A 54,836-nucleotide genomic window follows, 5' to 3' on the forward strand; every position below is an offset into this window, starting at 1 on the left:
AAATGCAGGAAGTAAGCAGTATGACAAGCACGATGCGCAAACCCCTCGTGACATTTTTCCGGGCCGCTTTTCTGGCCACTCTCGGAGCCATCGCCGCGCTGCCCGCATCGGCGCAGAACCTCTTCGAGACCGTCATCACCGTCAACGATCAGTCAATCACCCGCTATGAGCTCGAGCAGCGCGCGCGCATGCTGTCGCTCTTTCGGGCGCCTGGTGATCCGCAGAAGCTGGCGCGTGAGCAGCTGATCGAAGACCGGCTGAAGCTCGATGCCGCCCTGGCCAACGGGTTGATCCTCGAGGACGCAGATGTGCGCGCCGGGATGGAAGAATTCGCCGGTCGTGTGAACATGGACTACGATCAGATGGTCCGCGCGCTGGCCGGCGCCGGTGTGGACGAGGCGAGCTTTCGCGAGTTCGTCAGGGCCGGTCTTGGATGGCGGGAACTGACGCAGGCGCGGTTTGCGAGCCGCGTTTCGGTCAGCGAATCTGATCTTGAACGTGCCAAGTCGGCGGTCTCGGGCCAGACCGGCGTGCGTGTCCTGCTGTCGGAAATCATCATGCCCACAAGCGGCGTTGACCCCCAGGCGGTACAGGAACGCGCCGCGCGCATCTCGGAACTGACGAGCGAAGCGGCCTTTTCGGCCGAGGCGCGCCGGCACTCTGCCACCGCTTCCCGGGATCGGGGCGGCCGCCTGCCCTGGCAGTCAATCACCGATCTGCCCCCTGTTCTGCGGTCCATCGTGCTGGCGCTTGCCCCCGGTGAGGTGACCGAGCCGCTGCCCCTTGATGGTGCCGTCGCCCTCTTTCAGTTGCGCGACATCGAAGAGCTCGACGCGCCAGCACCGCAATACTCCGCGATCGAGTACGCCGCCTATTACATCGACGGTGGGCGCAGCGATCAAGCCCTGGCCCGCGCCGCGCGCGTTGAAGCAGACGTAGATACCTGCGATGACCTCTACGGCGTGGCACATGGACAACCGGAATCGGTCCTCGATCGCGGCACCAAGGCGCCGGACGAGCTCCCCACGGATATCGCCATCGAACTGGCCAAGCTGGACCCGGGCGAGGTGTCTACCGCCCTGACTCGTGCCAATGGACAGACCCTTGTGTTCCTGATGCTGTGCGGACGTACGCCGCAGCTGGCAGAAGATGGCCCGTCCGACGAGGACCTGACTGGGTTCATCCGCGGTCAGCGTCTGCAATCCTTCTCTGACGGGTATCTTGAGCAATTGCGGGCCGAGGCTCGGATCGTCGAAAAATGACACAACCCGTCGCGCTCTGTTGCGGTGAACCGGCGGGCGTCGGACCGGAACTTGCGCTGCGCGCCTGGGAGGCGTCGGGCCGGGACCTGCCGTTTTTCCTGATTGGGGACCCGGCGCATCTTCCGGGTGGGCCGGTTGTTGAGATCGACGACCCCGCACAGGCGGCGGAGGCCTGCAAGACGGGGCTGCCCGTGTTGCCGCATCCCTTCCACGGGAAACTGACACCTGGCACGCCAAACCCGGATCATGCTCAAGGGGTCATTGACGTGATCGCCCGCGGCGTCGATCTGGTGCAATCGGGCATGGCCGCGGCCCTCTGCACCGCGCCCATTCACAAACAGGCCCTGCAGGATGGCGCCGGATTCGCCTATCCTGGGCATACCGAATACCTGGCGGCGCTGGCCGGGGTCGATGACGTGGCAATGATGCTGGCCAGCGATCAGCTTCGCGTCGTGCCTGCGACGATTCACATGGCGCTGGCCGACGTGCCGGAGCACCTGACGGATGAAAGCCTGGAGGCGACGATCCGGATCACCCATGCCGCCCTGATCCGCGATTTCGGCATCCCCCATCCGCGTCTTGCCGTTGCCGGGCTGAACCCGCACGCGGGCGAAGGCGGCAAGATGGGTCGCGAAGAGATCGAAATCATTGCGCCGCTATTGGATCGTCTGCGCAGCGATGGCCTTGATCTGCGGGGGCCGATGTCAGCCGATACGATGTTTCACGCCGCCGCCCGCGCGGGATATGACGCGGCGGTTGCAATGTATCACGATCAGGCGCTCATCCCGATCAAGACGCTGGATTTCGACCGGGGCGTGAACGTGACCCTCGGCCTGCCTTTCGTCCGGACGTCGCCGGACCACGGTACCGCCCTCGATATTGCAGGGCAGGGGATTGCCAATCCGACCTCGCTGATCGAGGCCCTGAAGATGGCCGCGCGGATGGGTACGGCGCGCGCGGCATGAGCATCGACGACCTGCCCCCGCTGCGTCAGGTAATTGCCAGCCATGGTCTGGCCGCGCGCAAATCGCTTGGGCAGAACTTCCTGCTCGATCTCAACCTGACCGCCAAGATCGCGCGGCAGGCGGGGGACCTGAGCGAATGCGATGTGCTCGAAATCGGCCCCGGACCCGGCGGACTTACCAGGGGACTGCTGTCCGAGGGGGCGCGCCGTATTCTCGCCGTCGAAAAGGATGCCCGCTGCCTGCCCGCGCTGGACGAGATTGCCCGCGCCGCGCCCGGGCGGCTGCAGGTCATCAACGCTGACGCGCTGGAGCTTGACCCGCTTGCGCATCTGACACCGCCCATCCGGGTGGTGGCTAACCTGCCTTACAATGTCGGCACGGAACTCCTGATCCGCTGGCTGACGCCGCCCGCGTGGCCGCCCTTCTGGCAAAGCCTGACCCTGATGTTCCAGCGCGAGGTCGCGGACCGGATCGTGGCCCAGCCCGGCGGCAAGGCTTACGGTCGGTTGGCGGTGCTGGCCCAATGGCGTTGCGACGCACGGATCGTCATGACCCTGCCGCCCGAGGCTTTCACGCCACCGCCCAAGATCTCAAGCGCGGTTGTCCATCTGAAGGCACTGCCGGCGCCGAGGTTCGACGCGGATCAGAAGACACTTGAAATGGTCGTGGCGCGCGCCTTCAATCAGCGCCGCAAGATGCTGCGCGCCGCGCTCAAGGGCCTTGCGCCGGATATCGAAGACCGGTTGATCGCCGCTGGCATCAAACCCACGGATCGGGCGGAAACCGTCGGGCTGGAACAGTTCTGCGCCCTGGCCCGCCAAATGAAAAAGTAACGCGGTAGGTAGGATCGACTTGTCGTGAGGACGGCCCAGCTACGCCTTGATTCCGCGTGGGCATTTTTCGTGAAACGTCCGCATCAGGCAGGAACCAGCCCCTCAAGAAGACCCTGACAAATAAAGACGCCGCCCAAACGGACGGCGCCTAAATTCTGACAAGAACACCCGATGTTACTCAGCCGCCTCCGGCGCGTCTGGAGAATCCGGGGCCGGCGCGGCGGATTGTTCGCCACTTGGCGCATCAGACGGGGCGCTCTCGGACTTGGGTGCACGGGGTTTCCGGGCCCGCTTGGGCTTGGGCGGCTGCTGGCTTTCCGGTGTTTCCACCAACCCGCTATCCCCGGCCTCGGGCTGCTCCATCACATCGGGCTGCGGCGCATCGGCGGGATCACCTGACGAGGGCGGTGCGTTCGCTTCGCGTTCCTGGCGCTTGGCGCGTTCCCGGTCACGCTCCTGCTGGCGCTCGCGGTTTTCACGTTCCTGCTGCTCGCGACGCGCTTCCTGTTCTTTCTGGGCAGCCCCCAGAAGACGCAGGTAGTGCTCCGCGTGCTGCTGGAAATTCTCCGTGGCAACCCGGTCGCCCGCAAGCTGCGCGTCCCGCGCCAACTGGTTGTACTTCTCAATGATCTGCTGCGGTGTGCCGCGCACTTTGCCCTCGGGCCCCGAGCTGTCAAAAACCCGGTTTACGACATTGCCAACCGACCGGTTGTTGCGGTTGTTCTTATTCCGCGAACGTGACTTCGATGATCTCATGTTACTTGCTGTGCAGCCCTATGCTCAATGCGTCTTCTGACCCGATTGGCACCCCTTGTGCCGATAAAATGACCCGGATCCGACATGTCTTGGCTTGGTATCAAGCGGGACCGCCCAAGGGCATCCTCCGTCTTGATCTGCCTTCCAATAAGCATGCCAATGCCCATCGCACAAGGCCAAAGAGCGGTTTTTAACCGTTTTGTGCGGTTTTAGGCCGGATAATCACGGTTTTCTGGGCGTTTATCCGCGCCAAATTCCACTGACCACCCGGTCCCGACCATCAAGATCCGGAACGATTCCAACCTCCTGGAATCCCGCCTCCCGGAACATTTTGGCGACCGCGGCGCCTTGGGTCCAACCAATTTCGACCATCAGATGACCGCCTGCAACAAGATGCGCGCCCGCCCCTTTTGTAATGGCCCGATACGCGCTCAACCCATCACCCTCATCGGTCAGCGCCATGCGCGGCTCATAAGAGAGTTCCGGGGCAAGCGCCGCCATCTCCTCCGCCGCGATATAAGGCGGGTTCGAGACGACCAGGTCGAACGTGCCTCGCACTTCCGAAAACCAATCCGATGCGATCAGGGTCACCCGGTGGTCCAACTCGAGCGCGGCAGTATTGCGGCGCGCAACGGCCAACGCCTTGTCCGACAGATCCGTGCCGACACCCGCGGCTTCAGGTCGCGCGGCCAAAAGGCTAAGCAGAATGCACCCCGACCCCGTTCCCAGATCGAGCACGTCGGAAAAGGGCACCTCAAGCGCCGCAATCACCAGCGTTTCGGTTTCCGGACGTGGGTCCAGGGCGTCCCCACTAATCTCAAAGCGGTGTTCATAGAAATCGCGATATCCCAGCAGATGCGACATCGGTTCAAGGTCGCAACGGCGGGAAATCAGCGTGTCGAACAGCCGCTCCATGCCGCCATTCGTCGCGTCCTCGTAATCAACATGGCGCCGCGGAAAAGCCGCACGCCAAAGCAGACGCGCTTCGCGTTGAGGATCCGGAATACCATGCTTGGCCAAGAGGCGTGCACCCCTGGCGATGGCCTCGGCCTCACTCACCCATTCATCTCCGCCAGCATCGTCGCCTGCGCATCGGCGGTCAGGGCGTCAATCACCTCGTCCAGATCGCCCGCCATGACCTGATCCAGCTTGTAGAGCGTCAGGTTGATGCGGTGGTCGGTCATGCGCCCTTGCGGGAAATTATAGGTCCGGATGCGCTCGGACCGGTCGCCTGACCCGACCTGCGCCGCACGGTTGGCAGAGCGTTCATCATCGGCCTTCTGCCGTTCCATGTCATAAAGCCGGGTCTTGAGCACCTGCATCGCGATCTCGCGGTTGCGGTGCTGCGACTTCTCGGAAGAGGTCACAACGATCCCCGACGGGATATGCGTGATGCGCACGGCGGAATCGGTGGTGTTGACGTGCTGCCCGCCCGCGCCCGAGCTTCGCATCGTGTCGATCCGCAGGTCATTCGCGTCAATCTGGATGTCCACATCCTCGGCCTCGGGCAACACCGCCACGGTCGCCGCCGAGGTATGGATACGTCCGCCCGACTCGGTCTCCGGCACCCGCTGCACCCGGTGCACGCCGCTTTCGAACTTGAGCCGGGCAAAGACATTTTCGCCCTTCACATGGGCCACGGCTTCCTTGATGCCGCCCAATTCGCTGACCTGCTCCTCGATCAGCTCGAATTTCCAGCCATGCGCCTCGGCATAACGCTGATACATCCTGAGCAGATCACCGGCAAAAAGCGCGGCTTCATCGCCCCCGGTCCCGGGACGGATCTCGACAATGGCGGGGCGCTTATCGGCCTCATCCTTGGGCAGAAGCGCCAGTTGCAACGCCGCTTCCATCTCTGGTTGCCGCGCCTCAAGCTCGGTCAGTTCCTCGGCTGCAAGATCGCGCATCTCAGGATCATCAAGCATGGCCCGCGCGCCCTCGATATCAGACAGAACCTGCCGATAGGCGCGGATCTCTTCGACCACCGGCCGCAGCTCCGCATATTCCTTGCCAAGTTTCGCGATATCGCCCGCACCTTCGGACATCTGCGCCTCGATAAATTCGAAACGCTGGGTGATTTGCTCTAATCTGTCCAAAGGTATCATGGCGGGTCATGTCCCTTATCCTGCGGGTTTGGTCAAGGGCGCGGAACGTGATATAAATGAATCATGAGATGGTTACTGATTATCCTGATCGGCGCCAGCCCGGCGCTGGCTGATGTAAAGAACAACGGCAAGACGATCGACTGCTACTGCACCGATCGACAGGGCGAGCGCGTCGAACTGGGCGAAATGACCTGCCTGCAGGTAGACGGACGGATGTTCATGGCGCAGTGTCAGATGTCGCTCAACGTGCCGATGTGGCGCGAGGTATCCGAGGGATGCCTGTCATCCTCCCTGCCGCAAAGCGTTCAGCCATCCGTCGATGCGGGCGGCATTGACGCCGAGATCTGACAGGCCATATCGCGCCCGGCCGAAGACTTCGAGAGCGCCATTGCGCCAGCGCACCGTTGTATAGTCGGGGAAGCCAAACCCCGCGCTGCGTGTCACGTAAGTCAGCATTCGGTCCTCCACGCTCCCGGCAAGCCATTCGGTCCGGGGTGTGGTACGGATGATGTCGTCCAAGCGCATGAGGGCGTCTTCGCCCGCATCCACTACTCGGATCGCACCATTGGACTGATCGCCGGCCTCCAATTCGTCAGGCAACCTGTGCCAGCGTTCCGCATCCAGCGGCGCCAGGCGCACCCATGCCACCGTAGCCACCAGCAGAAGAACGACCGCCAGCAGAAACATCATCAATCCCGTTTTCATCTTGCCAAAACTACTCCCAACGGAGGCATCTAGGCTGTCCGCCGGGTCCAGCCCCAGAGACACAAAAGCTCCATCGCCACATGCGCCGCGGCAACCGCCGTGGCCCCGGTCGTGTCGAAAGACGGTGAGACCTCGACCACATCGCCACCGACAAGGTTGATCCCAGCAATGTCGCGCAGGATGATCGACGCCTGCGCCGAGGTCAGACCGCCCCAGACAGGTGTGCCAGTGCCTGGCGCATAGGCCGGATCCAGCCCGTCAATATCAAACGTAAGGTAGGTCGGGTGATCACCCAGGATCGACTTGATCTTCTGCGCCACCGCCACCGGCCCGGTCTCATGCACCTCGCGCGCGTCGATGATGTTGAACCCCATCGTGTCTTCATTGACGGTTCTGATCCCGACCTGCACGGACCGCGCCGGGTCGATCAACCCGAGCTTCACCGCCTTGTAGAACATCGTCCCGTGGTCAATCCGATCCATGTTGTCATCGGCCCAGGTGTCGGAATGAGCGTCGAACTGCAAGAGCGACAGCGGCCCGAACTTCTCGGCATAGGCCTTGAGGATCGGGAAAGAGATATAGTGATCGCCGCCAAGGCAAATGCTCGCGGCTCCGGCATCAAGAATACCCTTGATATGGGCCGTCAACGCATCGGGGAAATCGCTGACCATTGCGTAGTCAAACGCGAGGTCGCCATAGTCCACGATACTGAGTTCCTCCAACGGGCTGAACCCATCCCACCCATAAGGCGGATCAAACGGCTGCAAGGCGCTGGCATCGCGAATGGCGCGTGGGCCAAGACGTGTGCCGGTGCGGTTGGTCACCGCCTGGTCGAAGGGCACGCCGGTGATGGCAATATCCACACCGCGCAGATCCTTGGAGTAGCGCCGCCGAAACATGGAGGTCGCGCCGCCAAAGGTGTTCTCAAAACTCAGGCCCTTCGTGTCCTCGCGTGTAAACGCCTGATCGACCTGCTTTTTTGCGTCTTCAAGTGCCATTTTGATGCCTTTCAGAGTGGCGGGGTTGGTGGGTGGGCGACGCTCTGAAAGGCATCATGCCACCGGCTGTGCTTGCTCAACGAGGCGGGCAAAGAAGGAAGCCCCGACAGGGGCCACCGCATCATTGAAATCGAAACCGGGGTGATGCAGCCCCGCGGCCTCCCCCTGACCCAGGAACAGGTAGGCGCCTGGGCGCTTGTTCAACATGAAGGAAAAATCCTCGGCTCCCATCTCGCGGGTCCGGTCCGTCACCACTGGCGCCTCTCCTGCCACGTCACGCGCCACCCCGGCGGCAAACGCCACCCGGTCGGGATCATTCACCGTGGCCGGATATCCCTGTTCGATGCGCAAATCTGCACTGACCCCGTATGAGGCCGCCTGCCCCTCCACGATCTCACGCAACCGGGTCCAAACCATCTGCTGAACGTCCCCGTCAAAGGTCCGGATCGTGCCGTTGATATAGGCCGTGTCGGGGATGATGTTCTCGGCACTGCCGGTGTGGATCTGCGTGACCGAAACCACCAGATCCTGCAGCGTATAGTGGTTCCGACTGACAATCGTCTGGATCGCCTGCACCATGCCCACTGCCGCAACAACCGGATCGGCGGTGTCCTGCGGATAGGCGCCATGACCGCCTCGGCCCTGGATATCAATGTGAAATGTATCCACCGCCGCCATGATTGGCCCCGGACAGGTATAGAACCCTCCCGCCTCCACGCCCGGCAACGTGTGGAGCGCATAGACCTCGGCAATGTCATAACGGTCAAGAATGCCCTCTTCGACCATCACCCGACCGCCGCCTGGCCCTTCCTCGGCCGGCTGAAAGATCAACGCGACGCGACCCTTGAAATTCCGCGTCTCTGAAAGATATTTTGCCGCGCCCAGCAACATCGTCGTGTGGCCATCATGTCCGCAGGCATGCATCACACCAGGTATCTCCGACGCCCAGATCGCTCCGGTCGCCTCGTCGATCGGCAGCGCATCCATATCCGCCCGCAAGCCGATTGTCGGCCCGTCGCCCTGTCCGTCGATCACCGCCACGACGCCCGAGGTGGCGATGCCGGTTTCGATCTGGTCAATGCCGAATTCGCGCAGGCGCTCCACCACGAAAGCCGCGGTTTCATGGCACTCAAACCCCAGCTCGGGGCGCGCATGAAGATGCCGCCGCCAGCCGGTCATTTCCTCGGCAAATCCGGCGATGCGATTGATTACCGCCATGGTCTGGACTTCGCTCCCATTGCTTGTCACGGTCCACTCAACCCGAAAGAGGATGGAACCGCAATGCCCGATGACGCCCTGATCCATGACGCCAGCCAGGCCATGCCGCGCCTCATTGAGATCATGCGTCGCCTGCGCGACCCCGAGACCGGTTGCCCCTGGGACATCGAACAGGATTTCAGCACCATCGCGCCCTACACGATCGAAGAGGCCTACGAGGTCGCCGATGCCATTGAGCGCAAGGAATGGGGCGAGTTAAAAGGCGAACTTGGCGATCTGCTGCTGCAGGTCGTCTTCCACGCCCAGATTGCCGATGACGAGGGGATCTTTGCCTTCGACGATGTGGCCAATGCCATCGCCGACAAAATGGTCGATCGTCACCCCCATGTCTTCGGTGACGAAAGCCGTGACAAATCCGCCGAGCAACAGACCCGCGACTGGGAAACCGTCAAGGCCGCCGAACGCGCCGCCAAGGCGCAAACCGGAACGCTCGACGGTGTGGCCATCGGCCTGCCTGCGCTCCTGCGTGCGGTCAAACTGCAGAAACGCGCCGCACGGGTTGGATTCGACTGGCCCGATGCGTCCCATGTCCTCGACAAGATTACCGAGGAGGCTAATGAACTGCGGGAGGCCGCAGAAGACCTCACTCCCGAGAAGGTCGAAGAGGAATTCGGCGACCTGCTTTTCGTCATGGCCAACCTCGCGCGGCACATGAAAATCGACCCCGAAGCCGCCCTGCGCGGTGCAAATGCCAAGTTCACCCGGCGTTTCGAGCGGATCGAAACCCTCCTGGCCGAGCGCGGCAAAACACCTTCGCAGTCAGATTTGGCCGAGATGGATGCCCTCTGGGATCAGGCCAAGACTGAAGAACGCGGCTGACACCAAGCGCGCGCATCGAAGCTCACGTCAAAAGAAAAGGCCATGCCACCTCGTTGTGGGCGGCATGGCCATATTTTCGGCGAACAGTCCGTCACGAACGCGCTCCTCAAAGAACGCTCCGGGACGCGCGCCTGTTACTTCTGCTTCAGCTTCGCGACTTTGGGAGCCGCTTCTGCCGCTGCAACCTCGGTCAATTTGGCGCCGCCGACAACCAGACCAATGGTCAGCGAGCAACGGACATAGGACGTGCCGCCTTCGGCCACCGATACCGTCAGCTCTTTTTCGGACAGCGTGCGGGCGGTCAAACGGTGCGTACCGGGCGCCACCTTAACGGTGGTTGCGCGACCAGGTGTACACGTCGCGGCCTCTTTCCCGTCCACGAACACTTTCGGCTGCACCGCAAAGCCCGCATAGGACGTGCGGTAAATGACGATCTTGGTTTCGCCGTCACCACTTGCAGCGGCCATTGCGGGCTCTGCCGCAGCGGGCTGCTCCACCACCGCTTCCGGGGCTTCCGTGGTGCTTGCCTTTTGCGGCGCTTCGGTGGTTTGAGGGGTCTCTGCGCAGGCGCTCAGAAAAAGGGCGGCGAGGAGCGCGCCGGCTCCTGTCTTGGTGAGATTCATTTACTGGATGTTCCTTTGTTTGCGTGTCGCGGTCCCCACGCATTTTTCAGAACATCAGCAACCTGCACGTGTCAAGCGCGCGTATCTTCAAGCCTGAGAATTCGCGGCCACGTTGTCTGCCGCAAACACAAGGCTCACACGCCTTGATGCGACTTCACACCCTGACGCCGCCACTCCCGTCAACCACACCAGATGCGGGTAATCATGCCTTCCTCGTCCAGATCCACATTCAGCCGGTCGACACGGTGATCCATCGTCATGGCCGAGTCCGGCGGCAGCACCCGGATCGGCCTTTCACCCTCCTCGAAGTCGCGTGGCTCGAAGGGCATCCCAACCAGAATCTGCAAGGGCTCCGCACCACAGGTATCTGCTTCCGAAAGCTGCTTGCTTGGCGGCTCTTCGTCGGGGACGCAGGCGGCAAGCGCCAACAAGGCGGCGGCAATAGTGAAACGCATACGACAAATCTCCTTGGTTTTGCGGCAAGCCTTCCGAAATGCGTCGCACAATGGCAACCAACTGACGCTGTGGCATTGAAAAATCGCAGGGTTTCGCCCAAAGTCGCGAAAAATACAGAACTGGGAGGACAGTAATCATGCGCACCACAGCCGCCGTTGCCCTTGAAGCGGGCAAGCCGATGGAAATCATGGAGGTGAACCTCGACGGGCCGAAAGAGGGCGAGGTCCTTGTGGAAATCAAGGCCACCGGCCTGTGTCACACGGATGATTTCACCCTGTCCGGCGCCGATCCCGAAGGTGCGTTTCCCGCCATCCTCGGCCATGAAGGTGCCGGTGTCGTGGTCGAGGTTGGCCCGGGTGTGACCTCGCTTGAGGTCGGCGATCACGTGATCCCGCTCTACACGCCCGAATGCCGGGAATGCAACTACTGCCTGAACCCCAAGACCAACCTGTGTCAGGCGATCCGCGAAACCCAGGGCAAGGGCGTCATGCCCGATGGCACCTCGCGTTTTTCGATGCTCGATGGGACGCCGATCTTGCACTACATGGGCTGCTCGACGTTTTCGAACCACACGGTTCTGCCCGAAATCGCGCTTGCCAAGGTGCGCAAGGACGCACCCTTCGACAAGATCTGCTATATCGGCTGCGGTGTGACCACCGGCATCGGGGCGGTCATCAATACCGCCAAGGTCGAGATCGGCTCGCGCTGCATCGTCTTCGGCCTCGGTGGCATCGGCCTCAACGTGATCCAGGGCCTGCGGATGGCCGGCGCGGATCAGATCGTCGGCGTCGATCTCAACCCCGGCAAGGTCGAAATGGCCACGAAATTCGGCATGACCGATTTCGTCAACTCAAGCGATGTTTCGGGTGATCTGGTCGCTCACCTCGTGGAGCTGACCGGCGGCGGCGCGGATTACACCTTTGACGCCACCGGCAACGTTGGCGTCATGCGGACGGCGCTGGAGGCATCGCATAAGGGATGGGGCGAAAGCATCATCATCGGCGTGGCGCCCGCAGGTGCCGAAATCTCGACCCGTCCGTTCCAGTTGGTCACCGGCCGAAGCTGGCGCGGCACGGCCTTTGGCGGGGCGCGCGGCCGAACGGATGTGCCGCAGATCGTCGATTGGTACATGGAGGGCAAGATCGAAATCGATCCGATGATCACCCACATCCTCAAGCTCGAAGAGATCAACAAGGGCTTTGACATGATGCATGCGGGCGAGAGCATCCGCAGCGTGGTCGTCTACTGACAGACCTCCGCCAATACGCACCGAATACAGGGCCGCACAGGGAATTGTGCGGCCCTGCACGTTGATGGCCCCGGAAAATTGCTTAGCTTTGTTCTCAACGATCAAGGCGAAGGAACGCGACAATGAGTGATGATACCTACACACCGCCCGAAGTCTGGAAATGGGATGCCGAGAACGGTGGCGAGTTTGCCAGCATCAACCGCCCGATCTCCGGTGCGACCCATGACAAGGAACTGCCCATCGGCAAACACCCGTTCCAGCTTTATTCGCTGGCCACGCCCAACGGCGTGAAGGTCACCGTGATGTTCGAGGAGCTTCTGGCCGCCGGTCACGACGCGGAATACGACGCTTGGATCATCCGCATCAACGACGGCGATCAATTCGGCAGCGGCTTTGTCGATATCAACCCCAACTCGAAAATCCCCGCCCTGATGGACCGCAGCGGGCCGGAGCCATTGCGGGTCTTCGAATCCGGGTCGATCCTTCTGCACTTGGCCGAGAAGTTCGGGGCTTTCCTGCCCGCATCGGGCCCGGAACGCACCGCCGTGATGAACTGGCTTTTCTGGCAGATGGGCAGCGCGCCTTACCTTGGCGGCGGCTTCGGCCATTTCTACGCCTACGCCCCGGAGAAATGGCAATACCCGATCGACCGTTTCACGATGGAAGTCAAACGCCAGCTTGATGTTCTCGACAAGCAGCTGGCCGATAATGCCTTCGTGGCAGGCAAGGAATACAGCATCGCGGATATGGCGATCTGGCCCTGGTACGGCAATCTGGCGCTTGGCCGGCAATACAATGCGGGCACCTTCCTCGACGTCAAAAGCTATACCAATGTCGTGGCCTGGGCCGAGAAGCTGCTGGAGCGTCCGGCGGTGCAACGGGGCCGCATGGTCAACCGGGCCATTGGCGCGCTGGAAGAGCAACTGCACGAGCGCCACGATGCCAGCGACTTCGAGACCAAGACGCAGGACAAGATCGGGGATGCAGCCTGATCCCCGGGGCATCAATTCCGGGTTTTACAATCTGACACAAGCAGGCATGGTGGCCGCAAAAAGGAGCCTCCATGCCCGCTGAAACCGCTTTGCTTGCTGTCCTCATCGACGCCGACAATGTGCCGGCCAAGTTTGCGTCCGCGATTATTGACGAGATTACCGCCCACGGTGAAGCCGGCCTCCGGCGTGTCTACGGCGACTGGTCGAATCCACATCTGAGCGGTTGGACCGAAGCGGCACGCAACCTCGGGCTTGTACCACATCACCAAGCCGCCAATACTAAGGGCAAGAACGCCTCGGATATCGGACTGGTGATCGACGCAATGGATATCCTGCACGCCGGGCATTTCGACGGTTTCGTGCTGGTCTCGAGCGACAGCGACTTCACCCGTCTGGCCAGCCGCATCCGCGAACAGGGTTTGACGGTGATCGGCATAGGGGAAGAGAAAACACCGGAGTCCTTTCAACAAGCCTGCAACCGCTTCGTGACAATCGAGAATATCGCCACAAGCGTACAGCCAGCGCCGAACGGCAAGCCATCAACAACCATGACTAAACCAGCAGCACAACAGGCGCGCCAGCTACTCATCAATGCAATGACAAAAATTGATCCGGAAGGTGAATGGTATCATCTTGGTCAACTTGGTCAGCAACTACAAAAGGATCGTCCTCAGTTCGACACCAGAACCTATGGATGCGGCAAGCTAAGCACACTTATCGAAAGGCTTGATGGATTTGAAATCAAGTTCGTTGCTGGCAGTCAACCGCAGGTGCGCCGAGCACCATGAACTACGGATTCAGGCCTCTACCTGATGCACCTCGATCACATTGCCGTCAGGGTCGTAGAAGAAGATCTGGTGCCAGCCCGCAACCGCTGCGTTGCCCCAATCGGAATAAGGAATGCCCTGCGCCTCAAGATGCGCCTTGAACGCGGGCAGGTCATCGGTGCGATAGGCGATATGGCCATGTGAGACCGGGTTGACGATCTGCCCCGTTGCGAACCCGGCCTGAACGTCCTTTTGTGCCAGATGCACCTGGATATCGCCATCGGACACAAACGCCACGTCCCCGGCATATCCCTGTTTCTTCTCCAATGTCGGCAGGTCGCGCGTGGGTGGCACAAGACCCATCACATCGCGATAGAACGCATCCATGCGCGCCACGTTGTCGGTGCTCAGGTTGAGGTGGTGGAGTTTCAGTTTCATTTTTCGGCCCCGGTCGATCTGCCCTACCACGCCACCCTCGGGCAAGACGTTCGCTCCTGTCAATCCGCCCGGCTCAGACGAAAGGGGCTGATGAAAAACAACCTTAAGGCGTTTACACTCAGTTCCATTGCTGCAACCATTTCGAAATAACAAAAACGAGAGGACGCGCGCATGGAACCCATTGAAAGTTTTTTCGGCCTGGTCGGTGATCTGACCTGGGGATGGTCACTCATCCCGCTTCTGGTGATTTTCGGCATTTTCATCACGGCTCTGACCGGCTTTGTGCAGTTCCGGTTTTTCAAGCGGATGTTCCGCGTCTTGTCATCCAAGAACCAGTCCGGCGACCCGAACGCGATCTCCGCGCGGCAGGCATTGCTGGTCTCAGTGGGCGGGCGCGTCGGTGGCGGTAATATCGCGGGTGTCGCGGTGGCGATCACGCTGGGTGGTCCCGGTGCCGTCTTCTGGATGTGGGCGATTGCGCTTGTCGGCATGGCAACGAGCCTTGTCGAATGCTCGCTGGCGCAGCTTTACAAGGAACGCCAGCCTGACGGGACATTCCGTGGCGGTCCGGCCCGGTCGATCATCCACGGTCTCGGGCATGAATTCAAATGGCTGGCCGTGATCTATGCGGTCTGCCTGATTGCCGCCTTCGGCCTGGGCTTCAACGCCTTCCAGGGCAACACCGTCGCGGGCGCGATGGAAGACAGCATGGGCATCAACCGCACGGTGACCGGCGCCGTTCTGGCGGTGATCGCGGGCTTCATCGTCTTTGGCGGCATCCACCGGATCGCCAAGGCCGCAGATGTGGTCGTGCCGGTCATGGCCATGGGTTACATCCTGATGGCGCTGGTCATCATCGTGATGAACGCGGGCGCCTTGCCTGGCGTTCTGAGTTCGATTTTCGCGAACGCGTTCGGTTTCGAGGAAGCTGTGGGTGGCGGCATGGGAGCTGCCATCGCGCAAGGCCTGCGCCGCGGATTGTTCTCCAACGAAGCGGGCCTCGGGTCGGCCCCCAACGTGGCCGCCACGGCGGATGTGCGTCACCCGATCAGCCAGGGCATCACGCAGTCGTTTTCGGTCTTCATCGACACGATCTTCATCTGCAGCTGCACCGCTTTCGTGATCTTGCTGGGCGATGTTTATGTGCCAGGCGCCGAAGGGATCGACGGGATTGCACTGACCCAGCAGTCGCTCGTTTCCCACCTGGGCGAGTGGGCGCAGTATTTCCTGTCGCTGATGATCCTGCTCTTTGCCTTCAGCTCGATCATCTACAACTACTATCTCGGGGAAAATGCCCTGACCGTGATCACCAAAAGCGGCGCGGCGCTGAACGTGCTCAGGGTTGTCATCATCGGCATCGTTTTCCTTGGCGCAACCGCCCCCGGGGCGACGTCGGTCTTCTTCTTCTCGGATCCGATGATGGGCATATTGGCGGTGGTCAACCTCGTGGTCATCATGATGCTCTTGCCCACCTGCCTGCGCATCCTCAAGGATTTCCGTGCGCAGCTCAAATCGGGTATCGCACGGCCTGTCCTGAACCCGGATGATTATCCCGACCTTGAACTCGACCGCACCGCATGGACCGGCAAGGCCCCTGCAGAATAGACGCGACCAGCAAAAAGCAACACGGGCGCTGACCACCCCGGCGCCCGTGCCGACCAACACCCTTGCCGGGGTTCAGGGGCTCTCGCAAAATGACACGCAAGGCCCGATGACGAGCGTCGCGGCAGAGAAATGTGACGAGTTGCACATATGATCGAAAGCGTCACCGACAGGCTGCAAGCCCGTTTTGCCCATCGCCTGCTGGAACAGGCCAAACGCGAAATTGGACACCCTCGCCCAAGATTGACCGGTCGCCTGATGATCGCCTTTATCTTGTCGATCCTGGTGCTTCTTACCCCCTTTCTCCTGATTATCGGGGGCGGAGCGCTGATCTGGATCACCTGGGCAAACCTCTTTTCGATCATCATTGGGCTGATCCTGATCGGCTTCGGTTATGTCTTGTTGCCACCACGAAATCGCAACACGCAAAAGACCTATCGTCGTGCGGATTTGCCGGCCCTTTTCGCGCTGCTTGATGACATCGCGGCCCGCCTCGGGACAACGGCACCCGACGGGGTGCATTTCGACAATGAATTCAACGCCTATATGGGGCAGTTCACCGCACCATCCGGGCGCAGGCAGGAATGGATCTTGGGGATCGGCCTGATCCTGTGGGAAGCGTCCTCGCCTGCCGAACGCATCGCGCATCTGGCGCATGAACTGGCCCATAAGGTCAATGAGGATCCGATGCGACACGGCGTGTTCTTTCGCGCCAATTGGGTGCTGAACAACTGGTACGACACGTTCGAGATGAACCTCGACAACGATATGGATGGCGGTTTCACCCAGATCATCGGATTGGCAGTCGTCGGCGGCTACATCAAACTGCTGTCCCGCTACTGGTTCTTTGAATCGCAACGTGCAGAGTATCGCGCCGATGCCTTCGCCTCGCGGGTGTCGGGGAACGCGGCAAACATCACGTCACTGGAAATGCTCACGCGGCATGACCTGGCGCGAAGGGCGATTGTCGATCTCTATCCCTACACCAAAGATCAAAGTGGCCGGATATTCGATCACATTGGTGCGGCAGTATCAGATGCCAGCCTGGAGACAGTGGATCGTTTTCTGGCCGAAGCTGCTCAGGAAAAGCGGTGCGTTGACGCCAGTCATCCCCCGACAGTGATGCGGATCGAATTCCTGCGGTCGCTTCCGGCGGAGGTCGATCAAGATGCAATCAATATGGCGGATATCGACTTCGGCCCCATTGATGCCGAGATCCGGCCGATCAAGGATGCCCTGGGCAAGGAGTTCATGCAGGACCTCTACGACAGTGAGGTGAACAGATAGGCGCGGGCGATACGGAACCGCCCGCCCATCGCATCAGTTCATCAACCCGGCGTGGCGCATCCCGTCGTCGATGAGCGCCTTGGTACCATCGGTCAACCCGGTCAAAGGCGAACGCACCTCGTCCGTGCAGAGCCCAAGCTGCGACATGGCGTATTTCGCGCCCACGAGGCCCGGCTCGGTAAAGATCGCCTTGTGCAGCGGCATCAGACGGTCCTGCATCTCAAGTGCCGTCCCGTAGTCACCGGCCAGCGTCGCCTCCTGCATCTGCGACAGCATCTTGGGCGCGACATTCGCCGTGACCGAGATACAGCCGACGCCACCTTGCGCATTGAAGCCATGCGCGGTGGCGTCCTCGCCCGAAAGCTGGATGAAATCGGCACCACAGGTCATCCGTTGGAACGACACCCGCGCCAGGTCACCGGTCGCGTCCTTGACCCCGATGATCCGCGGCAGCTTGGCCAACTCGCCCATTGTTTCCGGTGACATATCCACGACCGACCGGCCGGGAATATTGTAGATGATGATCGGCAGCTCACAGCAATCATGCAGCGCCGTGAAATGCGCGATCAGCCCGGCCTGGGTCGGTTTGTTGTAGTAAGGCGTCACCACAAGCGCGGCGGATGCGCCCACGCGTTCGGCATGTTGCATGAAACGTGCTGATTCGACGGTGTTGTTGCTCCCGGCACCCGCGATCACGGGGATTCGCCCGGCGGCGGCTTTGACCACCTCTTCAACAACTGTTTCATGTTCGTCATGGCTCAGCGTCGGGCTTTCACCGGTTGTGCCAACCGGCACCAAACCGTGCGATCCTTCGGAAATATGCCATTCTACAAGGTGTTTGAGCGTATCAATGTCCAGCTCGCCATTCTTGAACGGCGTCACCAGTGCAGGAAAAGATCCCTTAAACATGCCACGCTCCTTCCACATTTGTGTTCTAACCCTAATGGGCGGTTCATAAACGCGCGCTACATTAGCGGGATGCCGCCCGGGTGCCAAGTTTGTGCATGGACGGGTCCGGAGCGCGTGCTTAGGTTGGCGCTGTCTATCCTTCGCTGGGCGAGGAAATGCAAGAGATGTCGCGTTTGGTGACAAAAATAATGGCTCTGATCTGCCTGTCCCTACCGGGTTGGGCGGCAGAGCCTGTGCCAAGCGATCTGTCGCAAATGCCGCCACGCCCGCTCGAAAGTGCGTTTCATGCGATGAAGGCAGACCGGTGGGACGTAGCCGCGGAACTCGCCGCACGTGACGGACCGGCGGCGGCGGATCTGATCGAATGGTATCGTTTGCGCTCGGGGCGCGGCAGCGCCGAGGCGATCCAGGCCTTCCTCGACCGCAATCCCGACTGGCCGGGCCTCGACTATCTGCGCCGCCGCAACGAGGTGCGGATGATCGTGGCCGACAATGACGCCATCCTGAAATTCTATACCGACGCACCGCCGCAGACCGGCATTGGCGCGCTCACCTATGCCAGCGCACTGATGGCAGCGGGCGAGCAGGGCGAGGCGGAGGCCACGATCGTGGTGGCCTGGCGCACGATGGACCTGACGACCGACGAACATGACGCCTTCATGGCCGCCTATGCCAATATCCTCAAACCGCACCACGCGGCGCGGATGCACATGGCCAGGTGGCGTGGGTTGAAAGACGTCAAGCTGATGAAGCCGCTCGTCTCTGCCGAATTGCGCAAACGGATCGAAGCGCGGCAAACCATCGAGAAGGGCCGCAAGGCGCTCGAAAAGTGGATTTCGGATTTACCCGCGCCCATCCGCCGTGACGCGCATGTGGCCTATGCCGAGTTCAACCACCTGATGAGCAAGCGCAAAACCGACCGCGCGATCAAACTGATGCTGCGCCAAAGCCGGATCGAAGATGGCCTCGGCAGCCCGCATCACTGGTCCAACAACCGCCGCTCCCTGGCGCGGGCGCAAATGCGGGCGGGAAATCATCAGCTTGCCTATGATCTGGCCTCGGTTCACCAACTGACCGAAGGGGCGCGATATGCCGATCTTGAATGGCTCTCGGGCTATCTCGCGCTGCGTTTCTTGGATGAACCGGCATTGGCGCTGGACCATTTTCAACGGTTGCGGGCCGCGGTTGTCACACCGATTTCGCTCGGCCGCGCGGGATATTGGATCGGCCGCGCACAGGAGGCCTTGGGCGATACCGAAGCCGCGCAGATCGCCTATGCCGAAGGGGCGCAGCATTCCACCAGCTTTTACGGGCTTCTCGCCGCGGAACGTGCCGGTATGCCGCTCGATCCGATGTTGGACGGCAATGAACATTTTGCCCCCTGGCGGGAGGCGGAGTTCGTCCAATCGCGGGTCTATCAGGCCGCCGTTCTTGCCCTGGCCACGGGTCGAGTAACTTTGGCCGAGCAGTTTTTCGTGCACCTGTCGAAGAACCTTGAGCGCGAAGAGTTGGGTCAACTGGCCCATGCGCTGGCCGAGATGGAGCAGCCGCATCTGCAGGTGATGGTGGGCAAAGCCGCCGCCCGGCGCGCGATCGTTCTGCCCGCCGCCTATTATGCCCTGCACCCTATGGCCGAGGTTGACATGCCTGTACCCGCGGAACTGGCCCTGACGATTGCCCGGCGCGAAAGCGAGTTTGACCTTGGCGTCGTCAGCGGCGCCGGAGCGCAGGGCTTGATGCAGCTGATGCCCGGCACCGCCAAGGAGGTCGCAGGCGATCTTGGCCTCGCCCACAGCCGCGCCCGCGTTTTGCAGGACTGGCGCTACAATGTCGCCCTTGGGTCCACCTATCTGGCGCAGCTGGCAGATTGGCTTGACGGTAATCTGGTCCTGATGTCGGTAGGATATAACGCCGGGCCTGGCCGCGCCCGCCAATGGATCGAAGCCATGGGTGATCCGCGCATGGCAGACGTCGATATTATCGACTGGATCGAACATATCCCTTTCCGGGAAACCCGGAACTACGTGATGCGCGTGACCGAGAGCATGCCCGTCTACCGCGCCCGCCTGGGCCGCGACCCCCTGCCCGTACCCTTCAGCGAGGAGCTAAAAGGCAGGACGGTCACGCCAGACTTGCGCACGATTGTCAGTGACTGAACGGCTGCTCAGAGCCCGGAGCAGACATCTCCACCCTGTATCCAAAGTCGCGTGATTGCCAGACCGCGGATGGCGATCAACCGTCGTCAAACGCGCTTTATCTTTGCCAAATCCGAAAAACCAAAATTCAGAGCGTAGCCTCACCAGATCGCCAGCCCTTGCGGGCGGTCTGGCGATTGCGCGGCGGCCTGCGGCCTTGATTCCGCGCGGGAGGTGAAAATCGAACGGCAGCTTCGCCCACATGCGCCCTGCCCAGATCACCCCGAAACGTCATCAACGCCTGGTCAGCTTGCGTTCCCGCCAAAGGGTAAACAGGCCGGCTGTGACGATGAGGGCGGTGCCCAGCGCAACGTTCAGGCGGATTGTCTCGCCAAAGATCGTGATCCCAATGACGCTCACGAAGGCCAGTTGCAGATAGGCAAAGGGCTGGACTGAGCTGGCCTCGGCCACCTCGTAGCATTTGATCAGGGTGAAATGGCCCAGGACCCCGGTCACGCAGAGCGCCGCCATCCACCCCCAATCGGGGCCGGTCATCGGCTCCCAGAACCAGATGCCGACCGCCGTCATGGCAACCGACGCGACAGTGCCGGTCCAGAAAAAGCTGGTCTGCGCATCATCCTGGCGCGCGACATAGCGGGTGAGCAATCCGTAGAGCGCGAACATAAGGGCGGCGGTCAGGGGCACGATGGCCTGCGGTTTGAAGACGCCGAACCCGGGCTCTAGGATGATGATGACGCCGACAAACCCCACGCCGATCGCAGCCCAGCGCCGCCAGCCCACATGTTCGCCCAGAACCGGGCCGGAAAGCGCGGCGATCAACAGTGGATAGCAGGCGAAAACCGCGTGGCTTTCGACCAACCCCAGAAGCGTGAAGGCCAGCACCATCACGCAGATCTCCGCCACCAGAAGGACCGAGCGGAATCCCTGCACCAAGGGCTGTTTCGTGGTTGCCGCAGCGCGAATACCCCCCGCCTTGCGCGCGGCAATCGTGATAACGAAAGCGGCAAAGAACCAATACCGGATCATGACGACCATCAGCACGTTATATTCCGCTGCCAAGTGCCGCGAAATCCCGTCCTGCACCGCGAACACGAAGGTCGTCGCGACCATCATCAGGATACCAAGCCGTGCGTTCTGCTCTTTCATGTCGCCCTCAATGTCGCCACGGTCATGTGGCGCTTGCGGCCATATCCCGGCCGCCGGGTGACGTCAAAGCCGGCGTCCTCAAGCCCGCGCCGCACGAAACCTGCCGCCGTGTAGGTCGCGGCCGTACCGCTGGGCGCAGTGCACCGTCCGACCTCGGCCATGAGGTCCGGCCCCCAAAGCTCGGGATTTTTGGCCGGTGAAAACCCGTCGAGGAACCACGCATCCGCCTTGTGCTGCCACTCGGGCAGGGTTGCCCTTGCGTCACCGACCACGATACGCAGCTCGACCCCTCCCGGCAGGGTGACGGTGGTCTCGCCACGGTCCCAGGCGCGGATCAGGTGCCCCGCTGGCTCGACAAGTTCAGGAAAGGCGGACAAGGCCTGTGCCATATCCGGTGCCGCCATCGGATAAGCCTCGAAACTCGTGAACAAGAGACGCCCGGAGACGCCAGACGCCTGCCAGGCAAGCAACGTCGTCAGGAAATTCAGCCCTGTGCCAAAGCCCAGTTCGGCCACATGAAACCCATCCCGGAACCGGCCCGGCAGACCATTGCCGTCGAGGAATACGTAGCGTGTCTCTTCCAACCCATTCTCAAGACTGAAATACGGGTCATCGAACCGGGTCGAGACCGGCACATCGCCGGCCCGCCAGTCTATGTCAGCCCGCTGGCCCTGCATCACGGCATCCTTTAGGAAGGGTGTAATCCTGGCCGACCATGCAGAGGAGAAACACAATTGGCAATGGCCGATGTCACCATCTATGGCGCCGGTATTTTCGGGCTTTCGATCGCGTGGTGCTGTCAGTCTCGCGGCGCATCTGTGCGGGTGATCGACCCGCATGGGCCGGGTGCGGGGGCGTCGGGCGGTATCGTCGGCGCGCTGGCCCCGCATGTGCCGGAGAATTGGAACGAAAAGAAAGCCTTCCAGTTAGAGAGCCTTCTGAGCGCCGAAGGTTTCTGGCGCGGTGTGCAGGAGGTCTCGGGCATCTCAGCTGGATACGCGCGGCTGGGGCGGCTGCAGCCAGTGCCGGATGAGGCGGCGCTGGCGCTTGCAAACGCCCGGGCAAAGACCGCCGTGGCACTCTGGCAGGCGAACGCGATCTGGGAGGTTGTCGAGGCCGCCGATTTCGACTGGGCCCCGATCACACCCACCGGCAAGCTGATCCACGACACGCTCAGCGCGCGGGTACATCCCCGCAGGGCGTGCGCGGCTCTGGCCGGGGCGATCACCACCCGGGGTGGCGAGATCGTGGCTGATGGCGATGCAGAGGGGCGGGTTATCCATGCGACCGGGGTGGCCGGGCTGCAGGAGTTGACCGCCAGCCGTACGCGCACCGTGGGCAATGGCGTCAAGGGTCAGGGCGCATTGCTGCATTTCGACGCGCGCGATATGCCGCAGCTTTTTGCCGATACGGTCCACATCGTGCCGCATGAGGACGGAACCGTGGCCATCGGATCGACCAGCGAGCGGGAGTATGACGACCCGCGCAGCACCGATGCGCAGCTCGACGCGGTGATCGAGCGCGCGATGCAGGCGGTCCCTGTGCTTCACGGCGCGCGGATCGTGGAACGATGGGCAGGGGTGCGTCCGCGGACCCGGTCCCGCGCCCCGATGCTGGGCGCGCATCCGCTGCACCCGGGTCAGTTCATTGCCAATGGCGGGTTCAAGATCGGCTTTGGCATGGCGCCCAAGGTCGGGCAGGTTATGGCCGATCTGGTGCTGGAGGGGCGCGATACAATACCTTGTGATTTCCGCCCGGAGGCATCCTTCTGATATCCTGCTCCCATGCCGTTTCTCAGACGTCCAATCCTGATCGTGTTGTGCTGCCTTCTCCCGGGGGGTGCTGTTGCGTCGGAGTCAGCCGCCCCGGCCCGTGACAATGTCCCGCGCATCTGGCGGGCGCTGTCGGGGGATCAGGTGGAGCTGGACCAACAGGTTTTTGACCTGCGTGGCGTGACCTGCCCCGCGCCCGATACCGACCGGGGGCGTCAGGCCAAGGCGCTGCTCAACACCTTTATGCTGGGGACGAAACATGCCGGCGGCATTACCTGCACCCGGTTTGGCGAGGATAGTGTCGATTGTCGCCGCAACGGACGTATGGCGTCGGAGCTGATGGTGGATAGCGGGCTTTGCCATCTCCGTGACGGGGGCGACCTAAGGGCCGAGATCGGCGAGACGCTGCGATTGACGCGCCATGATGCCGGGCCACCGCCCGTCAGCTACTGGCGTTTGCGGTCCTGTCTTGGCGTCCATCCGGATGACGCGCCCACGCATTGCCGCCTTGCCAGCAGAACCTGGCCGCTTCGATATGCACAGGCGGTGCAGTATCTCGACATGCGCAACGCTGCGACCTGCCCGTCGCCCGTTCGACCAACAGGGCCTGTTTTTGGCCCAAGAGCAAGCCATGCACCGCCAAACCGCTACAGCCTTCGACCGTTTTGGTTTAATCGCTGTCATGGCGTATTGGGTGGCCATCGCCTGCGATAGAACCAAACGAAGCGGCGCATAATCAGCCCGAGACGACGGCAAACACGAACTGACCGATGCGGGGAACACATCCATCATGAAGCCATCGCTTACCGCCCTGGATCATCTGGTGCTGACGGTTGCCGATATCGACGGCACCGTGGCGTTTTACACCGATATCCTCGGCATGACCGCTGAGCAGTTCACACCCAAGGGCAGCCCACCCCGTTGGGCGCTCAAATTCGGGGCGCAGAAGATCAATTTGCACAAAGCCGGCGCCGAATTTGACCCCAAGGCCGCCCAACCCGTCCCCGGATCGGCCGACCTTTGTTTTCTGACGGACACGCCGCTTGCGGATTGGACACGTCACCTGGGCAATCATGGCATTGTCATCGAAGACGGCCCGGTTCCGCGTACGGGGGCCACGGGGCCGCTCAACTCAATCTATATTCGCGATCCTGATTGCAACCTGATCGAGATATCGACGCAGGGTGTCTGAGGTCAGGCGACTTCGGCGCGAAGGGCCTGCATCCGGGTGGCGAGTGTCTTGAGGTATAGCTCGTTCTGCAACGCACCGCTTTCGTCGAACTCGTTCATCGCACCAGCCACAAGAACCGCCGGCCCCGGCATCAGGCGGACCTGCAACTGCGTCAGACAATGCAGCACCATGAACTGCGCGGTCTCGCCCCCGGTGCGTCCCGCTGCCGCCGAGACGACTACCGTCGGTTTGTCCTTCAGCACGGCACCCTCAACCCGGCTGACCCAGTCGAGCGCGTTCTTGAGGACGCCGGGGATGCCCTTGTTGTATTCCGGTGAGGAGATCACGATGGCATCTACCGCCTTGATCTGATCCGCAAGAGCCTGAACCGGGGCTGGAATACCCTCGGCCGCCTCCAGATCGCCGTCATAAAGCGGCAGATCGAGGTCAGCCTCGATAACCTCAGCATCGCCAAAGGCTTTTGCCGCCTCTTTCAGGAGCATCCGGTTATACGATCCCTTGCGCAATGAGCCGGAAATCGTCAGCAGTTTGGGCGTGGACATGTGATCTACCTTTCAAATCCAAATTCCGTTGGCGGTAATCTGGTTCGATTGACAGGTTCTGGCAATATGCGTGGCCGCACATATCCTGCGCAATTTTCTGAAATGGTGCATTAATGCGGATCAACGACGCTTTTCCGCTGCGCTTGCAGGCAGTTTGAGGCGCCAACGCCGCTTTTCCTTCGGGACGTTACCAAGAAGAAAACCCCGGGTGTCAGAAACACCCGGGGGCAAGTTAGCCAAAATCAGGCTGAGGGGGAACTTTACCAGTCGGTCGGGCCTTTCTCGGCGAAGGCGTGGACCAGGAAATCGATAAATGCGCGAACCTTGGGCTGGGTGAACCGGCCCGGGGGGTAAACAGCATAGATGCCTTGGGTTTCGACCGGCAGATCGGGGATGATATCCTCGACCAGGCCGTCTTCCATGGCTTTGGCGTAAAGAAAGCTGGGCAAATAGGCGATACCCAGCCCCGAAATGGCCGCGTTCAAGAGGGATTGCCCGTCATTGACGGACAGCCCACCGGCCGTGCGCACCTGGCGCTTTTCTCCCGACGGTGCGGTCAATTTCCAGACAGAGCCATTCGCCTGGCTGGAGTAATGCAGAAGTTTATGATCGTTTAGGTCGTCAATCTTGAGCGGACGGCCATGTTTCTGAATATAGGCGGGGCTCGCGATCATGCGCTTGGTGGTTTCGGTGAGTTTGCGGGCGCGCAGGGTGCTGTCTTCGAGCTCCCCGATGCGGATCGCCATATCAAACCCTTCTGAAATCAGCTCGACATAGCGGTTATTCAGCACCATGTTGACGGTGATATCCGGGAATTCATCAAGAAATTCGCCCAGAACCGGGCTGAGGTGATTAACACCGAAATCGGTGGCGACCGAGATGCGCAAAAGACCCGACGGATCCGATTGCATCGAGCTAACCAGCGCATCGGCCTCACCGGCGTCGTTCAGGACACGCAAAGCACGATCATAATAGGCCAGTCCGATTTCCGTAGGGCTTACCCGACGGGTCGTGCGGTTGAGCAAACGAGCGCCCAGACGTGCCTCAAGCGAAGAGACATGTTTTGAAACGGCGGATTTGGAAATCCCCATCTTCCGGGCGGCATCCGTAAAGCCACCCTGGTCCACAACCGTGGCAAAGGCCTCCATTTCCGTCAGGCGATCCATACTCATACCTCGTCATTCAAAGTCACCGAACCTTATCAAATGCAATTCAGGCACAACTGCGGCAGATCACGGACAATATCTTGGTTTTGTCGCGGATCGTTCATGGCACGTGAACAGCCAATCTAGGCGATTTTCCTTAAGCGGAGGTGTTTTTCAGGGCATCCCGAAGGATTTCTGCCGCATTTTCGAGCCCGTCACTCCCCTTGGGGCCAACCAGCAGAACGCCGAACCCGTCTTCGGTCCAGCTATAGGTATCAAGGCCGCTCAGGACTTCGGCGGTGATGCCGGGGCTTGTCTCGGCTCCATTGCGCAGAATGCAGAGCGCGACGGGGCCGCCATCGGCCGTCAGGAAGGTAAGCTGCGCCAGCGGCTTGCCCTTGAAGCCCAGTTGCTGCGCCCGTTTGAACGACAGCCCCGAGATCTCAGGCAGCCCGGTCAGGTCAATACCCAACCCTGCCGAGAGCCGTTGCAGGTCCGCCTGCCGCGCCTCGGGCGTCTGCTCGATGGGCGCGAGGGTTTCGGTCACATACAGGGATTGATAGTTCGCCACCACGTCACGCCAACCGGGATCCGGTCGGTGCCAGACATTCCAGCCCAGCCCGAGCGCCAACACCGCGCCCGCTGCCACACCGGCAAGGCCATAAGGCCAGGCACCGACTGTTTTCTGCGCCATGGGTTGCGGCAATGCCGGCATGTCGGGGGCTGCGGCAAGGGCCGCTTCCATCGCCGCCACAAAACCGTCCTGCGCCGCGCGCAACCGCTCCAGACGGGTATCCAGCGCCGGATCACCGGGCAATGCTTCCTCGATGGCGCCCGACACGTCTTCGGGCGCTTCCCCATCCAGGTAAGCACTCAGCTCCTGATCGGAGAACCCGGTGCGTTCCGTCATGTCTCGGTTCCCGTTGCTTGGGCCAGACGAGTGGCCAATGTGCTGCGCGCGGCCGACACGCGGCTCATGATCGTGCCGACCGGTACGTCCAGAATTTCTGCCGCTTCGGCGTATTTGTATCCTTCGACAAAGACAAGCAATGCCGTTACCCGCTGCGCTTCGGGCAGACAGTTCACCTGGTTTAACACTTGGCGCGCGAAAATATTCGTCTCGGCCGGTGCAGAATTGTCAGAAATTTCCACCTCCTCGGTCGACAGAAAACCCGCCGACCCACGAATGGCATCGCGGCGCACCTCGTTCAGCCAGAGCCGCCGCGCCATGACGAAAAGCCACCGGTCAAGATGTGTGCCGGGTTGGAAATGCTCTGCCTTCTCGATCGCGCGCGTGCAGGTCATCTGCGCCAGATCATCCGCCATGTCGCGCCGTCCGGTCAGCGAAAGACAGAACCGCCACAGCCTTGGAAAGCAGTCGGGTAACCCGTCTCTGACGGTTTTGTCAGCGATATGTGATGACTTTATCCGAATAGAAACGCCCCCGCCGTTGTTTCCCTAATATCGCGGCTGCCCCGCGAATAGAACAGGATGATAGGAGACAGTTATGAAAAAGACCATTGCGGCACTTGCCATGTTCACAGTGATTTCAGGACCTTTGATGGCCGGTGAAACCCCGGCCCCCGACAGCGCGGCCGTATATTTCGTCAATCTCGAAGACGGTGCAACGGTAAGCGGCCCGGTCAAGGTGGTGTTCGGATTGTCCGGCATGGGGGTCGCCCCTGCGGGGACAGAGGCCGACAATACCGGTCACCATCATCTGCTCATCAACCGTCCGCCCTTCGGTGATGGCCCGGAGGATGCGGAAATGCTGGAATACGGCATTTACGCAGATGACAACCACGTTCATTTCGGCGGGGGCCAGACCGAAACGACAATCGAACTCCCCCCGGGAGAGCATACATTGCAATTGCTTCTCGGTGATCTGAACCACGCACCGCACAAAGAACCCGTCATGTCGGACGTGATCAGCATCACCGTCGAATAACCGGCTCCGTATGGTAACGAGTGCCGGGGCCAGGTACGGCCCCGGATTTTTTCAAAGCGTGGCCGCCAGGCGTGTCCCTTGATTGATCGCACGCTTGGCGTCCAGTTCCGCGGCCACATCCGCCCCGCCGATGACATGGCAGGCCACACCCTGCGCCTCAAGCGCGTCGGCCAGCGTCCGTTCCGGCAATTGCCCCGAACAGAGAATGATCGTATCCGCTTCGATCACGGTGGGATTTTCGCGCGCCTCGCCCTGGCTGACATGCAGGCCCTGCGCGTCGATCTTCTCGTAATTGACCCCGCCCATCATCTTCACATCCTTCATGCGCAGCGCGGCGCGGTGAATCCATCCGGTGGTCTTGCCCAAGCGTTTCCCCGGCGCCTCGGCCTTGCGCTGCAAAAGCGTGATCTGCCGCGCGGGCGCTTCGGGCTGCGGACCTTCCGGCGCCAGACCACCCCGCGTTTCGCTGGGGTCTCCGATGCCCCATTCCTCACGCCAGAGGTCCAGGTTCTCGGTCGGGCTCTCACCCTCATGCACCAGGAACTCCGCCACATCGAACCCGATCCCGCCGGCGCCGATGATGGCAACCCGGTCGCCCACCGGCGCCTTGTGACGCAGCACGTCGATATAGGAGAGCACATTGGGCCCGTCCTGACCGTCGATCCCCGGATCACGCGGCACCACACCGGTGGCGATTATGACCTCGTCGAACCCTTCCAGGTCGCCCGCAGCAACATTACGCCCAAGTTGCAGCGAAATCTCGTGTTCCGCGACCATCGTCCGGAACCAATCAACCAGCCCGTGGAATTCTTCCTTGCCGGGGATCACCCGCGCCATGTTGAGCTGCCCGCCGATATCGTCCGCCCGGTCGAAAAGCGTGACCTGATGACCCCGCTCTGCCGCCGTCATCGCCGCCGACAGGCCCGCTGGACCCGCGCCGACAACGCCGATGGTCTTCGGCTGATCCGCGGGTGTGATCGTCAGTTCGGTCTCGAAACAGGCGCGTGGATTGACCAGGCAAGAGCTGATCTTGCCGCTGAACGTGTGGTCCAGGCAGGCCTGGTTGCAGGCGATACAGGGCGCGATCTGATCTGATTTCCCCGCCATCGCCTTGGCCACGAAATCCGCATCCGCAAGGAAAGGTCGCGCCATGCTGACCATGTCCGCGGCCCCGCCGGCCAGCACTTCCTCGGCCACCTCGGGCGTATTGATCCGGTTCGATGTGATGACCGGGATGCCCACCTTGCCCATCAGCTTCTTCGTCACCCAGGTAAAGGCCGCGCGCGGCACCGATGTGGCGATCGTCGGGATACGCGCCTCGTGCCAGCCGATGCCGGTGTTGATGATCGTCGCCCCCGCCTTCTCGATCTCCTGCGCCAGTTGGACCACCTCGTCAAAGGTCGAGCCATCGGGCACAAGGTCGATCATGCTGAGCCGGTAGATGATGATGAAATCAGCCCCCACGGCCTCCCGGGTCCGCCGCACGATCTCAATCGGTAGCCGCATCCGGTTCTCATACGATCCCCCCCAACGATCCTCGCGCTTATTGGTATGCCGCACGAGGAACTGATTGATAAAATAGCCCTCCGATCCCATGATCTCGACGCCGTCATACCCCGCCTCACGGGCGCGGCTGGCCGAGGTCACGATATCGGCGATCTGCTTCTCGATCCCCGCTTCATCCAACTCCTTGGGCGGGAAGGGAGAGATCGGCGATTTGATCCCCGACGCGCTCACGCATTCCGGCCCATAGGCATAACGCCCCGCATGCAGGATCTGCATCGCAATGCGTCCGCCCGCGTCATGCACCCGGTCGGTGACCACCTTGTGATTGGCAATGTCCTCGTCCGAAAAAAGCCCCGCCGCGCCGGGAAACACACCCCCTTCGCGATTGGGCGCCATGCCGCCGGTGACCATCAGGCCCACACCACCCCGCGCCCGGGCCGCATAGAACTCCGCAACCCGGTTCCAGTCCTTGGTTTCTTCCAAGCCGGTATGCATCGACCCCATCAACACGCGGTTCGGCAGGGTCACATGACCCAGATCCAACGGGGCAAGCAGGTGCGGGTAGTGTGTCATGAAAATCCTCCGGGCGAATACAGCGCCAAAATGGCCCGGCGGACCGGCAATGTCACCCCGGAACGCTGCGTTACAGCGGCAGGGGTTACGCCCTCCACACACACACCACTGTGACACGGGGTCCCCACGGGCGCCACTTGGCGGCCCGAGGAAGCAGCGCGGAGCGCGAATGACGAGATATAAGGCGTGCGCGTCAGCGCCCTCATTTTGGTTACCCTTAGCGCGCCAGGGCGTTTGCGATTTCCCGATGAAGCCGCGGATTTGCCGCCAACATCCCATCGAGCTTGGGTCGCTCGTTGTTGAACCGCAAAGGCGCCGCGCGCCGGTCGGACGTCACCGCCCCCGCCTCGCGCAGGATCAGATCACCCGCCGCCACATCCCATTCCCAGGTTGGTCGCAGGGTCAGCATCGCATCGAACCGACCCTCTGCCACAACACTGGTCCGATACGCCAGCGAGGGTCGATAAGCACGCTCAAGCGCAGGCACCTCGCCCTGCCAATGCTCCGGGTTATAATTGGGTTTGGCAGCGAGCATCGTCGCGCCGCTCATCTCTGCCCTGCCGCTCACATGAATAGGTGCCCCGTTCAACGACGCACCCTCGCCTGCGGCGGCGGCATAGAGTTTGTCGCGCATCGGCAGATAGACCACCGCGGCGGTCACGACCCCCTGCCGCGCCACCGCCAGCGCATGCGCCCAGGTGCGCGATCCTTCGATGAAACTGCGCGTGCCGTCTATTGGATCGACGATAAAGACGCTTTCATGGTCGAGCCGCGACAGGTCATCCTCGGTCTCCTCGGAAAGCCAGCCATAGTCCGGTCGTGCACCGCGCAATGTGCCTGCCAGCATCTCGTTGACCGCAAGGTCCGCTTCGGTCACCGGGCCCGCGCCGTCGGATTTCTCCCATCTCCGCGCGGTCTCTCCGCTAAATCCGGTCGCAATCTCGCCCGCGGCCCGCGCCGCCTGGATGAGGAGATCAAGATCAGTTTCCGGCAAGGGTCATCCCTTCGATCAGGAGCGACGGCACAACGCGCGACAGGTGGTCCCGCGCATCATTGGCGGGCACGATGCGCCGCAACATCTCGGGCAGCGATCCGGCGATGGTACATTCATTGACCGGATAGGTGATCTCGCCACTCTCGATCCAGAACCCTGCCGCGCCGCGCGAGTAATCGCCTGTGTTCGGGTTGATGGTCGAGCCGATCATCGACGTGACCAGCAATCCGGTGCCCATCTGCGCGATCAAATCGTCCCGGCTGGCCTCTCCTTGCGTCAACGCGGTGTTCCAGACCCCCGGGGATGGCGGTGCCGACGTGCCGCGCTTGGCATTTGCGGTGGACACCATGCCCAGTTTGCGCCCGGTGGCGAGGTCGAGTGTCCAGCCGGTCAAGATGCCGTCCTTCACGATCTGGCGCGGGCGGGTCGGTAATCCTTCGGCGTCGAAGGGCCGCGACCCCGACACACGGGGCCGGTGCGGATCTTCGGTGATCGACAGGTTTTCAGGCAAGACCTGCGCGCCCAACCGGTCCAGAAGCCAGGACGACCCCCGCGCCACCGACAGCCCATTCGCCGCCGCCAGCAGATGACCGATCAGGGTCGAAGAGATGCGCTCGTCGAAGAGCACCGGATAGCTGCCGGTTGGCGGTTTGCGCGGGTCCAGCCGTTCGGCGGCACGTTCCCCGGCGCGGCGGCCAATCTCCTCCGGTGATCGCAGATCGGCCTGGAAAATCCGGCTGTCACCGTCGTAATCCCGTTCCATGCGGGCGCCTGTGCCGGCGATGGCCACGCAGGAAAGACCGCGATCGGTGCGTGAATACCCGCCCGAGAACCCGTTGCTGGCGGCCATATGTATCTGCCGACTGCCATAGGCCGCCGACGCAGCCTGAACCTGGCTGATCCCCTTGACCGCAAGGGCGGCTGCTTCGGCCTGCTGCGCATCCTCCTGCAAATCGGCGGGGGACGGCTCCGGTGTCGCATCGAATAGTTCCAGCGCACCCACATCCCAATCCTGCGCAAGCTCGGCGGCATCCGCCAGGCCGATATCGGGATCTTCCGGTGCCTCGCGGGCCATGGCGACGGCGCGTTCGGCAAGCGCGGTGATCGTCTCGGGCCGCGTATCGGAGGCCGAAACATTGGCCTGCCGTTTGCCGATCAGAACCCGCAGCCCGATATCGACCCCTTCGGAGCGTTCGGCCTGCTCCAGCGCCCCGGCGCGCACGTCGATCGAAAGGGATGTCCCTTGCACGGCCAGCGCATCGGCCTCCTCCGCCCCGGCTTTGCGGGCAGCAGAGAGCAGGGCGTCCGTCAGGTCGGGCAGGTTTTGGGGCATGGTCGGTCTCCTGTTGCGACAGAGGTAGAGCTTGCGCCCCCGGGGTGCAAGGCCGCGCGGAGACAGGCAGGGATTGCCAGAACCGGCAACAGTTTCCCAACCACCCGCTGAGCACGAAAAAAGGGCCGCAGCAAACGCCTGCGGCCCCTCTTTGCAGATATCCCGGCGGCTTACTTCAGGCGCTGGCCATTGGCCTTGACCTGACCGTCGCCGGTCACTTCGATTTTCGACGTCAGTTCATCTTCGCCCTGTCCGGGGACTGCGAACATGCTCATCATCATGCGCGCGCCCATCGCCTGCTCTTCGGGAACGAAACCCATGGCAACCAGCTTGTCCAGGAGGCCATTACCGCCCACGAGTTTCAGATCGACCGAACCGGTCGGCGCGGGCATCCCGCCAAAGGTGACCATGTCGCTGTTGTCAAAGGTGAAGCCACCCTCACCGGTCAGTTCGGCACCGGCCACGCTGACGGTCAGGTTGTTGAGGTCGAGCGCGTTCAACTCACCAGGCATCTTCTCGCCGCGATCGACGGCCTCCATGTCCTCGGGGTTCATCAGGTCGACCAGCAGTTTGACCTTGCCCGTCAGATCCAGTGCAACTGTTGCGGGATCACGTGGCAACTGTCCACCCGAGTCAAACATGCTCCAGATCATGTCGGACATGGTGAAATCACCAAGGGTAAGGCCCAGCGCAAAATCCTGTTCTTCTTCGGCACTGGCCACCGGCATCAGCAGGTTAAACCCGGCTTTCTGCATGGCCATCTCGATCGGGAAGGGGAATTCACCGCCCGAAAGCGCGATCTGGTAGTCGACTGCCTCACCGGAATAGCTCAAACGATCGGCATCCATCGCCATGTCGAGCGTACCACCACCCGTGCTGCTGGAACCCTGGACCGATTCACCGGCATCGGCAAAATCGAATTCGGCGTTGCCCGGACCGAAATTGAACTGCCCGTCAAAGGCAAATCCAGCCTCGAGCATATCCGACATTGCGGCCGGATCCATCTGCAGCGGGAAAGTGCCACCACCGGTGAAACCCATGCCGTTGTAGTTGGCGTTGAACTTCATCCGGCCTGATCCTTCGGGATCAATGATATCGAGGTCAATCGTCACAGGCCCGGTGTTCATCCGCTGTGTCGTACTGCGCATTTCGCCCTTTTTCATGTTGGACGACCCGGTGAGGTCACCCGCCGAAATGCTGGCATCGCCGAAATCCACATTGGTGCCGTTCACGGCAACCTCGGCCAAGGCGATGGTCATCTCCGCCACGGAGTAATTGTAGGTCATGTCATCGGGGTCACCGGAAATGACCACCGAATATCCGGACGTGTTGTAGTCGACCTTCACATCGACATCTTCACCCTCGACACCCTTCATGTTCATCGTGATCGGCATTTCCGAGGGGATCGACATCGACACGGTACCATCACCGTTATCGGTAAAGGTGAAATCCCCCATCGCCACGTTGACCTCGGCATCCTCCTCGGGGATCTGGATAGCCATTGTCAGATTGCTGACAACCAGCGAATTGCCCGAGTAGCTTTCGTCCGACTGCATGTCATAGCCGAAACCGGCCATGTACTCTTTCCAGTCCTGCCAAACCTGTTCGGCCGTTACATCGGCAAATGCCGCCGATCCCGTCATGAAAATACTTATGGCTGCCGCCGATACTGCGGCAGTTCCTTGGTGCGCCATTATGAGCCCTTTCGATTTGAAACTTAGAAATCCGGTACCAACTTCTGCCCAACGCCACATGGGGTCAAGTGGCGATCTGACTGGACCGTTGGCATCAGGACATTTACGACTTCTGTATCAATAAAAGGGCGAGATTATGAACTTACAAGGCAAGACGGTGTTAATCACAGGTGCAAGCCGGGGAATCGGCGCCGCAACCGCCCGCGAATTTGCCGCCGCAGGGGCGAATGTCGCCCTTCTCGCGCGGGGTCGGGACGCAATCAGCGCACTCGCGGACGAGATCGGGGCGCAGGCCATTGCCATCCCTTGCGACGTGAGCCGCCACACCGAGGTCGAGGCGGCGGTGCAGGCCACGGTCGATCAATTCGGCAGTCTTGATGTGCTGATCGGCAATGCCGGCGTCATCGAGCCGGTGGCGCATCTGTCCACCGCCGATCCCGAGGCCTGGGGCCGTGTGATCGACATCAACCTCAAGGGTGTCTTTTACGGGATGCGCGCGGCGATGCCGATCATGCAAGGCGCCGGGGGCGGCACGATCATCACCATCAGCTCCGGTGCGGCCCACAACGCGCTGGAAGGGTGGAGCCATTACTGCAGCTCCAAGGCCGGTGCGGCGATGCTCACCATGTGTGCCGACAAGGAAGGGCGCGAACACGGCATTCGGGCCATGGGCCTGTCGCCCGGGACCGTCGCCACCGAAATGCAGCGTGAGATCAAGGCAAGCGGCGTCAATCCCGTGGCACAACTGGATTGGTCCGATCACATACCGCCGGAATGGCCCGCCAAGGCGCTTTTATGGATGTGCAGCAGTGATGCCGATGCGTTCATCGGGCAGGAGATCTCTCTCCGTGATCCGGATATCCGTCAGCGGGTCGGGCTGTCATGATCGAGCTGGAAAAGGACGGTGCCCTCTGGATTGCGACCCTAAACCGCCCGGAAAAGGCCAATTCACTGACCCAAGCGATGCTGACCGAACTGGCCGAGATTGCCGAGGCGGCGCAGGAGGCGCGGGTTTTGATCCTGACCGGCAGGGGCCGCAGTTTCAGCGCCGGGATGGACCTGGAAGCGGCGAAAACCGGCCTGCCGACATCTCCGGTCTGGGAACGGCTGTCCTCGGCCATCGCGACCCTGCCTGGCCTGTCCATCGCGGCACTGAACGGCACCGTGGCCGGTGGGGCAATGGGCATGGTCCTGGCCTGCGATTTGCGCATTGCGGCTTCCGGGGCGCGGGCCTTCTATCCGGTCATGCGGCTTGGCTTCCTGCCGCAGCCCTCTGACCCTGCCCGCCTGACTCGGCTTGTGGGGCCGTCGCGGGCCAAGATGATCCTGATGGGCGGACAAAAAATCGCGACCGACGAAGCCCTGGCATGGGGCCTTTTCGATCGTGTGGTCGAGCCCGACGCGCTGTTGCAAACCGCGCGCGAGCTTGCTGCGGACACCCTATCCGCTACGGTGGATCATGTCGCTGGCATCAAGGGGCTCTGCCATTGATGCCGCGTCTGTCCGGCATACGGCTTTCAGTGTCTAATCCGGCTGAACTTGCCAATTTCTATGTCGATTACCTGGGTATGACCGCCACCCAGGACGGCGAGAAATGGCGGGTTGGATATCCCGGTAGCGATGCGGATCTGATCTTTCTACCCGGCGGTGCGCCCTATTCGCATTCCCGCGCAGACGACTATTGGAAGATTGGCATCACACTGCCCAATGTGGATATTGCCCATGCGCAACTGACCGACGCAGGCATCGACGTCAGCACGCCAAATCAGTTCAGGGATATTGGCTACATGTGTCACCTCAGCGATCCTGCCGGCTTCCAGATCGAATTGCTGCAACATGATTTCGCGCCCAACCGGCCGATGTCCGCTGGTAACGCGCGGCTACCTTTGGGCGGGGGCGCCGTGATTGGCCAGGTTACCCTGCGCAGCGGCGAAAACGTCACCCTGCCCGCGCCCTATGCAGATCTGGGCCTCCGTCGATTGTCAGTTCAACCGGTCCGGGATCTTGGCTTCACGCTGCATTTCTGGGCGTTCACGTCGGATGCACCCCCCAATCCCGACCTCGAAGCTCTTGAAAACCGTGAATGGCTCTGGCGACGCCCCTACACGACCCTTGAAATCCAAAGCGTCGATGGCCTCAACCCACGACCAAACCCCGCTTATGGCGGGCTTGAGGTGGAAGGGGCGAGCGATGCTCTGAAAAGTGCCCTGACCGACCAAAACAGGGTCTATTTCACCTGAATTCACCGTTTTCGGCGCCGCCCGGGTGTCTTCGAATGGAAATCCAGCGGCCTCTTGGCGACCCATCTGATGAATTTCGCCAACCGCGGATGAGCCTGCAATGCATTGATCGTCGCGTAGTCCCGAGCCAGCTCGGCTTCAGTCAGGGTCGCGTGAATTTCGTTGTGGCAAATCTGGTGCAGCAACACGGTTGGCCCTCCCTTTCCGCCCTTCAGCTTGGGTATCAGGTGATGAAGGCTCTGCCGTGCGTCGGCGGGAATAGGCCGCCCGCACAAGGGGCATATGGGCATATCTGATGGTATGGCTTGATCCTTTTCGCTCTGCGGGGCAAGAGAATGGTGTTAATGGTAAAGATGACAAGAGGTGAGTGATGGATTGGGAGAACCAACCCGAGATTGTCCAGCAGGCCTATGGCTATGCCATGCAGGGCTGGGAACTGGCGAAGGAGTGGTTGCTGTCGCCCGCCGCCTGGTCACAATTCGCCCTGCTGGTGGTGGCTTACCTTGTTGCCGTTGTCTTCTCCCGCAAGCTCAAACCGATCCTGCGCAATCTCCTGACCCCGCCCGAGGATCAGCACCATGCCATCGCCCGCGCCCGGCGGTTCGTGATGCTCTTTGTGCCATTGCTCCTGCCTTTGCTCGCTTACGGCTTTACCGGGATGGCCGAAAACATCACCCGCTCGGTCTTTGGTTCGGGCGAGGTAATCGCCTTCGGCAAGCGCGTCTTCCTGTTCCTGGCGGTACGCATTCTGGTCCATCGCATCATCCAGGATCCGTTCCTGAAAGTACTGGGCAAGTATGTCCTGATCCCCGTCGCTGCCATCTATACAATCGGCCTTCTGGATGAGGTCACCGCCTGGCTCGAAGGTACGATCGTGCCCTTGGGCAACATGTCCTTTGATCTTCTGTGGCTCATCAAGGCCATCGTCATGGGCGGTGTCATTTTCTGGCTTGGACGGTGGTCGAATGACCAGTCCGCCAGCTTCATCGAACAGCAGAAAGAGATGCGGCCGGCGACCCGGCAACTGGCTGTAAAGGCCGCAGAAATTGCCATTTTCGGCGCGGCTTTCCTGATCCTGATGAACATCCTCGGTATTTCACTTACATCGCTTGCCGTACTCGGCGGCGCGATTGGTGTGGGCCTGGGCTTTGGTCTGCAGAAGATCGCGGCCAACTTCATCTCGGGCGTGATCCTGCTTCTGGAAGGGCAAGCGACGGTCGGGGACTATGTCGAGCTTGACGGCGGCGAGGCCGGTACGATCGTCAAGACCACCGCCCGCGCGATGATCCTTGAGACCTTCGATGGCCGCTGGATCGTTGTCCCGAACGAGGATTTCATCACGACCCGTGTGGTCAACTATTCCGATGCGGGCAGCGCCAACCGCTACGAGGCACCGTTTTCCGTGAGCTACGACACCGATATCAACCTTGTCCCCGGGATCATCGAAGAGGCGGTCTCGAAGCTCGATTTCATCCTACAAGAGCCCGACAAACCCGATTGCGAACTGCGCGCCTTTGCCGATAGCGGCGTTGAATTCGCGGTCGAATTCTGGGTCAATGGCATCGACGACGGCAAGAACCGGTTCACGCCGCAGGTTCTCTTTGCCATCTGGAACGCGCTCAAGGCGCATGACATCGAAATCCCCTATCCGCAGCGTGTTGTGCATCACAAGGGGCTCCCGCCCGTCTCATGACGGATGCCCTCGTCATCGGCGCGGGCCCTGCAGGGCTGATGGCGGCGCAAGAGCTGGCCCGGGCCGGTCGCCGCGTGGTGGTGGCCGAAGGCAAGCCCTCTGTCGCGCGAAAGCTGCTGATGGCGGGGAAATCCGGCCTGAATCTGACCAAGGACGAACCCTTTGACCGGTTCCTTTCGGCCTTTGGCCCGGAGGCAGAACATCTTACCCCCATGCTGCGGGCGTTTGGCCCGGAGGAGGTCAAGAACTGGGCAATTGCGCTGGAACAGAGCCTGTTTACGGGCTCAACCGGCCGTGTTTTCCCCAAGGCGATGAAGGCGTCGCCCCTGCTGCGGGCATGGTTGGCGTCACTGGCCGATCTCGGCGTTAACATCCGGACCCGCTGGTCCTGGCGTGGATGGGATGCGGAGGATTGCCTTTTCGACACGCCGGGCGGGCCACAAAACCTGACACCAAAGGTAATGGTTTTAGCCTGCGGTGGGGCGAGTTGGGCAAGGTTAGGCTCTAGTGGCGCGTGGGCTGAGCATTTGCCGAGCGCGGAAACCTCACCGTTTTTGCCCGCCAACATGGGATTTGAGATTGACTGGTCCGATCACATGCAACGCCATTTCGGTAGCCCGGTCAAAGGCGTGGCGCTTCATGCAGGTGAAACCCGGTCGCGCGGTGAGTTTGTGATCTCCCGAACCGGGATTGAAGGGGGCGGTGTCTATAGCGTGTCGCGCGCCCTTAGGAGCGGTGCGCCGCTGGTGCTGGACCTGATGCCGGACATATCGGTTGACGGTGTTCACAAGCGCCTCTCCCGCCCCCGAGGGAAAGCGAGCGTAACGAACCATCTGCGCAAAACCCTCGGGCTGGATCCGGTCAAGGTCGCCCTGCTGATGGAGTTCGCCCACCCGCTGCCCGGCGATCCCGCCCCGCTGATCAAATCGCTGTCGATCCCCCTGCTTGGGCCGCGCCCGATGGATCAGGCGATTTCCACCGCCGGGGGCCTGCGCTTCGATGCCCTGGACAGAAATTTAATGCTCCGCTCCCGACCGGGCGTCTTTGCCGCGGGGGAGATGTTGGATTGGGAGGCGCCGACGGGGGGCTACCTCCTGACCGCCTGTCTGGCGACGGGGCATTGGGCGGGACGGGCAGCGGCCCGTTTTGACGCCACACAGGGCATCTGATAAGTCCTGGATAACGCTCGGGGGAGACACCCGATACTGACAAATTTTGTCACGACACTCTGTCAGAAGACACCCATTGCCACAGTCATCAAAAGAGGAATTGTCATGCCCAAGACCGGATCCTGCCTGTGCGGCGCCGTGAAATATACCGTCAAATCCGAGATCACCCATGCGGGTGCCTGTCATTGTGGCATGTGCCGGAAATGGTCCGGCGGCATCTATATCGGGATCGCCGTGCCCGGCGACGGGATGGAAATCGAGGGATCGGAAAATGTCACGACATTCGCTTCTTCGGAATGGGCGGAACGCGGGTTTTGCGGGAAATGCGGCAGCAATATCTATTACCGCGTGACCGCGCCTGGCCCCTATCAGGGGACCTATCACATCGGCATGGGAACTTTGGACGACACGGATGGCGTGACCGTGACCGAAGAGATTTTCACCGATCTCAAACCCGAAGGCTATGCGTTTGACGGTAACCTCAAAGGCATGACCGAGGCGGAAGTCATGGCGATGTTCGCGCAAGCGGGCGAGGGGCAGTAACCCCTCACCCCCGCGCCGCCATCATCGCCAACCGGATCAGCGTTCGTTCAACCAAAGCCATCTCCGGCGCGCTGCGCCCGGCGGAGCGCAGTTGCAGATCGGTATCCGTCAGCAGGCTCAGCGCCTGCTCCAGCCGCGGCGCGCCCCATTTCTGCGCCTGCCGCAGCATCCGGTCACGGCGCGGGCCAAAGATGGGCGGGCGCATCCGGGCAATCCCCTGCGCCGCGCCACCCGGGTCGGAAGCCGCCGTATAAAGCGCGCGGAAATGGCGTGTGGCGCCGATGCAAAGGCCCACGGGCTGCACCCCCTGCGCCTTCAGCTTCTTCATCACCGGACCGATTTCACCGGCCCGCGCCTCGGCCACGATGTTGAGCACATCATCAAGGTCGGCCTCGGTCGAGGTCGGCGCACAGGCCGCGATATCGTCGGAGGTGACCGGCGTGTCATCCCCCATCTTGTAAAGCGCGAGTTTCTCCATGGTCTGGCGGAAATCGCCCGGGTCAAGATCCCGCGACAGCGCCGTCAGGTCGGCCATCGCATCACTGCCCACACCGGTCAGGCCGGCCTTGGCCAGCGTCGCCTCTATCTCCTGCCGCGACGGCGGATCGTCGTAAATCCCCGTGGCATATGCGTTTTGATGCCCCTCAAAGAGTTTGCGCAGCTTTGACGACGCCTTGAGCGTGCCCGCCGTCACGATCACCTGCGCGTCGCCCTCCGCCCAATCCGACAAGGCATCGGTGATCGTGGGTGTCATCGCATCGGTGGCATCTTCGACAAAGACCACGCGCGGGCCAGGAAAGAACCCCTGCGCCTTGATCGCATCCAGAAGCATCGCCGGGTCCTTGCGCAGATCGCCCGCCGGAATACGGGTCAGGCGCATCTCTTCCTCGCCATCCGGACCAACGAGCGCAGCAATCACCTCCTGCCGCCGGAGCGCGATGCGCATGGCGTCAGCACCATAGATCAAGAGCCCGGTGCGGCTGGGATCAGGCCGGGCGAAATAGCCGGGCGCGTCGCGGGTCGAGAGCTTCATGCGCGGCCCACGCTATCAGTTTTGTCAGATGACCACATTCACGATCCGGCCGGGGACAACGATGACCTTCTTGGGCTGGGCCCCATCCAGCGCCTTGACCACAGCATCGGTGGCGAGCGCAGTTTTTTCAACCTCAGCCTCGTCCATATCGGGTGGCACCGCGATCTCGGCGCGGCGTTTGCCGTTGATCTGGATCGGCAAGGTGATGGATTGATCGACCAGCATCGCCTCGTCCGCCTGCGGCCAGGGGGCGTTCACGATCAGGCCCTCGCCACCCTGATGCGCCCAGATATCTTCGCTGAGGTGCGGGGTCATGGGCGACATGAGCTGCGCTAGCGTCATGATCGCCTGTTTCTGCGCCGCATGACCCGCCTTGGATTTCGACAGCACGTTGGTGAAGGCATAGAGCCGCGCGATGGCCGCGTTGAAGCCGAAACTCTCAACGCCAAGCGTCACGTCGCGGATGGTCTTGTGCATCTCGCGCAGGAGATCCTCGTCGCCCTCGCCCTTGGTGCCCGCGTCCATCGCGCCAATCCGGTCGCAGAGGTTCCAGACACGGGAAAGATGCTTGAACGCGGCCTCGGCACCGCTCGCCGTCCATTCCACATCGCGTTCCGGCGGGCTGTCGCTCAGGACAAACCACCGTGCAGTATCGGCACCATAGGCGCTGATGATATTGACCGGATCAACGACGTTCTTCTTGGATTTCGACATCTTGGCCGAAGGGATGATCTCGACCTCGGTCCCATCCACCAGTTTCCCGTCGGTCACATCCTCGGGCAGGTGATAGACCGGGCGGCCGTTGCCATCGCGGGTCTGGTAGATCTCATGGGTCACCATGCCCTGCGTAAAGAGTGCGTCGAAGGGTTCGATCGCCGTCGACGGCAAGTGGCCGGTGATGTGCATCGCGCGGGCGAAGAACCGGCTATAGAGCAAGTGCAGGATCGCGTGTTCGATGCCACCGATATACTGATCGACATTCATCCAGTACTTGGCTTCAGCCATCTCGGTCGGCGTCTCGGCCCGGGGCGCGGTGAAACGCGCGAAATACCACGAACTGTCCACGAAGGTGTCCATCGTGTCGGTCTCGCGTTTCGCCGGTTTTCCGCATTTCGGGCAGGAACAGTCTCGCCATGTGGGGTGGCGGTCCAGCGGGTTGCCGGGAATGTCGAACGTTACATCGTCTGGCAACTCAACCGGTAGGTTTTCCTTTTTCTCGGGCACCACGCCGCAGTCATCGCAATGCACCACCGGGATCGGACAGCCCCAGTAGCGTTGTCGCGACAGACCCCAATCGCGCAGGCGGTATTTGACCTGACCAGTACCCAGATCCTTGGCTTCGAACCAGTCGATGGTGGCGTCGATGCCCTCCTGGCTGGTGACTTCTCCGATGTCGGCGAAATGGTCGATATAGGTGACCTTTTCGGACTTCACCGGAACAAGCGCGTCGTTCTCGACCTCGGTCTCGTCACCGGGCATATAAAAGGCGTTGCGCACGTCGAGGCCGTATTTGCGGGCAAAATCAAGGTCGCGTTGATCGTGGGCGGGGCAGCCAAAGACCGCACCGGTGCCGTAATCCATCAAGACAAAATTGCCGACCCAGACCGGCAATTCGACCTCGGGCCAGACGGGATGTTTGACCGTGATGCCGGTATCCAGGCCCTTCTTCTCGGCCTTTTCCATTGCGGCTTCAGTCGTGTCCATCTTGCGGGTTTCCGCGATGAAGGCGGCGAGGTCGGCATTGTTTTCCGCCAGTTCGCGCGACAGCGGATGTTCGGGCGAGATCGCGATAAAGCTCGCGCCGCGCATCGTGTCGGGGCGGGTCGAATAGCAGACGACCGGATCGCCGCCATCGGTGCGATGGAACGGGATTTCGATGCCGCGGGACTTGCCGATCCAGTTTTCCTGCATCAGGCGGACCTTGGCAGGCCAGTTGTCGAGCCCATCGAGCGCCTCGAGCAGCTCTTCGGAAAAGTCGCTGATCTTGAAGAACCATTGGGTCAGCTCACGGCGTTCCACCTCGGCGCCAGAACGCCAGCCCTTGCCGTCAATCACCTGTTCATTGGCCAGCACAGTCATGTCGACCGGATCCCAGTTCACCACCGCATTCTTGCGATAAACCAAACCTTTTTCCAGGAAATCAAGGAACAGCGCCTGCTGCTGCCCGTAATACTCCGGATCACAGGTGGCGAATTCGCGGGACCAGTCGATGGAAAGGCCCAGCGGTTTCATCTGCCCACGCATGTCGGCGATGTTGTCATAGGTCCAGGTCTTGGGGTGGCCGCCGATGGCCATCGCAGCATTCTCCGCAGGCATCCCGAACGCATCCCAGCCCATCGGGTGCAGCACGTTATGACCCGTGGCCATTTTGTAGCGCGCGATCACGTCGCCCATCGTGTAGTTGCGCACATGGCCCATGTGGATGCGGCCCGAAGGATAAGGAAACATCTCGAGCACATAGTATTTCGGTTTGTCATCCGTGTGGGTGGCGCGGAAGATCCCGGCCCTGTCCCAGGCCTCTTGCCATTTGGCTTCGATTTCAGCGGCGGAATAGCGCGACATCGGCGTCGGCTCCTCTGGTCATCTCGTTGGTCCAGAGCGTGATAGGCGCATGGGCGGGCATGGTCCAGTGATAAGCGCAAAAACCGGGCCTTTGCAGGCTGCGGTGGGCCGCATATAACCGTGTCAGGGGCAGGCAGGCGACAAAACAGATGAAAATCCTCTTCATCCACCAGAATTTTCCGGGTCAGTACAAGCATCTCGCGCCGCTATTGGCCTCGAAGGGGCATCAATGTGTGGCGCTGACGTTGCGCGTGGAGGAGCCCGTGACATGGAACGGCGTGCGGGTTCTGCCCTACAAGCTGCCGGATCGGTCGGGGCAGAACGTGCATCCCTGGATCCTCGATCTGGACAGCAAGGTGACACGGGCCGAAGCCTGCTATCGCGCGGCGGTGAAGATGAAGGAGGCAGGGTTCACGCCCGGCCTGATCCTGGCGCATCCGGGTTGGGGCGAAGCGATGTTTCTGCGCGATGTCTGGCCCGATGCGCGGATGGGGCTTTATTGCGAGCTTTTTCATCATGCGAAATACCCGCATCTGAATTTCGATCCCGAATTCGACAAGGCCAATCCGGCGACGGAAGTGCTGCGGATGCGGCTGAAGAACCTCAACAACCATCTGCATTTTCCCCATGCCGAGGCGGGCATCAGCCCGACGCAGTTTCAGGCGGGGACTTTCCCTGCCGAGTTTCGCGACCGTATCACCGTGAGCCATGACGGGATCGACACCAAGACGGCGGTACCGGACCCCGATGCGCGGCTGCAGATCGAGGGGGTGTGCGATGTGACGCGGGACGATGAGGTTATCACCTTCGTCAATCGCAACCTGGAACCCTATCGCGGCTATCATGTTTTCATGCGTGCGCTGCCGCGGCTCCTGAAGGAGAGACCGAATGCGCAGATCCTGATCGTCGGTGGCGATGAGGTCAGTTATGGCGCGCGACCCGAGCCGGGCAAGACCTGGAAGCAGATTTTCATCGACGAGGTCCGGGGGCAGATACCGGATGCGGATTGGGCGCGTGTGAGATTTCTAGGACGCATTCCCTATGACCAGTTTATTCGGCTGCTGCAGGTCAGCCGCGTGCATGTCTATTTGACCTATCCGTTCGTGCTGAGCTGGAGCCTTTTGGAGGCGATGAGCTGCGAGGCGGCAATCGTTGCCAGCGACACGGCGCCGGTGCGCGAGGTGATTGCCCATGACGAGACTGGCAAGCTTGTTGACTTCTTCGACGGCGACGGTTTGGTGACCGAGATCTGCGCGCTTCTGGAGGATGAGGCGGCGCGAGGCCGGTTGGGGGCTGCCGCGCGGACGCTGGCCCGTGAGCGGTTTGACCTGGCATCAATCTGCTTGCCGCGACAGTTGGAATGGGTCTCAGCCGTCATGGAGACCGACCTGATACCACATTGAGTGCGCATGCGCGCACGCCGAGTATCTCGTCAATCGCCTCCGGCTCTTTCCTCGGGGTCTGTTTGACCCAGGTGACGCCCCAATTCAGCCGGAGTACCGTTACGCGCGGTAACGGTCCACGAAGTTCCGAAGTACGATTTCGGGGGCATGCACGTCTGCGGCGGCACACATCTCGATCAGTTCTTCAGCGGCCTCGGGGGGGAAATACCCCTGGTGCTTGTAGATCAGGATACGGGTCTTGAAGCCATCGCCATCGGCTTCGGGATGAAACTGCGTGGCATAGACGTTCTGGCCATGGCGGACCATCTGGTAGGGACATGTCGGCGAGCTCACCAGGTGGGTACATCCATCCGGCAGGGATTGCATCGCCTCCTTGTGCCCGACAAAGGCCTGAAACTGCTCTGGTACGCCTTCAAGAAGTGGCTCCCCCTGGCCATCGGGTGTGATTTCGCAATCGGACGTGCCGACCGGTTCGCTAAAGGCCGCTTTGCTCACGTCGCCGCCAAGATGTTTGCCAAGGATACCGATCCCGTAGCAACAGCCAAGGAAGGGGAAATCGCGGGTGGTGACCTCGGGCATCAACGACATCACCGCCGCTTCGATCCGCGCCTCAACCTCGGATTTCTGTTCCGGCGCGTCGCTCACGCAACCGGGGCCGCCGCCGACGATGATACCTGCGAAATCGTCGAGCCGCAGGTCCGCGGGCAAGGGCGATTGATCCAGCCGGATGCGCAAGGTTTCCTCCGCGGTAAGGCCGCCTTTGCGCAGGATGGCCGCATATTCGTCATCAGCGGCTTCGGTTTCGGGGCGCAACTGGAGGATCAGGAAGGGTTTGGGCATGGGTTTCTTTCGACAGATGATCGGCATTGGTTGCCCCTTTCCGACCTTGTCGTCAAGGCGCCTGCCCGCGCCCCGAGTGCTGACCGTTGCTTGACCCCGCCCGACAATCGAATACCCTGCGCGTCAATTCATACCTCGCAAGGGCCATCCGATGAACCGACGCCTTTCCCCGATCCCTGATCGAGAGCGCGTCAACCCAGCCCGGAGCCCTTGCCGCCATTTTGAAATATTGGGGTAATCTGACACATGGGGCGTTCTCTGAGCCTGGCTGCCTATCTGGCTTATGCGCGCGGGACGCCCCGGGAAGGTGTGCCGCCATCGCTTCCCCGTCCAGCTGGCGAACTCGTCTGGGGCCACGCCGCGGATGCCAGCCGTGCGGATGCGCTGTTGCAACTGGCCGAGCGGCTGGTTCAGCAACGGCCCGGGATCACGATGCTTTTGACCAGCGCGGAAGAGCTGCACCGAGACAGCCCCGCAGGAGAGGACGTGATCTGGCAAACGGTGCCCGAGGACTCAGTTGCGGCGGCCGAGGTTTTCCTTGATCATTGGGCGCCTGACCTTTGCCTGTGGACCGGTGGCAACCTGCTGCCTGCGCTGATCAGTGGCGCCGATACGCGCAACATCCCGCTCTATCTGATCGACGCGGATGAATCCCTGCTGATCCGACCCGGGTGGCGTTGGTTCCCCGATCTACCAAAGGCGCTGTTTTCCCGGTTCTCGGCGATCATGGCGCGCTCGGCCAATGCCGCGCGGGAGTTGCGCCGCATCGGGACCGGCGATACCGAGGTGACGGTGACCGGTCCGTTTCTCGAAGGGGCGGTGGCCTTGCCCTATGACCAGTCGGATCATGACGAGCTGTCAAACCTACTGCGGGGACGGCATGTGTGGCTGGCGGCGATGGCGCAGGTCGATGAGTTGCGCACAATTCTCGAAGCCCACAAGAGCGTCAGCAAACTTGCCCATCGCGCCCTCCTGGTGATCGTACCCGACGACATTACCGAGGGCGACGCATTCCGAAAGATACTGGCCGATGGCGGCTGGCGCCATGCGATCTGGTCCGAGGGGGATCTGCCGGAAGAGGCGACGCAGGTGTTGCTGGCGGATACGCGCAATGAGCTTGGGTTGTGGTATCTCCTGGCATCGGTCACCTTCATGGGCAGCTCGCTTGCCATGGGCCAGGTCGGCCGCGATCCGAATGAACCTGCCGCCCATGGATCTGCGATCCTCTACGGGCCGAATGTCAGCCGCTATGTGACGGGCTATACGCGCTATGCCGAGGCCGGGGCCGCCTGCCTGGTGCGCGATGCGGTCTCAATGGCAACCGCCGTGGAGCGGCTGATCGCGCCGGATCAATCTGCGGAAATGGCTCATGCCGCGTGGGATGTGGCCTCGGAAGGGGCCGAGGTCATGGACCGCATTCTCGACCTGGTGCAGGACACCCTGGACGTTGTGGACAGCCGACCATGAAGCCTCCACTTTTTTGGTACACCACGCCTGATCGCCGGTCGATTGCCGCCAGGCTTCTCTCGCCGCTCGGGGCGCTCTATGGGCGGGCAACGGCGCGACGACTTGCCCGGGATGATGGCGTCCGACCCGGCTCCCCGGTCATCTGCATCGGTAACCTGAATGCGGGCGGGACCGGCAAGACACCGACGGTGATTGCCCTCGTACAGCACCTGCAGTCCATGGGCGTGGTACCGCATGTCATCTCCCGCGGGCATGGGGGGTCGTTGTCGGGTCCGGTCAGCGTCGATCCGAAATCCCATGGCCCGGATCAGGTCGGGGACGAACCCCTCCTGATCGCTGCTTTCGCGCCGGTCTGGGTCTCTCGGGACCGCGCGGCAGGGGCTGCGGCGGCCAAGGCCGCAGGGGCCGAGGTGATCGTGATGGATGACGGGTTCCAAAATCCATCGCTGGTCAAGGATCTCTCGATCGTGGTTGTCGATGCGAAAAAGGGATTTGGAAACGGCCTCTGCCTGCCTGCGGGCCCGTTGCGCGAACCTGTCGGGGCGGGCCTGGCACGGGCTGATCTGTTGTTGTCCATCGGGCCAGAGGCGGCGCAGAAAAACTTCGCGGAGCTTTGGCGCGGGCAGATTGACGTGCCGCTTGTCAGGGGCCATCTGGCACCGCTTGAGACCGGCATGGATTGGCAGGACACGCCGTTTCTGGCCTTTGCCGGGATCGGTCATCCCGAGAAATTTTTTGCCACTTTAAAGTCACTCGGGGCGACACTGCTTGTTACCGAGGCCCTGGACGATCATCAACCGCTTACACCGGCCCTCATGGCGCGGCTGGAAAACGACGCGCGGCAGGTGGGTGCGCAATTGGTCACCACTGAAAAAGACGCGGTCCGATTGCCGCCCGAGTTCCGTCAGAAGGTCATTACCTTGCCGGTACGTCTTGAGGTGGAAGATTGGGGACCAATTGACACGGCACTGAAGACGGCGGGTGTAATGGACACCTGAATTGCCGAGACCAAGGACGATCCAACGGCAATGAGGCTGCATCAGGCGGCCAACAAATCCCGCCTTTGGATGTTTTGATTTTGGACAAAGGTCATGCCGAGCGGTCTCTGCATGTGACCGTTTCGCCCTGGGGTCGTCCGACCCAAACAACAGGTCCCGGATCAAGTCCGGGACGGCAGCGGTGTTCTAATTGTCCTGCCCCAGCTTCGGTGACGCCCGCTCCAAGGCCAGTTCCGCGCCCGAGAAACGGAAAGGCGAACGAACGCCCGGTACGCCATCCGGTGCAACCTGCATGCGCCGCGCCTTGACCTGCGGGTCGTCGAATACCTCATCCATATGGTTGATCGGCCCTGCAGGGACCCCTTGATCTTCGCAAGCGGCCAACAGGTCCGCCTTGGACACGGCAGAGGTCTTTTCGGTCAGGAGTTCGGTGAGGCGAATGCGGTGTGTCACCCGGTCGGCATTGGTCGCGTAATCCGGGTTCTCCGACAGCTCGACCAGGTCCAGAAGGCCGCAAAACCGCTGGAACTGCCGGTCATTACCGACGGCGACGATGATATGCCCGTCGGCGCAATCAAACACCTGATAGGGCGACAGGTTGGGGTGATAGTTTCCCATCCGCGTCGGCGCCTTTCCGGTGGAGAGGTAATTCATCGCCTGATTGGCCGTGACCGCCACGGCCACGTCGAGCAGCGCCATGTCGATATGCTGGCCCTTGCCGGTGGCGTGGCGCTGATGCAGGGCGGCGAGGATCGCGGTGCTGGCATAGACGCCGGTAAAGACATCCGTGGTGGCCACACCGGCCTTCTGCGGCTGGCTTGACGGATCGCCGGTGATCGACATCAGGCCCGACATGCCCTGGATGATGAAATCATAGCCCGCGCGATGCGCGTAAGGTCCGTCTTGTCCAAAACCGGTGATCGAGCAATAGATCAGGCCGGGGTTGATCTCGGACAGGCTGTCATAGTCGAGCCCGTATTTCGTCAGGCCGCCCACCTTGAAATTCTCGATCAGGATATCCGCATCACGCACCAGATCGCGCACGGCCGCCTGGCCCTCGGGAGTGCGGAAATCAGCGGTAACGCTGGCTTTACCCCGGTTGCAGCAATGGAAATAGGCCGCGGAATGATCGTCGCCGCGGTCGATGAAGGGGGGACCCCATTTGCGGGTATCGTCGCCTTCGGGGCTTTCGACCTTGATGACCTCGGCCCCGAGATCGGCCAGCATCTGCCCGGTCCAGGGACCGGCCAGAATACGTGCAAGCTCAACAACCTTCAGGCCGGCAAGTGGCGCAGACATTACTCGGCCAGCTTCTCTTCGATGACATTCTTGAGGTCGCCATAGCTCATGTTCGAGTATTTCTGCTCGTTGATGATGAGTGTCGGCGTGGAATCCACCCCGTGCGCACTGGCGTTCTGCTGATACCAGGCCACGAGAACCTTGGACCTTTCTTCGTCGTTCAGGCAGGCCTGGATCTGATCTTCGCCCAGCCCGGCCACCTTCCCGATCTTGGTCAGGTTGTCAAAAATCTGCTGGCGCGATGCACCGCGTTCGGCCCACTGGCTTTGCCGGTTATAGATCATGTCGGCGATGCCGAAGAACCGGTCCGGCCCGGCACAGCGCGCCAGTTGCGAAGCGGCAACGCCAAGCGGATCGAAATAGACATCGCGATAGATGAAATGCACCTTGCCCGTGTCGATGTAATCTGCCTTCAACTGCTTGAAGGGCCCCTTGTGAAAGGTGGCGCAATGCGGGCAGGTAAACGAGGCGTATTCGATCACCGTGACCTTGGCGTCCTCGGGCCCCATGGTCATTTCAACGACGGACGACGTGTCGATATCCGCCGCCTGCGCGGCGTCACCCGGCCCGGTGCCGGAACTTGTGGTCCAGTATGTGGCACCCGCCGCGATGGCAAGGCCAACAGCTCCGATTAGTATCAGTCGATTCATCTGGCTCACCTCCGGTGATCACTGTTTGGGTTTGGATAGGATGTTCTGACCCAGGGCTTCAAGGGCAGATCGCAGCGACATATCGTCTATTGGTGCGGTCAGGTCTGCCGCCGCCTTCCGCGCCGCAGGATCCGCGGGCGTGGATGGCTGCTTGGTCGGGCGGTGGTCGAAGCTGACCTTGCCATCGGCAAAACCGGTTGGCGCGGTCTGGGTGATGCGAATACGCGAAATGGCGTTGTAGCCATAAACCGCGTTCACCTTCTCGCGCAGCTTTTCCTTCTGCATTTCAAGCATCGGTGCCTGCGCGCCCGTGGTCAGCACCGTCAGCGCCGCACCCAGTCCCTGCCTACCATAGCTGACTTCGACAGGGCGGGCGATGGCGGCGATATCAGCCCCCACGATTTCGGCCCAATGGGTCAACACGCGCGATTCCGAAAAGCCGCGGCTTTCCGATGCGCGCCGGATGCGCTTTTTGAGCAACGACGAGGTGCGGGTGAACCCGCGCGTCGTAGCCGTGCGCTCTGTCATGGGTGACCTCCTGTACTCATGCCCTAATTTAAGGCATGTGACGGGGCATACCAGCCCCTAAACTCGCGCAAGGATAACGAATGTGTGAAGCTGCCAAGGCCGATGATCTGCTGCGATGGTATGACCGCCATGCCCGCGTCATGCCCTGGCGTGTCGGTCCCGCGGCGCGGGCCGAGGGCGTATTGCCTGACCCGTATCGCGTCTGGCTCTCCGAGGTGATGTTGCAGCAAACCACCGTCGCAACGGTCAAAGCCTATTTCGAACGCTTCACCGCCCGGTGGCCCACGGTCATGGATCTGGCCTCGGCGGAGGATGGCGACGTCATGGGGGAATGGGCGGGGTTGGGCTATTACGCCCGCGCGCGCAACCTGTTGAAATGCGCGCGGGTCGTGGCGGACGACTTCGGCGGGGTCTTTCCAGATACACGCGACGCCTTGCTGGCGCTGCCCGGCATCGGCCCCTACACGGCATCGGCGATATCGGCCATCGCCTTTGACCGGCCGGAAACAGTGGTGGATGGCAATGTTGAGCGGGTCATGGCGCGGGTCTTTGACGTGCACACCCCGCTTCCTACCGCCAAGCCGGAGTTGACCGAGCGCGCAGCAGCCCTCACCCCCGCAACGCGGCCCGGTGACTACGCCCAGGCGGTGATGGACCTTGGAGCGACGATCTGCACCCCGCGTTCACCGGCCTGCGGGATCTGCCCTTGGCGCACTCCGTGCAAAGCCCGTGTCGCGGGAAGCCAAGCCGACCTGCCCCGAAAGCTGCCGAAGAAAGCCAAGCCGACGCGCGTGGGCATCGCCTATGTGGTGCAGCGTGAAGATGGGGCATGGCTTCTGGAACGTCGGCCTGACAAGGGGCTTCTGGGCGGAATGCTCGGCTGGCCCGGCAGCGAATGGTCGGTGGACGCGCCCGCCCTCGCACCACCGTTGGAGGCCGAGTGGCAGATATTGTCCGAAGAGGCGCGGCACACCTTCACGCATTTTCACCTCCGCCTACGAATCGCCGTCGCCCGCGTGGATGACCTCACGGACCCGCCAATCGGTCGCTTTTTGCCCGCCGCAGCATTCAAACCCTCGGAGTTACCCACCGTCATGCGCAAGGTTTTCGATCTTGCCCGTGTCGCAGTCGAAGATTTGGGCTAAACTCTGCCGCAACAGAACACCCCTGTCGGAGCCACCCGATGCTCAACTCGCAACAAGTCGCCCGGTACCAGCGCGCCCTCCCGTTCTGGGTGTCGCTTCTGCTTGTCCCGATTTCTCTCTTCAGCGCCACCCATGGCGGCTGGACGCTGATCCTGATCCCGATCCTGACGTGGTTCCTGTTCTCGATCCTCGATGCATTTCTCGGGCTTGAGCTGGACAATGCCGACCCCCAGATCGGCGAAGAGCACCTGAGCTGGTACAAGGCCATCACCCTGATCTGGACCCCGGTGCAGTTCCTGCTGCTCTATTGGATGATCTGGTATGCCAACGGGCCGGGTGACGCGCATCTGTCACCGTTCGAGACCATCTTCCTCTTCTTCGGCGTGGGGGTGATCACCGGCTCCATCGGCATCAATTATAGCCATGAGTTGATGCACCAGAAGGACAAGACCGAACGCTGGATGGGGGATATCCTGCTTGCCATGGTCCTTTATTCGCATTTCCGGTCCGAGCATCTGCTGGTGCATCACCGCTATGTGGGTACGCCGCGCGATCCGGTTACTGCCCGCTATAACGAGGGGTTTCACCGCTTTTTCCCACGTGTCCTCAAATCCTGCTGGCTCTCGGCCTTTCGCGCCGAAAAGGACATGCTGGCGCGCAAAGGTCTGCCCTGGACGCACCTGAGAAATCCGTTTTTCCGCTATTGGGCGCTTCAGGCCGGGATGATGGCCCTTGCCCTGCTGCTCGGTGGCTGGACCGGCCTCGCGCTATTCATCTGGCAGGCCCTTGTCGCGATCTGGCAACTCGAACTGGTCAACTATATCGAACATTACGGATTGACCCGCAAACACCTGGGCGATGGCAAATACGAACATGTGAAACCGCAGCATAGCTGGAATTCCGCCCATAAGGCGTCGAACTGGCTGCTCATCAATCTGCAGCGCCATTCCGATCACCACTACAAACCGGACCGCAGGTTCCCGCTGCTGCAGACCTATTCGGACGGTGATGCACCACAGCTGCCCTTTGGCTATCCGGTGATGACAATTGCGGCGATGATCCCGCCCCTGTGGCGCAAGGTCATGAACCCGCGCGTCCGCAGGTGGCGGCAGATGTACTATCCCGAGATCACGAACTGGAAAGCCTATAACAAGGCGCAGAACCCGCAGCCGCGCTAAGCATGACGGAATAAAACCTTGGCAATTCTAAGGTTTTTCGCCGTACCGAGGCCCGCGGCGATTAAGCCCTGATTAAGCCCTTTGTGACAGTGTCGCGGGGCAAAACAGGACGATGCCGATGTATGCGCAATTGAAACAGACGGTTCAAAAACCAAAATGCCTTGTGATCGAAGACAGTGTTTTCGATCAGCGCATGATCCAACGGATGATTCGTGGCGCGGGTGTTGATGCCGATGTTCTGTTTGCCAGCAGCCTGGAAGCCGCGCGGCGCATCCTGGCGACACATCGTTTTTCAATGATCCTGTGCGACAACAACCTGCCCGATGGCAACGGGACGGATTTTGCGCAGACGCTGTCGAACGATCCCGGCTATTTCGACATTCCGATCGTGATCGTATCCGGGTGGCCATCGCCCTTCATGTGGGCGAAGGCGAAGGCTGCCGGGCTGCCCATCATCGACAAGAACGATCAGCTTCAGGCGAAACTGGCCGAGTTCTTTCGTCGGCGCTTTGGGCGTGGCACAACCTTCGGTCCACGGCCAAAGCCCAAACTCATCAACTAGAGTCCTTTTGACGTTGCAGCGCGCCTCTTTTGGAACGGCTCGCCTGCGGGTCAAACCCGGTACGCTCTTAAGATCAAAAAGAGCCCCGCCTGTGACAGACGGGGCAAGGTATGGTGCAAATGGAAGTCAGACCACAGGCACCGGCGGTGTTCTTTGTTGAATTCAGTTCGCCATTTCGGCGCGGATCTGTTGCCGTAACAGGTCAATCGGGACGGTTTTGCCATCGCGTTTGAAGCACCAATAGGTCCAGCCATTGCAGCTCGGCGCACCTTCGAGATGGGCCCCGACCTGATGGATTGACCCCTTGATATCGTCTCCTATCAACGTGCCATCTGCGCGCACCTTGGCCTTGTGACGTTTGTTCATTGAATAAAGCTCTTCGCCCGGGCGCAGCATTCCGCGCTCGACCAGTTGACCGAAGGGAACACGGGGTTCCGCCCGTTTGCTGACCGAAACCTGCAGCGCCTCCCGGTCGAACTTGCGCGTCGCCTTCAGGCGTTTCTCCGCAACGGTGCGATAGGCTTCTTCGCGTTCGATCCCGATGTAGTTGCGGCCCAGCATCTTGGCCACGGCGCCAGTTGTCCCGGTGCCAAAGAACGGGTCCAGCACGACATCGCCGGGATTGGTCGACCCGACCAGAACGCGATGTAGCAGGCTTTCGGGTTTTTGGGTCGGATGCGCCTTGTCGCCCTTGTCGTCCTTTAGGCGTTCATGCCCGGTGCAGATCGGCAGCACCCAGTCGCTGCGCATCTGGATACCCTCGTTGAGCGCCTTGAGCGCCTCGTAGTTGAAAGTGTACTTGCCACCCTCTTGCTTGCTGGCCCAGATCATCGTCTCATGGGCATTGGTCAGCCGCTTGCCGCGAAAATTCGGCATCGGATTGGACTTGCGCCAGACCACATCATTCAGGATCCAGAAACCGGCATTCTGCAACGCCGCGCCAACGCGGAAGATATTGTGGTACGACCCGATCACCCAGATCGCCCCATCGGGTTTCAGCAATCGCCGCGCGGCCGCCAGCCAATCCTTGGTGAACTTGTCATAAGCGGCAAAGGACGAAAACTGATCCCAGGCGTCGTCAACGGCGTCCACCTGACTGTTATCCGGGCGGTGAAGGTCGCCCTTGAGCTGCAGATTATAGGGCGGATCGGCAAAGATCAGATCAATGCTCTCCGCCGGCAGACTGTTCATCATTTCGATACAGTCACCAGCAAGAATCGTGTTCAACGGGAGCGCATCGACGCCCTTTGTTTTACTTTTCGTCGTCATTTTCTGCCTCTGGTCCCGGCGCTTTTGCGCTCTGGTTCGCTGAGGTCAAAGATGAGTCAAAGGCGATTCGCCGTCAAATTCTTTTTTGAATCAAATGCTTAGTTATTTTCTTGATACAAGATATTGTGGACGGGCTTGAACGAACGTCTATGGTGTGGGGTCACCCCAAGATTTTGCAAAGCCTCTCTGTGGCTTTTTGACGGGTAGCCCGC

The 54,836-nt window shown here is 61.3% G+C and carries 57 protein-coding genes (2 of these 57 cut by a window edge); 28 read left to right on the forward strand and 29 right to left on the reverse strand.

The genetic code is table 11. The features are described 5' to 3' along the window. The 4 genes in view from RBB29_RS09115 to rsmA are tightly spaced (at most 5 nt apart) and all read left to right on the forward strand, a layout consistent with a single transcriptional unit that may run on beyond the window. A protein-coding gene (locus RBB29_RS09115) for an LPS-assembly protein LptD (protein ID WP_306115887.1) crosses the window boundary here: on the forward strand, positions 1–15 show its 3' end. It extends 2,166 nt beyond the left edge of the window; only the last 15 of its 2,181 coding nucleotides appear in the window; its start codon lies beyond the left edge, outside the window; it ends in the stop codon at positions 13–15. A gap of 5 nt (positions 16–20) precedes the next feature. Next, positions 21–1,262, forward strand: a complete 1,242-nt coding sequence (locus RBB29_RS09120; protein WP_306115888.1) for a peptidylprolyl isomerase — start codon at positions 21–23, stop codon at positions 1,260–1,262. Beyond that, on the forward strand, positions 1,259–2,227 hold the full coding sequence (gene pdxA, locus RBB29_RS09125; protein ID WP_306115889.1) for a 4-hydroxythreonine-4-phosphate dehydrogenase PdxA: 969 nt from the start codon (positions 1,259–1,261) through the stop codon (positions 2,225–2,227). Before RBB29_RS09120 ends, pdxA begins: the two co-directional genes overlap by 4 nt. After that, positions 2,224–3,060 carry a 16S rRNA (adenine(1518)-N(6)/adenine(1519)-N(6))-dimethyltransferase RsmA gene (rsmA, locus tag RBB29_RS09130; protein ID WP_306115890.1) on the forward strand — a complete coding sequence of 279 codons (837 nt, stop codon included), beginning with the start codon at positions 2,224–2,226 and terminating at the stop codon, positions 3,058–3,060. Before pdxA ends, rsmA begins: the two co-directional genes overlap by 4 nt. 174 nt (positions 3,061–3,234) lie before the next feature. On the opposite strand, the gene RBB29_RS09135 is transcribed toward rsmA, so the two are convergent. From RBB29_RS09135 to prfA, 3 genes are all read right to left on the reverse strand, one after another. Then, on the reverse strand, positions 3,235–3,816 hold the full coding sequence (locus tag RBB29_RS09135; RefSeq protein WP_306115891.1) for a DUF4167 domain-containing protein: 582 nt from the start codon (positions 3,814–3,816) through the stop codon (positions 3,235–3,237). 240 nt (positions 3,817–4,056) lie between these two features. Further along, on the reverse strand, positions 4,057–4,875 hold the full coding sequence (gene prmC / locus RBB29_RS09140) for a peptide chain release factor N(5)-glutamine methyltransferase (protein WP_306115892.1): 819 nt from the start codon (positions 4,873–4,875) through the stop codon (positions 4,057–4,059). Then, entirely contained in the window at positions 4,872–5,921 is a 1,050-nt protein-coding gene (gene prfA, locus RBB29_RS09145) for a peptide chain release factor 1 (RefSeq protein WP_306115893.1), read from the reverse strand. The genes prmC and prfA overlap by 4 nt, the downstream gene beginning before the upstream one ends. Positions 5,922–5,984: 63 nt before the next feature. Here prfA and RBB29_RS09150 point away from each other — a divergent pair, with 63 nt between their 5' ends. Further along, positions 5,985–6,269 (forward strand): hypothetical protein, encoded by a 285-nt coding sequence (locus RBB29_RS09150; RefSeq protein ID WP_306115894.1) that lies wholly within the window; start codon positions 5,985–5,987, stop codon positions 6,267–6,269. Here the strand turns inward: RBB29_RS09150 and RBB29_RS09155 are convergent. The 3 genes from RBB29_RS09155 to RBB29_RS09165 are packed head-to-tail and all read right to left on the reverse strand — an operon-like array spanning position 6,204 to position 8,842. Continuing rightward, complete coding sequence (locus tag RBB29_RS09155) at positions 6,204–6,626, reverse strand: DUF1499 domain-containing protein (RefSeq protein WP_306121130.1); 423 nt, start codon at positions 6,624–6,626, stop codon at positions 6,204–6,206. The genes RBB29_RS09150 and RBB29_RS09155 overlap by 66 nt on opposite strands. A 29-nt stretch (positions 6,627–6,655) precedes the next feature. Beyond that, a complete protein-coding gene (gene speB, locus RBB29_RS09160) occupies positions 6,656–7,624 on the reverse strand; it encodes an agmatinase (RefSeq protein ID WP_306115902.1) in 969 nt (322 codons plus the stop codon). 54 nt (positions 7,625–7,678) lie between these two features. Continuing rightward, positions 7,679–8,842, reverse strand: coding sequence for a M20 aminoacylase family protein (locus RBB29_RS09165; protein ID WP_306114760.1), 1,164 nt, complete (start codon positions 8,840–8,842; stop codon positions 7,679–7,681). A 63-nt stretch (positions 8,843–8,905) separates the two neighbouring features. Between RBB29_RS09165 and mazG the strand changes: the two genes are divergently transcribed. Next, positions 8,906–9,721 carry a nucleoside triphosphate pyrophosphohydrolase gene (mazG, locus tag RBB29_RS09170; protein ID WP_306114761.1) on the forward strand — a complete coding sequence of 272 codons (816 nt, stop codon included), beginning with the start codon at positions 8,906–8,908 and terminating at the stop codon, positions 9,719–9,721. Between the two features lie 134 nt (positions 9,722–9,855). Here mazG and RBB29_RS09175 read toward each other — a convergent pair whose 3' ends face one another. Further along, positions 9,856–10,344 (reverse strand): DUF2846 domain-containing protein, encoded by a 489-nt coding sequence (locus RBB29_RS09175; RefSeq protein ID WP_306114762.1) that lies wholly within the window; start codon positions 10,342–10,344, stop codon positions 9,856–9,858. Positions 10,345–10,523: 179 nt separating this feature from the next. Further along, complete coding sequence (locus RBB29_RS09180; protein ID WP_306114763.1) at positions 10,524–10,799, reverse strand: I78 family peptidase inhibitor; 276 nt, start codon at positions 10,797–10,799, stop codon at positions 10,524–10,526. Between the two features lie 137 nt (positions 10,800–10,936). On the opposite strand from RBB29_RS09180, the gene RBB29_RS09185 reads away from it, so the two are divergent. From RBB29_RS09185 to RBB29_RS09195, 3 genes are all read left to right on the forward strand, one after another. Continuing rightward, a complete protein-coding gene (locus RBB29_RS09185) occupies positions 10,937–12,049 on the forward strand; it encodes an S-(hydroxymethyl)glutathione dehydrogenase/class III alcohol dehydrogenase (RefSeq protein WP_306114764.1) in 1,113 nt (370 codons plus the stop codon). 122 nt (positions 12,050–12,171) lie between these two features. Further along, positions 12,172–13,041, forward strand: a complete 870-nt coding sequence (yghU, locus tag RBB29_RS09190) for a glutathione-dependent disulfide-bond oxidoreductase (RefSeq protein ID WP_306114765.1) — start codon at positions 12,172–12,174, stop codon at positions 13,039–13,041. A 71-nt stretch (positions 13,042–13,112) separates the two neighbouring features. Further along, the gene (locus RBB29_RS09195; RefSeq protein ID WP_306114766.1) at positions 13,113–13,829 is read left to right on the forward strand and encodes an NYN domain-containing protein; all 717 of its coding nucleotides are present in this window, start codon (positions 13,113–13,115) and stop codon (positions 13,827–13,829) included. A gap of 9 nt (positions 13,830–13,838) precedes the next feature. Here the strand turns inward: RBB29_RS09195 and RBB29_RS09200 are convergent, their stop codons facing one another. Further along, positions 13,839–14,246 (reverse strand): VOC family protein, encoded by a 408-nt coding sequence (locus RBB29_RS09200; RefSeq protein ID WP_306114767.1) that lies wholly within the window; start codon positions 14,244–14,246, stop codon positions 13,839–13,841. Between the two features lie 171 nt (positions 14,247–14,417). Between RBB29_RS09200 and RBB29_RS09205 the strand changes: the two genes are divergently transcribed. Together RBB29_RS09205 and RBB29_RS09210 are read left to right on the forward strand one after the other, a co-directional pair. After that, positions 14,418–15,851 carry a sodium:alanine symporter family protein gene (locus tag RBB29_RS09205; RefSeq protein WP_306114768.1) on the forward strand — a complete coding sequence of 478 codons (1,434 nt, stop codon included), beginning with the start codon at positions 14,418–14,420 and terminating at the stop codon, positions 15,849–15,851. A 147-nt stretch (positions 15,852–15,998) separates the two neighbouring features. Then, on the forward strand, positions 15,999–17,135 hold the full coding sequence (locus tag RBB29_RS09210) for a M48 family metallopeptidase (protein ID WP_306114769.1): 1,137 nt from the start codon (positions 15,999–16,001) through the stop codon (positions 17,133–17,135). A gap of 33 nt (positions 17,136–17,168) precedes the next feature. Here RBB29_RS09210 and dapA read toward each other — a convergent pair whose 3' ends face one another. Continuing rightward, positions 17,169–18,044, reverse strand: coding sequence for a 4-hydroxy-tetrahydrodipicolinate synthase (gene dapA, locus RBB29_RS09215; protein WP_306114770.1), 876 nt, complete (start codon positions 18,042–18,044; stop codon positions 17,169–17,171). A gap of 188 nt (positions 18,045–18,232) precedes the next feature. Between dapA and RBB29_RS09220 the strand changes: the two genes are divergently transcribed. Beyond that, positions 18,233–20,200, forward strand: a complete 1,968-nt coding sequence (locus tag RBB29_RS09220; protein ID WP_306114771.1) for a lytic transglycosylase domain-containing protein — start codon at positions 18,233–18,235, stop codon at positions 20,198–20,200. A 273-nt stretch (positions 20,201–20,473) separates the two neighbouring features. Here the strand turns inward: RBB29_RS09220 and RBB29_RS09225 are convergent, their stop codons facing one another. Continuing rightward, the gene (locus RBB29_RS09225; protein WP_306114772.1) at positions 20,474–21,346 is read right to left on the reverse strand and encodes a DMT family transporter; all 873 of its coding nucleotides are present in this window, start codon (positions 21,344–21,346) and stop codon (positions 20,474–20,476) included. After that, positions 21,343–22,023: a tRNA (5-methylaminomethyl-2-thiouridine)(34)-methyltransferase MnmD gene (gene mnmD, locus RBB29_RS09230; RefSeq protein ID WP_306114773.1), complete on the reverse strand. Its 681-nt coding sequence runs from the start codon at positions 22,021–22,023 to the stop codon at positions 21,343–21,345. The genes RBB29_RS09225 and mnmD overlap by 4 nt, the downstream gene beginning before the upstream one ends. Before the next feature lie 63 nt (positions 22,024–22,086). Between mnmD and RBB29_RS09235 the strand changes: the two genes are divergently transcribed. The 3 genes from RBB29_RS09235 (at position 22,087) to RBB29_RS09245 (ending at position 24,310) form a co-directional block, all read left to right on the forward strand. Continuing rightward, on the forward strand, positions 22,087–23,118 hold the full coding sequence (locus RBB29_RS09235) for an FAD-binding oxidoreductase (RefSeq protein ID WP_306114774.1): 1,032 nt from the start codon (positions 22,087–22,089) through the stop codon (positions 23,116–23,118). Between the two features lie 12 nt (positions 23,119–23,130). Continuing rightward, a complete protein-coding gene (locus RBB29_RS09240; protein WP_306114775.1) occupies positions 23,131–23,832 on the forward strand; it encodes a hypothetical protein in 702 nt (233 codons plus the stop codon). A 76-nt stretch (positions 23,833–23,908) separates the two neighbouring features. Further along, the gene (locus tag RBB29_RS09245; protein WP_306114776.1) at positions 23,909–24,310 is read left to right on the forward strand and encodes a VOC family protein; all 402 of its coding nucleotides are present in this window, start codon (positions 23,909–23,911) and stop codon (positions 24,308–24,310) included. Between the two features lie 2 nt (positions 24,311–24,312). Here RBB29_RS09245 and RBB29_RS09250 read toward each other — a convergent pair whose 3' ends face one another. The 4 genes from RBB29_RS09250 to RBB29_RS09265 all read right to left on the reverse strand — a co-directional run bounded on the left by RBB29_RS09250 (position 24,313) and on the right by RBB29_RS09265 (position 27,431). After that, positions 24,313–24,852, reverse strand: a complete 540-nt coding sequence (locus tag RBB29_RS09250; RefSeq protein ID WP_306114777.1) for an NADPH-dependent FMN reductase — start codon at positions 24,850–24,852, stop codon at positions 24,313–24,315. A gap of 260 nt (positions 24,853–25,112) precedes the next feature. Next, complete coding sequence (locus RBB29_RS09255; protein ID WP_306114778.1) at positions 25,113–26,018, reverse strand: LysR family transcriptional regulator; 906 nt, start codon at positions 26,016–26,018, stop codon at positions 25,113–25,115. 136 nt (positions 26,019–26,154) lie between these two features. Next, on the reverse strand, positions 26,155–26,907 hold the full coding sequence (locus tag RBB29_RS09260; protein ID WP_306114779.1) for a hypothetical protein: 753 nt from the start codon (positions 26,905–26,907) through the stop codon (positions 26,155–26,157). After that, on the reverse strand, positions 26,904–27,431 hold the full coding sequence (locus tag RBB29_RS09265) for an RNA polymerase sigma factor (protein WP_371931466.1): 528 nt from the start codon (positions 27,429–27,431) through the stop codon (positions 26,904–26,906). Before RBB29_RS09265 ends, RBB29_RS09260 begins: the two co-directional genes overlap by 4 nt. Positions 27,432–27,504: 73 nt before the next feature. Between RBB29_RS09265 and RBB29_RS09270 the strand changes: the two genes are divergently transcribed. Next, entirely contained in the window at positions 27,505–27,945 is a 441-nt protein-coding gene (locus RBB29_RS09270) for a DUF4399 domain-containing protein (protein WP_306114780.1), read from the forward strand. 51 nt (positions 27,946–27,996) lie between these two features. Here RBB29_RS09270 and RBB29_RS09275 read toward each other — a convergent pair whose 3' ends face one another. The 4 genes from RBB29_RS09275 to RBB29_RS09290 all read right to left on the reverse strand — a co-directional run bounded on the left by RBB29_RS09275 (position 27,997) and on the right by RBB29_RS09290 (position 33,994). Then, positions 27,997–30,024: an NADPH-dependent 2,4-dienoyl-CoA reductase gene (locus tag RBB29_RS09275; protein WP_306114781.1), complete on the reverse strand. Its 2,028-nt coding sequence runs from the start codon at positions 30,022–30,024 to the stop codon at positions 27,997–27,999. 217 nt (positions 30,025–30,241) lie between these two features. Further along, positions 30,242–31,018, reverse strand: coding sequence for a 3'(2'),5'-bisphosphate nucleotidase CysQ (locus RBB29_RS09280; protein ID WP_306114782.1), 777 nt, complete (start codon positions 31,016–31,018; stop codon positions 30,242–30,244). After that, positions 31,005–32,351 (reverse strand): TldD/PmbA family protein, encoded by a 1,347-nt coding sequence (locus RBB29_RS09285; protein WP_306114783.1) that lies wholly within the window; start codon positions 32,349–32,351, stop codon positions 31,005–31,007. Before RBB29_RS09285 ends, RBB29_RS09280 begins: the two co-directional genes overlap by 14 nt. Before the next feature lie 170 nt (positions 32,352–32,521). Beyond that, on the reverse strand, positions 32,522–33,994 hold the full coding sequence (locus RBB29_RS09290; protein ID WP_306114784.1) for a DUF2125 domain-containing protein: 1,473 nt from the start codon (positions 33,992–33,994) through the stop codon (positions 32,522–32,524). A gap of 187 nt (positions 33,995–34,181) precedes the next feature. Here RBB29_RS09290 and RBB29_RS09295 point away from each other — a divergent pair, with 187 nt between their 5' ends. From RBB29_RS09295 to RBB29_RS09305, 3 genes are read left to right on the forward strand one after another with little or no spacing between them, the layout of a single operon-like run. Continuing rightward, positions 34,182–34,931, forward strand: a complete 750-nt coding sequence (locus RBB29_RS09295; protein ID WP_306114785.1) for an SDR family oxidoreductase — start codon at positions 34,182–34,184, stop codon at positions 34,929–34,931. After that, positions 34,928–35,536: an enoyl-CoA hydratase/isomerase family protein gene (locus tag RBB29_RS09300; RefSeq protein ID WP_306114786.1), complete on the forward strand. Its 609-nt coding sequence runs from the start codon at positions 34,928–34,930 to the stop codon at positions 35,534–35,536. Before RBB29_RS09295 ends, RBB29_RS09300 begins: the two co-directional genes overlap by 4 nt. Next, entirely contained in the window at positions 35,536–36,285 is a 750-nt protein-coding gene (locus tag RBB29_RS09305) for a VOC family protein (protein ID WP_306121131.1), read from the forward strand. The genes RBB29_RS09300 and RBB29_RS09305 overlap by 1 nt, the downstream gene beginning before the upstream one ends. A gap of 2 nt (positions 36,286–36,287) precedes the next feature. Here the strand turns inward: RBB29_RS09305 and RBB29_RS09310 are convergent, their stop codons facing one another. Next, a complete protein-coding gene (locus tag RBB29_RS09310; RefSeq protein ID WP_306114788.1) occupies positions 36,288–36,575 on the reverse strand; it encodes an HNH endonuclease in 288 nt (95 codons plus the stop codon). Positions 36,576–36,655: 80 nt separating this feature from the next. Here RBB29_RS09310 and RBB29_RS09315 point away from each other — a divergent pair, with 80 nt between their 5' ends. From RBB29_RS09315 to RBB29_RS09325, 3 genes are all read left to right on the forward strand, one after another. After that, entirely contained in the window at positions 36,656–37,978 is a 1,323-nt protein-coding gene (locus RBB29_RS09315) for a mechanosensitive ion channel family protein (protein ID WP_306114789.1), read from the forward strand. Then, entirely contained in the window at positions 37,975–39,147 is a 1,173-nt protein-coding gene (locus RBB29_RS09320; protein WP_306114790.1) for a TIGR03862 family flavoprotein, read from the forward strand. The genes RBB29_RS09315 and RBB29_RS09320 overlap by 4 nt, the downstream gene beginning before the upstream one ends. Before the next feature lie 105 nt (positions 39,148–39,252). After that, complete coding sequence (locus tag RBB29_RS09325) at positions 39,253–39,690, forward strand: GFA family protein (protein ID WP_306114791.1); 438 nt, start codon at positions 39,253–39,255, stop codon at positions 39,688–39,690. 4 nt (positions 39,691–39,694) lie between these two features. Here RBB29_RS09325 and holA read toward each other — a convergent pair whose 3' ends face one another. Next, complete coding sequence (gene holA, locus RBB29_RS09330) at positions 39,695–40,723, reverse strand: DNA polymerase III subunit delta (RefSeq protein WP_306114792.1); 1,029 nt, start codon at positions 40,721–40,723, stop codon at positions 39,695–39,697. 24 nt (positions 40,724–40,747) lie between these two features. Then, complete coding sequence (leuS, locus tag RBB29_RS09335; RefSeq protein ID WP_306114793.1) at positions 40,748–43,285, reverse strand: leucine--tRNA ligase; 2,538 nt, start codon at positions 43,283–43,285, stop codon at positions 40,748–40,750. A 149-nt stretch (positions 43,286–43,434) separates the two neighbouring features. Between leuS and RBB29_RS09340 the strand changes: the two genes are divergently transcribed. Beyond that, complete coding sequence (locus RBB29_RS09340; RefSeq protein ID WP_306114794.1) at positions 43,435–44,688, forward strand: glycosyltransferase; 1,254 nt, start codon at positions 43,435–43,437, stop codon at positions 44,686–44,688. A 99-nt stretch (positions 44,689–44,787) separates the two neighbouring features. On the opposite strand, the gene RBB29_RS09345 is transcribed toward RBB29_RS09340, so the two are convergent. After that, entirely contained in the window at positions 44,788–45,555 is a 768-nt protein-coding gene (locus RBB29_RS09345) for a glutamine amidotransferase (protein ID WP_306114795.1), read from the reverse strand. Between the two features lie 219 nt (positions 45,556–45,774). On the opposite strand from RBB29_RS09345, the gene RBB29_RS09350 reads away from it, so the two are divergent. Continuing rightward, a complete protein-coding gene (locus RBB29_RS09350; RefSeq protein ID WP_306114796.1) occupies positions 45,775–46,995 on the forward strand; it encodes a 3-deoxy-D-manno-octulosonic acid transferase in 1,221 nt (406 codons plus the stop codon). Further along, on the forward strand, positions 46,992–47,993 hold the full coding sequence (gene lpxK, locus RBB29_RS09355) for a tetraacyldisaccharide 4'-kinase (RefSeq protein WP_306114797.1): 1,002 nt from the start codon (positions 46,992–46,994) through the stop codon (positions 47,991–47,993). The genes RBB29_RS09350 and lpxK overlap by 4 nt, the downstream gene beginning before the upstream one ends. Before the next feature lie 186 nt (positions 47,994–48,179). Here the strand turns inward: lpxK and RBB29_RS09360 are convergent, their stop codons facing one another. The 3 genes from RBB29_RS09360 to RBB29_RS09370 are packed head-to-tail and all read right to left on the reverse strand — an operon-like array spanning position 48,180 to position 50,470. After that, entirely contained in the window at positions 48,180–49,292 is a 1,113-nt protein-coding gene (locus tag RBB29_RS09360; RefSeq protein ID WP_306114798.1) for a CaiB/BaiF CoA-transferase family protein, read from the reverse strand. Beyond that, positions 49,292–49,942: a DsbA family protein gene (locus RBB29_RS09365; RefSeq protein ID WP_306114799.1), complete on the reverse strand. Its 651-nt coding sequence runs from the start codon at positions 49,940–49,942 to the stop codon at positions 49,292–49,294. The genes RBB29_RS09360 and RBB29_RS09365 overlap by 1 nt, the downstream gene beginning before the upstream one ends. A gap of 18 nt (positions 49,943–49,960) precedes the next feature. Then, positions 49,961–50,470 carry a DUF721 domain-containing protein gene (locus tag RBB29_RS09370; protein WP_306114800.1) on the reverse strand — a complete coding sequence of 170 codons (510 nt, stop codon included), beginning with the start codon at positions 50,468–50,470 and terminating at the stop codon, positions 49,961–49,963. An 80-nt stretch (positions 50,471–50,550) separates the two neighbouring features. On the opposite strand from RBB29_RS09370, the gene mutY reads away from it, so the two are divergent. The 3 genes from mutY to RBB29_RS09385 all read left to right on the forward strand — a co-directional run bounded on the left by mutY (position 50,551) and on the right by RBB29_RS09385 (position 53,355). Next, positions 50,551–51,615 carry an A/G-specific adenine glycosylase gene (gene mutY, locus RBB29_RS09375; RefSeq protein ID WP_306114801.1) on the forward strand — a complete coding sequence of 355 codons (1,065 nt, stop codon included), beginning with the start codon at positions 50,551–50,553 and terminating at the stop codon, positions 51,613–51,615. Positions 51,616–51,653: 38 nt separating this feature from the next. Further along, on the forward strand, positions 51,654–52,793 hold the full coding sequence (locus RBB29_RS09380) for an alkane 1-monooxygenase (RefSeq protein ID WP_306114802.1): 1,140 nt from the start codon (positions 51,654–51,656) through the stop codon (positions 52,791–52,793). A gap of 118 nt (positions 52,794–52,911) precedes the next feature. Next, positions 52,912–53,355 (forward strand): response regulator, encoded by a 444-nt coding sequence (locus RBB29_RS09385; protein WP_306114803.1) that lies wholly within the window; start codon positions 52,912–52,914, stop codon positions 53,353–53,355. A gap of 162 nt (positions 53,356–53,517) precedes the next feature. Here RBB29_RS09385 and RBB29_RS09390 read toward each other — a convergent pair whose 3' ends face one another. Both RBB29_RS09390 and RBB29_RS09395 read right to left on the reverse strand, forming a co-directional pair. Then, entirely contained in the window at positions 53,518–54,624 is a 1,107-nt protein-coding gene (locus RBB29_RS09390; RefSeq protein ID WP_306114804.1) for a site-specific DNA-methyltransferase, read from the reverse strand. Between the two features lie 98 nt (positions 54,625–54,722). Then, a protein-coding gene (locus tag RBB29_RS09395; RefSeq protein WP_306114805.1) for a ribonuclease HII crosses the window boundary here: on the reverse strand, positions 54,723–54,836 show its final stretch. 510 nt of this gene lie beyond the right edge of the window; only the last 114 of its 624 coding nucleotides appear in the window; its start codon lies off the right edge, out of view; the stop codon is at positions 54,723–54,725.

It is taken from the genome of Roseovarius sp. MMSF_3359, from assembly GCF_030733385.1.
Classification (GTDB): Bacteria; Pseudomonadota; Alphaproteobacteria; order Rhodobacterales; family Rhodobacteraceae; genus Roseovarius.

Bases quoted from the DNA above. Each gene is read 5' to 3' on its own strand.
- RBB29_RS09120 (WP_306115888.1), top strand. From the start codon at position 21: ATGACAAGCACGATGCGCAAACCCCTCGTGACATTTTTCCGGGCCGCT.
- pdxA (WP_306115889.1), top strand. From the start codon at position 1,259: ATGACACAACCCGTCGCGCTCTGTTGCGGTGAACCGGCGGGCGTCGGA.
- rsmA (WP_306115890.1), top strand. From the start codon at position 2,224: ATGAGCATCGACGACCTGCCCCCGCTGCGTCAGGTAATTGCCAGCCAT.
- RBB29_RS09135 (WP_306115891.1), bottom strand. From the start codon at position 3,816: ATGAGATCATCGAAGTCACGTTCGCGGAATAAGAACAACCGCAACAAC.
- prfA (WP_306115893.1), bottom strand. From the start codon at position 5,921: ATGATACCTTTGGACAGATTAGAGCAAATCACCCAGCGTTTCGAATTT.
- RBB29_RS09150 (WP_306115894.1), top strand. From the start codon at position 5,985: ATGAGATGGTTACTGATTATCCTGATCGGCGCCAGCCCGGCGCTGGCT.
- RBB29_RS09155 (WP_306121130.1), bottom strand. From the start codon at position 6,626: ATGAAAACGGGATTGATGATGTTTCTGCTGGCGGTCGTTCTTCTGCTG.
- speB (WP_306115902.1), bottom strand. From the start codon at position 7,624: ATGGCACTTGAAGACGCAAAAAAGCAGGTCGATCAGGCGTTTACACGC.
- RBB29_RS09165 (WP_306114760.1), bottom strand. From the start codon at position 8,842: ATGGCGGTAATCAATCGCATCGCCGGATTTGCCGAGGAAATGACCGGC.
- mazG (WP_306114761.1), top strand. From the start codon at position 8,906: ATGCCCGATGACGCCCTGATCCATGACGCCAGCCAGGCCATGCCGCGC.
- RBB29_RS09175 (WP_306114762.1), bottom strand. From the start codon at position 10,344: ATGAATCTCACCAAGACAGGAGCCGGCGCGCTCCTCGCCGCCCTTTTT.
- RBB29_RS09180 (WP_306114763.1), bottom strand. From the start codon at position 10,799: ATGCGTTTCACTATTGCCGCCGCCTTGTTGGCGCTTGCCGCCTGCGTC.
- RBB29_RS09185 (WP_306114764.1), top strand. From the start codon at position 10,937: ATGCGCACCACAGCCGCCGTTGCCCTTGAAGCGGGCAAGCCGATGGAA.
- yghU (WP_306114765.1), top strand. From the start codon at position 12,172: ATGAGTGATGATACCTACACACCGCCCGAAGTCTGGAAATGGGATGCC.
- RBB29_RS09195 (WP_306114766.1), top strand. From the start codon at position 13,113: ATGCCCGCTGAAACCGCTTTGCTTGCTGTCCTCATCGACGCCGACAAT.
- RBB29_RS09200 (WP_306114767.1), bottom strand. From the start codon at position 14,246: ATGAAACTGAAACTCCACCACCTCAACCTGAGCACCGACAACGTGGCG.
- RBB29_RS09205 (WP_306114768.1), top strand. From the start codon at position 14,418: ATGGAACCCATTGAAAGTTTTTTCGGCCTGGTCGGTGATCTGACCTGG.
- RBB29_RS09210 (WP_306114769.1), top strand. From the start codon at position 15,999: ATGATCGAAAGCGTCACCGACAGGCTGCAAGCCCGTTTTGCCCATCGC.
- dapA (WP_306114770.1), bottom strand. From the start codon at position 18,044: ATGTTTAAGGGATCTTTTCCTGCACTGGTGACGCCGTTCAAGAATGGC.
- RBB29_RS09220 (WP_306114771.1), top strand. From the start codon at position 18,233: ATGGCTCTGATCTGCCTGTCCCTACCGGGTTGGGCGGCAGAGCCTGTG.
- RBB29_RS09225 (WP_306114772.1), bottom strand. From the start codon at position 21,346: ATGAAAGAGCAGAACGCACGGCTTGGTATCCTGATGATGGTCGCGACG.
- mnmD (WP_306114773.1), bottom strand. From the start codon at position 22,023: ATGCAGGGCCAGCGGGCTGACATAGACTGGCGGGCCGGCGATGTGCCG.
- RBB29_RS09235 (WP_306114774.1), top strand. From the start codon at position 22,087: ATGGCCGATGTCACCATCTATGGCGCCGGTATTTTCGGGCTTTCGATC.
- RBB29_RS09240 (WP_306114775.1), top strand. From the start codon at position 23,131: ATGCCGTTTCTCAGACGTCCAATCCTGATCGTGTTGTGCTGCCTTCTC.
- RBB29_RS09245 (WP_306114776.1), top strand. From the start codon at position 23,909: ATGAAGCCATCGCTTACCGCCCTGGATCATCTGGTGCTGACGGTTGCC.
- RBB29_RS09250 (WP_306114777.1), bottom strand. From the start codon at position 24,852: ATGTCCACGCCCAAACTGCTGACGATTTCCGGCTCATTGCGCAAGGGA.
- RBB29_RS09255 (WP_306114778.1), bottom strand. From the start codon at position 26,018: ATGGATCGCCTGACGGAAATGGAGGCCTTTGCCACGGTTGTGGACCAG.
- RBB29_RS09260 (WP_306114779.1), bottom strand. From the start codon at position 26,907: ATGACGGAACGCACCGGGTTCTCCGATCAGGAGCTGAGTGCTTACCTG.
- RBB29_RS09270 (WP_306114780.1), top strand. From the start codon at position 27,505: ATGAAAAAGACCATTGCGGCACTTGCCATGTTCACAGTGATTTCAGGA.
- RBB29_RS09275 (WP_306114781.1), bottom strand. From the start codon at position 30,024: ATGACACACTACCCGCACCTGCTTGCCCCGTTGGATCTGGGTCATGTG.
- RBB29_RS09285 (WP_306114783.1), bottom strand. From the start codon at position 32,351: ATGCCCCAAAACCTGCCCGACCTGACGGACGCCCTGCTCTCTGCTGCC.
- RBB29_RS09290 (WP_306114784.1), bottom strand. From the start codon at position 33,994: ATGACGGGATCGGCGGCATTTGCCGATGTAACGGCCGAACAGGTTTGG.
- RBB29_RS09295 (WP_306114785.1), top strand. From the start codon at position 34,182: ATGAACTTACAAGGCAAGACGGTGTTAATCACAGGTGCAAGCCGGGGA.
- RBB29_RS09300 (WP_306114786.1), top strand. From the start codon at position 34,928: ATGATCGAGCTGGAAAAGGACGGTGCCCTCTGGATTGCGACCCTAAAC.
- RBB29_RS09305 (WP_306121131.1), top strand. From the start codon at position 35,536: ATGCCGCGTCTGTCCGGCATACGGCTTTCAGTGTCTAATCCGGCTGAA.
- RBB29_RS09310 (WP_306114788.1), bottom strand. From the start codon at position 36,575: ATGCCCATATGCCCCTTGTGCGGGCGGCCTATTCCCGCCGACGCACGG.
- RBB29_RS09315 (WP_306114789.1), top strand. From the start codon at position 36,656: ATGGATTGGGAGAACCAACCCGAGATTGTCCAGCAGGCCTATGGCTAT.
- RBB29_RS09320 (WP_306114790.1), top strand. From the start codon at position 37,975: ATGACGGATGCCCTCGTCATCGGCGCGGGCCCTGCAGGGCTGATGGCG.
- RBB29_RS09325 (WP_306114791.1), top strand. From the start codon at position 39,253: ATGCCCAAGACCGGATCCTGCCTGTGCGGCGCCGTGAAATATACCGTC.
- holA (WP_306114792.1), bottom strand. From the start codon at position 40,723: ATGAAGCTCTCGACCCGCGACGCGCCCGGCTATTTCGCCCGGCCTGAT.
- leuS (WP_306114793.1), bottom strand. From the start codon at position 43,285: ATGTCGCGCTATTCCGCCGCTGAAATCGAAGCCAAATGGCAAGAGGCC.
- RBB29_RS09340 (WP_306114794.1), top strand. From the start codon at position 43,435: ATGAAAATCCTCTTCATCCACCAGAATTTTCCGGGTCAGTACAAGCAT.
- RBB29_RS09345 (WP_306114795.1), bottom strand. From the start codon at position 45,555: ATGCCGATCATCTGTCGAAAGAAACCCATGCCCAAACCCTTCCTGATC.
- RBB29_RS09350 (WP_306114796.1), top strand. From the start codon at position 45,775: ATGGGGCGTTCTCTGAGCCTGGCTGCCTATCTGGCTTATGCGCGCGGG.
- lpxK (WP_306114797.1), top strand. From the start codon at position 46,992: ATGAAGCCTCCACTTTTTTGGTACACCACGCCTGATCGCCGGTCGATT.
- RBB29_RS09360 (WP_306114798.1), bottom strand. From the start codon at position 49,292: ATGTCTGCGCCACTTGCCGGCCTGAAGGTTGTTGAGCTTGCACGTATT.
- RBB29_RS09365 (WP_306114799.1), bottom strand. From the start codon at position 49,942: ATGAATCGACTGATACTAATCGGAGCTGTTGGCCTTGCCATCGCGGCG.
- RBB29_RS09370 (WP_306114800.1), bottom strand. From the start codon at position 50,470: ATGACAGAGCGCACGGCTACGACGCGCGGGTTCACCCGCACCTCGTCG.
- mutY (WP_306114801.1), top strand. From the start codon at position 50,551: ATGTGTGAAGCTGCCAAGGCCGATGATCTGCTGCGATGGTATGACCGC.
- RBB29_RS09380 (WP_306114802.1), top strand. From the start codon at position 51,654: ATGCTCAACTCGCAACAAGTCGCCCGGTACCAGCGCGCCCTCCCGTTC.
- RBB29_RS09385 (WP_306114803.1), top strand. From the start codon at position 52,912: ATGTATGCGCAATTGAAACAGACGGTTCAAAAACCAAAATGCCTTGTG.
- RBB29_RS09390 (WP_306114804.1), bottom strand. From the start codon at position 54,624: ATGACGACGAAAAGTAAAACAAAGGGCGTCGATGCGCTCCCGTTGAAC.